The following is a 44,006-nucleotide window of genomic DNA, read 5'->3' on the forward strand; positions in this document are numbered from 1 at the left end:
CCTGTTTCTGGATAGCAGCCACAATCTGGCTTTCTGTAAACGTTTTCTTTTTCATGTTTTTGACAGTTTAAAAATAAAGAATTCGCCCTATTTCCTTACTGCCGAATTATGGGTACCCTTACAACAAGGCATAAGCTGCAATATCCCTTGCATCTGCCTTGTCTGTCTTGCCTCTGGTAATACCTTTTGAACGCTTTATCTCAAGGGCAGCAACAACGGCGTAATCAAGCTTGTTTACCTGCAGCCAGTAGCAAAGCGGCATGCTGTAAACGCCTGTATTTTCAAAGCAGAATAACAGGTTAATTTTATTAGCTGCGCTTGTGCCGCCACCGGTTATTTTGAGTAAAGATTTGATAAGGCCATTAATGCCTTTTGCATTATTGGCAACAATACCAAATTGGTTTTGCAGCGTTTCTTTGTTGGTAATACAGTAATCAAGCTTGTCCTTTGACACATCAATACCAATGAAGAAATCATACGTTTTTTGCATACATTTGATTTTAGAAGATAAATAAAAAGGTTGACATCGTACTAAAGCCTTTAACAGGTCCTGACACCTAAGATTCTATTTGGTACCATTCAACCGGAAGATCAAAGGAAAAAGCAGAGGACTAATGCGGAGGATAGTTGCGCTAACAACTAGCAATGTCCATAGTTCACCTCTGCTTTTCCTTTTGAAAATCTACACCTCTTTTCTCTAAAATCAAAGTAAAGGCAATGTCCCATGGCTAAGCACAATAGGCTATTGATGGAGACATTACGGAGAAGAAGAAACCAGTGCCTGTTTTAACCGTGAAAATGACTACTAGGCTGTGTTGACACCTTACAGGTTAAGGTTAATAAAGGTAGCAGCCAGGCAGCAAAGTGAGAGAAAGGAAGTAGCTGTTTTTTCATAGCGGGTAGCTATTTTACGGTACTGCTTTAGTTTGTTGATGGTTCTTTCAATCACATTTCTTTGCTTGTAAGCTGTATAGTCAGTTGTTCGTTGTTGCAGACGGCTTTTCTTTGGTGGTATCACCGCTTCTATGTTTTCACTGTCCAGGTAATACAAAAGCCAGTTGCTATCATACGCCTTGTCTGCTATTAGTTTATTTGCCCTTATTCCCTGTAACAGGTCTAAAGCCATTTTTACATCTGCCGTTTGTCCTCCGGTAAGCAGCAGGTTGTTGATCCTGCCTGCCTCGTTGGTGCTTAGGTGAATCTTAGTTGTCAGCCCACCTCCTGATCTGCCGGTTGCCTGATCATTTCGTTTGTTGTTGTCTTTGTTTTTTTAATGCACAGGCTCCATGCTGATGTACTCTTATGGCAGTAGAATCAATCAGTAATGTTTTTACATCCCTATCTGCCATGTCTTTGAAAATACGTTGCCATACTCCTTGCTTTGCCCACCTGCGGAACCGGACATAGACGGTGTTCCACTTACCAAATCGTTCGGGCAAATCACGCCAGGGAACGCCACACTTGGCTACAAACATCACCGCATTTATAAATAGCCGATTATCTGCTTGTTTGCCCTTGTAGCCGGGTTGACAAGGTAGCTTGCCTTTGATCACTTCCCACTGCTGCTCACTAATCTCATATCTTCTGCTCATCTTACCACTTTTCTATACCCATCCCCAAAAACAACTATACCAAACTTTCCTTTATCTTAGATGTCAACACAGCCTAGTATCAGGAATCCATGACTTTAAATGCTATTGCAAAAAAGACAAAAAGAACTATTACTGAAGATTGGGGATTAACTGAAATTATCTGTCCGAATGCTGTGCCAGTAACAATAGAAAACATCAGCAAAATTATATTAGGCGAAGCCGCATTAAAGGGGTAAATGACAATCCCCGCTTTAACTCGCTTTTAGAGGCACATTCAAAGATGTAGCCAACATAGCATTGATTAAGTAGGATGAGGTAAAAAGGGACGCAAGCTAAAGAACAAATCACGCTTATTAGACAAAAATGTCCTTGTGGAAACATGCGAATTTGGTATGTTTGCCTGCAAATTCAATATCTACATTATTACCATGAGAAAGTCTCTTTTATCACTACAAACACTAATCTTACTGCTAGTTGTCTGCTTTTCGGCTTGCAGGAAAGATTCGGATGGCAAAATGTCCGACGAGCTATATATAGCAACGCCAGAGAAAATGATTGATATGGCAGCTAAAGACTGGGATGCACTCAAGCCTAGCCTGGAGGATAAGAAAGGATACTGGTACACCGAGTTCCCACAGGATCAATATCCATACGTAAAGGCGGCTGTATCTCTTCCGGCGGTTGAAGAAACAAACCATGATATTGGCTATATTATTTCAATGAATGTAGACCGGCAAAGCAACAAAGCTACTGGTGTGGATCTGGGAACTGATACTATTACCAAGCTGTCTTTTGCTGCTGCTGCCAACTTAATGCTGGAATACTACAACCGGTCGCTTGTACTGTGTGGCGATACAACATTTACTCATGGCCAGTATATAGATTCGGGTGGATTATACGGTCCAAGAAAAACAACCGTCACAGATATAGTTGACAGACTCAATAACGGTGTAGTAGCTAATCAGTACTCTATTGAAATATATGGAAAGATCAAAGGCTTTACTGTGGTTATAGAAAAATATGAAAACAGTGATAGCTACTGGTTTAAATTCGAGAGTTACGATTTTTGATCTTTCTTCTCCGATGAGTTTATGAAAATCGTCACCGGAACAATGCTGCTTTCTTTTTTTTATAGCTGTTACCAGTTTAGAGATTTACCTGGCACGTTCAGTACTAAATCCGTATTTACCGGCAATCTTTTAATGGCGTACCGGCTAAGCGCATTCTAAATTTCATAAGCACGCCGGCGATATTCTTCGTAAAGAAACATAGGAGCCATATATTGTTACTTTAGCTGCTAAGGTAGCATACCTACGTTGCAGGATTAATTTTGGAAAATAGAAGAACTGGGTGCAGTGAAAAGCAAATAGAAGTCAATATTGACATCAATGAAAGTAATAGCAAAGAACAGCACTCAGATAAATAGGTATATATAGGTATATTTTGACGAATTGATTTATAAAAACGCTTTGTCACTGAGCAGATGAATGCGTGGGTAGAAAGTAAAGCTCTACTTGTCCATTTTAGACAACTACCAAACTCTATATGGATCCAACAGCCCGCCAGGCCTTTGACCTGGCAGGCTGTTGGACTTAAAATTTGATTATGTGCTGCATTTTTTAATATTGCAAAACAGACCCTTTGGGTCTTGTCCGGCTATAGGTTGATAGTTTTGCAAAGGAAAACTAGATGGAAAACTAATCTTGCTCTGTCAACTGACAAGAAAACCGGTTTATTTTAAAAGAAAAAACTTCAATCAATTACATAACCGAAAACTGACATGTATTATACAAAAACGACCGATTTTGTATAATGATGATTTATCTTCTCTTTTTAATGGGCTTTCTGTCTAGCTGCTTTTTACAAAACTCATTTACAAAATCAGGTTATCCTGCATTCATCACTTCAGTGGTTTTGAATAGTTTCTTGCTTTTTTGCTATTGCTCCTCCTTAGCCGCAATGCCAGACTTCCGTAAATTCCATTAACCGTTTATGCAGCACTTCAACAAGCTGCGGCCTGCGTTATTACCGCCAGCTTTTATTGTACAATGTGTTTACCGGATCGGACTGCCAATAGACTCTGGTATGCACATCCATAATGGTTAGCCTTCCACCATGACCTGCACCGGTATCGAGGTTACAGACGTTAGCTGCCTCCATAGGCTGCTCCCTTTTCCAATGGAGCGTAGGCGTATGACCAATAAAAACAGTAGTAAAGGGCGTTGCCATGGCAAACCTGCTTTTTTTGCTGTTGCCCCTGTTGAATGCCTCATAAGAAAGTGCAGCCATCCACAAAGACCGATCCCAATAATAAGTGTACGCCAACTGCTGTGTAAACGGAACCTGCCGGTGGAAGCCGCCGTGTACAAAACAATTGTTTTCGTCATCAATATAATACAGGCGCTGGCTTGCAAAGAATTGCTGATGACTATGGGGTATAGCTGCGCTATCCAACACTGTTATGGAAGAATAGCTTTCTTCGCCCGTTAACGGCTCCTGCCCCTTTAGCCGTAAATAGGAGATAGCCGTAGCTTTGCCGCCCTGCTCCCATTGTTGCGGATGGATGCCTGTTTGTATAAATTCATAAAACCAGTCATCATGATTTCCCCTGATGGAAACCAGGTTTTTTATTTTCATCAATTCTTCCACGCACAGGTACACTTCGTCATACCCATCTGCTACATCTCCCAACTGTATCAATCGGTCCCGCTCATAATCGAACCCTGCCCTTTGTAAACATTGCAATACCGCTTTGTAAGCGCCGTGAATATCGCCCATTACCAATATACGCATCGGGTGAAGGTAACGTTCTTTCCATTTTCCGGAAAATGGAAAACGGCTTATATTTACCACATGGAGTCCATTAAGCAGCATGATATTGTTGTACTCTTAAAAGCACTTTGCAAAGGATCTGCAGGCTGGAAATATGAAAGCCTGGAGCAGTAGCTGAATGATGCTATGCATGCGGGGGATATTACATGCAGTAAACCATAAATACCCGGTATGACAATATAGAAAAACTGGTGGAAGCTGCTCGCTAGTGCACCACAAAGACAATCTTTTGGTAGCCGGTCAAGGCAATACTGCCCCGGCAGGCCATTATTGTACAACTACCAGTAGGAGCGGTGCAGTCGGCGCACCTTTTCTGCTGCATCGCACACCCGGCACGTGCTATACCTGTTTAATTTATTCCAAACCATACATATAGGAAGATTTGAAAGATTGCTTAACAGAGATGATATAACAAAACAGGCTAACCACGAGGGTTAGCCTGCCTTTTAAAGCGCAGCATTTAGTTGTGCAAAAACTGCTTGTGCTCATTCGGGTTTTCGGGAGTGTAATTACCGTTGGCATCTTTCAGGTACGTGCATACGGAAGCAGCGCTGATGCAGTTGCCATCGCGCGGGATAGCTTCACTTTTAAGCACATACTGCCCGTTCTCCAGTACATACTCCTCAAGGGGCGGAGGCGCGGAAAATGCGCTGACGGCTGCCATCACTACGGCAGCCATTAGTAACCATTTCATTTTTTTCATAACATCCATTTTAATTAGTGGGTGAACGCCTACTCTTTTTACAGGTTTTCGGCATAGTCCTGTTCACGTGAAAAAGGTATTGCATCCGCCGGCGGCTGCTTTTTTAACAGGAAGATCCCTGCAGCAGACAGGAGCAGGAAGAATAAGTTCAGCACGAGATGTGCTCCCCAGCTTAAGCTTTTAATCATGCCGCCACAGGAGCAGGGCACATAGCGGAACGTATGAAAAAGCACCAGCAGGGTATATAAGGTAAATGCCAGCATCACCAGTAAAGACAGGTATAACCCTGTTATCCGCCAGCGTTCGGTAATAAGACAGGCAGCTATGCCCAGCTCTGCTACAGGCAGCACCGGGATGAGTACAACGGTTAACCAGTGTGGTAAAGGCTGGTTGTACATATCGGTGGTATAGCCCCGGTAATCGTGCAGCTTACTAAGGGCAGTATAAACAAAAAGGAATACCAGCAGGCTGCAGAGGATGGATATTACAGTTGTTGTTTTCATAAAAAGTAGCAGTGAAGGCAACCGGGATGTTGCGGTTTGCCGGGTGTTTTAATTAACTGCAAGCTATCCACTTGCTTTTATGACAATGGGAGCAATTAACAGGCAGGCGGGATTGTTTTTGACGTTTTCAAATCGGTGATAACCGTTTACCTTTTATATTGTTTTTGAAACTGGTGCGGCGTGATGCCGTACTGCTTTCGGAAGGCAATGCAAAAGTTAGCCGTACTCCTGTAGCCTGCCTTACGGGCGATCGCTCCCACCGGCTTATTGCTTTGTTCCAACTGTGCTTTGGCGATAGCCAGTCGTTGCCGGAGCAGGTAGCCGAAGAGTCCAACGCCGGTTACGGCTTTAAAGCCTTTTTTCAGCTTGTGTTCGTTGATACCCATTTTCCGCGCAAGCTGGCTAATGGTGTAATGCGTATCCAGATGCGCATCTATAAAGTCTTTGGTGGCATGAATAACCGCCATATCATCCTGAGAAAAAAAAGGTTCTCCTGTACCGGTGGCATTCAACTGCGCGCACATAACCGTGATAATTGACCGTATGTTTCGGAGATGAAACTGCCGGGTAGAAGCAATAAAGGGAACCTGCAATAACTGGTAAACCAGTTGTGTAAGCTGGGCAGACAGCGGATGCGCGGTATGCTGCAGAAAGGCAGGCTGGTTCTTTTCGATACGGTTCTGCAATGCTTCCAGCCCCGGAAAATATGCCAGTACAGGCAGTAAGATAGCTGGCGGGTAGGTGATGACCAGCAGAAGATATTGCCCTTTGGCGAAGGAACAACAGCTATTCAACCGGCTCATGTATAGTACACTAAAGGCGTGTTGTTTGAACCGGATGTTTCCTATGCCTTGTATAACAGCTTCGTAGGATTGCGCTAATACTACCTGGCTGAAACAAAGTGGCACTGAACAGTATAAGTTAATACTAACAGCCTGCTCGATGGTGAGTGCCACATAGTAAATATGAAACGCCTCCAAACTGAATTGTTGTACACTGATCTTCCCGAAAGTACCGGCAGCCGTAAGAATGTCACTGCCGGGCAGGTAATGCCGGATATGCTCATCCGGCAATGTGTTGGATTGCCCGACCATATAACCAGGTATTTTTGCTGTAAAAAGGGGTTTCATGGTACCGGAATTTGGTTTGACAGTACAAAGAACGAGCACACCCCATAGCGACCAGCCGGTGTACCCTGTAAATTCAGTAGAACTACGCCCTTTTACCGTAGAACTACGCATACGTAGCGAAAGCATAAGCCTGTAGTATTGTACTTCACTAAATTGTATTGTTATGAGTACCACAAATCATCAGATCTCGTTACAGCAGGCTATTGACATGACCACCCGTTATCGTGCAAACAGGCCTGCCAATTTTCCCATTTGTGAAACCTTTGACCTGAGTGCCGTACAGCAGTTATTAGCAGCAACAGGTTGCCGGCACCTCAGGGTGTATTATGGTATGAAGGACAATAATGAAGTGGATGTTATATTAGTAGCGGCTGATGCGGATGGAGCAGATATATTACCGGCAGCTAATGTAACCACCTCAACACTGACGGAAGGTGATCCTGTATTGCTGGAAGATGGGTACCGGTGCCCACAAAATTGTCCGCCCCCATCCTCCCTTAACAGTTAACAGGTATGCCGGGGTACACCATTGATATTATTCTGAACCATTCCATTACTATAGCAGCAGTTATAGGCGTAGTAAGATTCAGGAAGATCCATAAGGATTTCTATCCTTTCCTGTTGATCGTCTGGCTGGCATTCATCAATGAAAGTCTCAGCCTGGCGCTGATCTATACTATTGGCAGTAACACGGTTAATGCTAATATTTATGTGCTGGCAGAGTACCTGCTGCTGATGTACCAGTTTTACCGGTGGGACGGCAGCACTGCAAAACAGCTTTGCTTTTTTGCAGTGCTTGGCATTGTTATCTGGGCAGGCGATAATATGATCTTTCATACACTACAGGAAAATAACTCCGTTTTCCGGATTTTTTATTCGTTTGTCATTGTCTTTTTTAGCATCGACCGGATCAACAGCCTGATTGTATGGGAGAAAAAAAGCCTGCAGAAAAATGCTGTTTTCCTCCTTTGCATTGCTTTTTTGCTGTATTATGGCTACAAAGCTTTCCTGGAAGTGTTTAACATGTTTAACTTGCCGTTCAGTTATCCGTTTTACCGAAGCCTTTGGCTCAGTTTGTCGGTCGTTAATTGTTTTGTGAATATTATATATGCCAGCGCTATCCTATGCATCCCGAAGAAACAAGAATTTATATTGCTGTACTGACCGCCGGTTGTATATTGGGTATATTGATTATCTTTTTATTTGTAACCATTATAAGGTATCACAGAAGAAAAGTAGCATTATACCTGGAGAAAATCCTTGCAGATACGCAACTGATGGAACAGGACAGGGCAAGAATTGCTTCCGATCTGCATGATGACCTGGGCTCCAGCCTGTCGGCTATCAGGTTGCAGCTGGACCTGCTGCCCGAAGACAGCCGCTATATACAAACGGTTACAGCAGCCAGGCGTACAATTGATGATGCCATAGGGAAGGTAAAGCAGATATCAAAAAACATGATGCCTATCACCCTGAAAGAGCAGGGGTTGAAAGAAGCCGTTGTGGAGTATATATCCATGCTGCCGGGCAATAATAAGGGTAAGGTGCAGTTGGAATGGAATATCCATGAACAGGGTATTCCGCAAAACCATAAAATTCATATCTACCGCATTATCCAGGAAGTGCTTACAAATGCCCTCAAGCATGCGCAGGCGGGTGTGATTGCTATTCAAATGCATCATCGTAATAACATGCTGGAACTGTCAATCACTGACAACGGAGTGGGTTTTGATAAAAGAGTGCTTAAGCGGTCCCGGAAAGGATTAGGGCTGAGAAATATTACGACAAGAGCCGATATATTGAAGGCGGCAGTTTACCTGAATACAGCGCCGGGCAAAGGCGTTTCTTACCAGTTTCTTATTCCCTTACCGCCTTTACTCCAATAAAGTATATAGCCCGTTTTTAATGGCATATATCACCAGCCCGGCGGTTGTTTTGACATTCATTTTATCCAGTATTTTCAACCGGCACCCCTCCACCGTTCGCTTACTCAGGAACAATAGTTTACCTATTTCCTCACTTGTCTTTTCCTGGCAAATCAACTGAATAATCTGTTTCTCCCTTTCAGAAAAAACCTGTTGATGTGGTATGTTATACGGGTTAAATGTGCTCCTGGTTATCAGTCTGGCAAGTTTAAGGTTGGTAGCTTTACAGTAATAAGGGATATGCCGGTATACCGTTTTGACTGCTTCGGTGATTTCTTCCCTGCCTGCGTTTTTGTTGATGTAACCAATGGCACCTGCTTCTAACGCATCTATGATCAGCTGGTCGTTACCAAAGGTAGTGAGTGCTATACACCGTATATTCATATCCATTTGCCGGATAGCGCTGATAGCCTCAATTCCATCCATATCGGGCATACTAATGTCGGTAAGTATTACATCCGGTTTTACCGCTGTAGCCACAGCTATTAATGCCCTGCCATCGCCGGCTTCCCCTACAACCGTTATTTGCTGATCTGCATCCAATGTCATACGCAGCCCATAAAGAAACACGGAGTGGTCATCTGCTGTTACTACGCGTATCATTTCAGCACCTGATTCATTCATTTTATTGCCTTCCTTCCTGATTTAAAAGGTGTAAGATATGTGTGCAAATTTATTTCGCTTTTGCGCTTGTTCCACCAGCATCATAAATAAGTTGTAATTAGACACCGAATGCTGAAACAAAAAGTGGCGGGCACTTCAGCTATAGCCGAACAGCACAAGCGCCTGCTACAGCAGCTGCAATTCCCTTTAACACCCGCTTGTGTTACCTGCGCAGGTACGGTGCACTACCCTCATTTTTAAATATTATCTAATAACAGGCTGTTATTTATATCATTGGTTAGAATTTTTCTAATAAAAAATAAATTTATTAGAAAATATTTATTCATACGCTATTGTGTGCCTTTTCGCTGTTTACATTTGCAAACTAACGATTGATAGTATTGTGCTCACCATCAAAACAGTTCTTTTTATGCTTAAAGCGATAGGCAGTTCCGCAACAATCCATTACCAGCTTCCTCCGGAAGCGCTCATCCGGCAAACCCTTGACAAAGGAGCAGGAGCCCTTAGTTCTTCCGGTGCGCTGTGTATCTCCACCGGCAGCTTTACCGGCAGAAGCCCGCAGGATAAGTTTATTGTACAGGATGCGCTTACTGCAGATACAATAGATTGGAATGGGTTCAATCAGCCCATTGATGCGGATAGTTTCCGGCGATTAAAAAATGAAATGGTGCATTACCTCAGCAATAGGGCGGAGGTGTGGGTGAGAGATGTGTATGCCTGTGCCCACCAGCACTACCGGGTACCTATCCGTATCATTAATGAACATCCACCGGATAATCTCTTTTGCTATAATATGTTTATAAGACCAGATGCGACAGACCTGCCGTCTTTTGAGCCGCAATGGCATATTATACAGGCGCCCGGCTTTAAAGCCGATCCTGCTGTTCACCATACCCGTAGCGGACATTTTGTAGTTATCTCCTTTACACACCGAACTATTCTCATTGGCGGCACTGCTTATACCGGTGAGATCAAAAAGAGTGTATTTACGGTATTGAATTATATCTTACCGCAAGCGCATGGTGTCCTAAGTATGCATTGTAGCGCCAATGTGGGTGCTGCCGGCGATGTTGCCCTGTTCTTCGGGCTTAGTGGCACCGGTAAAACCACGTTAAGCGCAGATCCGTTCCGGAGGCTGATCGGTGATGATGAGCACGGCTGGACAGCTAATTCGGTATTTAATGTTGAAGGCGGCTGTTATGCCAAAGTAATTGACTTGTGCAAGGAAAAAGAACCTGCAATAGCCGACGCCATTAAAGAAGGAGCGCTGGTGGAAAACACAACCTTTTTTCCAGGCACGGCCGATATTGATTTTGCCTCCAAAACGATCACGGAAAATACGCGTGCCAGCTATCCGCTCCATTACATTGCCAACGCTTTGATTCCCTCTGTAAGTGACATTCCTAAGCATATACTCTTTCTTACCTGTGATGCGTATGGGGTGCTGCCGCCGGTAAGCAGGCTGACCACAGCACAGGCGATGTACCAGTTTATCAGTGGTTATACCGCCAAGATAGCCGGCACCGAAACGGGTATAACAGCACCGAAAGCCACCTTTAGTGCCTGCTTTGGTGCCCCTTTCCTGCCACTGCATCCTGCCGTATATACTAAGTTATTAGGGGAAAGATTGAGCGTGCATAAGCCTAAGGTTTGGCTGGTCAACACCGGTTGGACTGGCGGCAGGTACGGAACAGGGCAACGCATGCTGCTTAAAGACACAAGGGCTATCGTCAATGCCATATTAAATGGCGAACTGGATCATGTTTCCTATGCGGTTAATAATGTATTTGGGTGGAGGATACCCCTGACTTGTCCGGGAATTGACAGCCATTTGCTTGATCCCCGAAATACCTGGAAAGACAAGGATGCCTACGATCAGACTGCCAATGAACTGGCGCTGCGGTTCCATAATAATTTTGAACAATATACGGATAGGGTAACGGCGGAAATAGCACATGCATCGCCCAAAGTATTTGCCTGATAACTGAAATAGCAAACAACATGTATAAGAAAGTGCTGACGCTGGATGAATTTACCATTCAGCAACTGCGTTTATTTCCGCATGCCACCGGTGAGCTGAGTGCTTTGCTGCGCGATATAGGGCTGGCTGCCAAACGTATTTACGCCGAAGTGAGCAGGGCAGGTATTGCAGATATACTGGGTGCTACCGGAGACACAAACATACAGGGGGAAGAAGTACAGCAGCTTGACCTGTTTGCCAATAACCAGCTTATAGCGGTGCTAAGGCATGGAATGAGTTGTGCCGGCATCGCCAGTGAAGAAATGGAAGATATGGTGGCATTTGATGATGCGGTTAACAATAACAGCAAATATGTAGTAATGTTTGACCCGCTGGACGGCAGCAGTAATATTGACATTAATATCCCTACAGGTACCATTTTCGGTATTTACCGCCGTATCAGCTCGCCGGGAGCGCCTTGTATACTTACCGATTTTTTGCAGCCTGGCTACCGGCAGGTAGCAGCCGGGTATGTTATATACGGGCCGTCTGCCATGCTGGTATACGCCACCAGAAGGGGCGTGAACGGGTTTACCTTAGACCCTGCTATTGGTGAGTTCTGCCTGAGCCATCCGAATATGGTCTGTCCGGAAAATGGTTCTACCTATTCCATTAATCAGGGATACTTTTTTCAATACACCAGTGCGGTACAGCAATACCTGGCTTTTTGCCAGCAGGGGGCAAAGAAAAGTGTAGGTTATTCCCAGCGCTATGTAGGCAGTATGGTGGCGGATGTACACCGTACCTTGCTGAAAGGCGGTATTTTCTTATACCCGGCAACAGCAGCCAAACCAAAAGGCAAACTGCGGTTGATGTATGAGTGTAATCCACTGGCATTTATCCTTACGGTGGCCGGCGGCAAAGCAACCAACGGAGCCGCAAGTATACTCCATTTGCTACCAGCCAGCCTGCACGAGGTAACACCGGTATATATGGGAAGTGCCAACATGGTCTCTGCACTCCAGGGATTTTTCAGCGCATCCGGTGAAATATGCAGGCAGGAGGTTTTGATCTCCTGAAATGGGATTATTCTGAACCAGGGTGACTATGCAGCATAAAACACACTGCACGCGGTAAATAATTCTTCTCGGGAGACATGGAACAAAGTATGAGTGGCAGACAACATACTTTAAACCCAATAAGCAGCCGTTCTGTTTTCCTGCATGGCTATTAAGCCATTCCCCGAAAGCAGCGGAAGATGCTTTGGTAGAAGGTTATGAGTCCATGATACTTTAAAAAATCAATTATAAAACAAGAATAGTATGACCATAATAGGCCAAGCCCTCTTTAATGCCACCACACCGGCTATGCCCGGCGCATTAGGGCATAAGTTCAGACAGTTATGGCAGGTAGTTGGAAACACACCGATGCTCGAAATTATCTACCGGTATAAAAAGGAGTATAGAAAAGTATATGCGAAATGCGAATATTTCAATTTGACAGGCAGTATCAAAGACCGTATGGCATTGTATATACTGCAAAGGGCGTATGAGTCGGGCACCCTGCAGCCTGGTGATGTTATTGTGGAGGCTTCCAGCGGTAATACCGGTATTTCATTCAGTGCCCTGGGCAAGGCCTTGGGTCATGAAGTGAAAATTATTATGCCGGATTGGTTAAGCAAAGAAAGAATAAGCATTATTAAAAGCCTGGGAGCTACCCTCGAGCTGATCAGTAAGGAAGCCGGTGGTTTTTTGGGCAGCATAGCTATGAGCAGGCGATTGGCTAAAGAAAATAGCCACGTATTCCTTCCGGGGCAGTTTGAAAATACATACAATGCAGCGGCGCATGAAAAAACAACGGCAAAAGAAATATGGATGCAGTTACAGTCTGTTGATTTATCGCCGGATGCTTTCGTAGCAGGGGTAGGGACCGGCGGTACGGTGATGGGGATAGGACGTTACCTGAAGAGAAGAAATGCGGCTATACAAGTACATCCCTTAGAGCCATTGGAATCGCCTACGTTAACAACTGGTCATAAAACGGGTACACACCGTATTCAAGGTATATCCGATGAATTCATACCCCCACTGGTGGACTTAAGCCTGTTGGACGATACCCTGCAGGCATCCGATGGCGACAGCATTCTTATGGCACAGAAACTGGCAAAGCAGTTGGGGCTGGCAGTTGGTATTTCCTCGGGCGCTAACCTTATTGGAGCGGTGCAGGTACAAAACAGGATCGGGAGTAAAGCCGTTGTGGTAACCACCCTCAATGACAGTAATAAAAAGTACCTGAGTACCGACCTGTTAAGGGAAGAGCCTGTAAAAGCGCATTATTATTCAACGGAAGTGGAGTTTCTTGATTACAAGGTGATAAGCAGGTTATAACATTAAAGCGGTAAGCACTGCATCCTGTTATGGCAGTTCCGTATAATAAGCCTCATAATCCTGCTTTTTGCCGCACCATCCCAATAATGGGGGTATCGCTGGCATGTCCGGTATATAAATACCACCAGCCTATTCGATGGTCTTTTCCTGCTTTATGCCTGCAGTATAAGCAGCACCAACAAGCAGGTGCATGCAGGAAGCAGTATGATAAAGCGTTTTAATTTTTTGAGTGTTATTTTTACCTTTAACTCTGTTTTTCTAAGGGTTTAGGGTTGAAAAAACTGCCTCTGTCTTTACAGGGGCTTTATTTATTTTTGCAATGTGGCAGTTTTCATCACGTCTCCTTCGTAAACAGCAGACTCCTGCTTTCACAGGTGCTTTTTATTGTTGATGCACTTATTTGAATAGCTTATGTAAAAGCCTTTATAAGCAGCGTTATTGGAATAAGTGACGATACCCTAATAGATATTTTATAAAATGTAAATTATCTTGCCGCAAATCAAGCAGCTTTAAACTTTGCTGATTTTTACCCTAAAGTTGTAGCATCTTTTAAAGCTGAATAAAGATACAATCAGCAGTACGACAAACAAGTATAATGCCCGAGCATCAAAACATAGAATACAAGCAAAGCTGGCACGAAGATTACCTGAAGTGGATTGTTGGCTTTGCTAACAGCCAGGGAGGTACCATCTACATAGGTAAGGACGACAAAGGCAATGTTGTAGATGTACCTGATTATAAAAAACTGCTGGAAGATTTACCCAATAAGATCCGGGACATTTTAGGCATTATGGTAGAGGTAAATTTGCATGAACTGGAGGGCAAACATTATTTGGAAATCGTCACGCCACCTTATGCTGTTCCCATTTCACTCAGAGGTGTGTTCTATACCCGCAGCGGCAGTACCAGGCAAGAGTTAAAAGGCAACGCACTAACCGAATTCCTATTACGCAAAACCGGTAAAACCTGGGATGATGTAACAGAACCATCAGCATCCATTACAGACATCAATACGGCTGCTGTTGACCAGTTTATAGAAGTAGCTGCTAAAAGCGGACGTTTGCCTGATGTGCAAGGATTATCCCTTGCAGAATTATTGGAAAAGTTAAGGCTCACCGAAGAAGGTAAATTAAAAAGGGCAGCTATCATATTGTTTGGCAAAGACCCCGGACGTTTTTTCCCGAATATGCTGGTGAAAATGGGGCGCTTTGGTACTACTGATGACGACCTCCGTTTTCAGGAAACTGCCGAAGGTAATCTGGTGCATTTATTAAACGAAGTGCCGGATACGCTTAATAGGAAATTCTTTGTAAAGCCGGTAAATTTTGAAGGCTTGCAACGGATCGAAAAAGGAGAATACCCCGTAGCGGCATTAAGAGAAATGCTGTTAAATGCCCTGGTTCATCGTGATTACATGGGCAGCATGGTGCAAATCAGGATGTACGACAGCAGGTTCAGCATCTGGAATGAAGGCTTCTTGCCCCAAGGCTTAACATTAGACGCTTTGAAACGGCAGCATCCATCCCGACCACGAAACCCGTTAATTGCCGATGTATGCTTTAAAGGTGGCTACATTGACGCCTGGGGACGAGGTACGCTAAAGATTATCAACTCCTGCCGCGAAGCCGGTTTGCCCGAGCCGGAAATGAAGGAGCAGGACGGTGGCATGTTAGTGACTTTGTTTAAAGATGTTTATCAGGAAAATCTCCTGGCTACCTATCATCTCAACGACCGTCAAAAGCAGGCATTGCAGTTATGGAAAGAAGCAGGTGAGATTACAACCGGCAATTACCAAAGTAAATTTGGTGTAACCGACAGAACAGCCAGACGTGACTTAACTGAATTAGTAACATTAGGTCTGCTCGTAAAAACAGGAGATAAGAAATCATCTAAATACCTCTTCAGGAAGTAGAATGTCCGTTAAATGTCCGAAATGTCCGTTAAATGTCCGATAAGCGGACAGGCAATCAGCAGTCAACTAGTGGCTATCAATAGTAGTACAAACATCTCAGGGATCATAAAATAATTTTTAAGCTGGTTTTTGTGTGCATTTAACATGCCAGCACCCTTTACTAATATATGATGAAAGCGAGACATTATAAGTCTGACAAATAAGATAGTCCATTCTTTCTCAAAAATTGCAAATGATTTTACTGGTAATGGAAGATCATCCTTTTTTAGATGAGGTATGTTATCAGCAGTTAAGATGAATGACTTTATGGTATAACCCTCAGTATTGGGCACTAACCTTGCCAAGAAAGCTTTATTAGCATTTAGCCACCGGTTACGTTCAACGTGCTTACGCATTTTTACTTTTTTGTCATTGCCGTCTCGTCCGAGATAATCAACCATTTCCACTTTCATTTTGTGTACATTCCGACCACCTTGAATATTCTTGCATTCTATGGGATAAATTATGCGATCTTCATGGCTAATCACGAGCAGATCAATATCACCATAGTGTTTCCCAGTTTCTATGTGACCTTTTGATACATCTTTATCCATCTTGATCTAATGAGGTGTAACTTCGTGCTCGGAGTTTTCTTCAAACCATTTCTTAACGGACTTCCTAAAAGGGTTGCCCTTTTCACCTGAAGCAGCGACAAGCCAGCTTTTCATTTCTTCCGATTTAACGGCGGGGAGCTTGCTTGAATCCAGGAGATAATATAAGTTTTCAATAAACTGCATTAAATGCCGGTAACCATAATAATAGTAAACGACCTTGTCTCTAATTATTTTTACCAGTGGCCTTCTGATATAGGAAATATAGCGATTGTATCTCCAAGGGAAAATTATTAATAATGTATATCCGGCAGGGGGGTACGCCAATACTAGCTCTTTTCAACAGTGTTAGATTGATCAATATGTTATTGATATCGTAAGTTGTTACTCCTTCTATTTCTGATAAGACTTTCAATAAAGTAGGCTCATCTATTTTCATGCACGATTTAGACTTTGTAAACCCTTCGTTTATCAACACACCGATAATTTGAGACAATGTAGTGAGCGTTATTCCAAATTCTGCTTTAAAGCAGCATCAAGCGCCTTTGATTCCCCTGTTTTAACAGCTTTACCGGTCTTTCTCATACCCTCAAAGAGGACGTGATGAATTTTGAGGATTTGGCCGGCTTCATTGAATGCTATAATCCTGTCAACCGACACAAGCGAACAGAAACCTACAACGCTACTACAATTTCGAAGGCAGGTGGCGGAAATTTACCTATGAAGAGGTTGTCGCAAGAGATAAAACATCATTAGACATTACCTGGCTAAAAGATCAATCCCTTGCAGACTTGGACAACCTGCCGGACCCGGATGTACTGGTGGAGGAGATAGCAGAGAATTTAGAAAGTGCCTTGGGGAGTTTTCAGGAGGTATTTCGGATGATGAGTAAGTAGAGATAAGAATAAATATCTTATAAATGCACAGAGATAGGTTATTAATGTAGTTATTCAAAAAGTTGTTCACATTCTCAAAGTCTTATCTATACTGCATTTGCTTTGAGTAATTGCTTCTAAAATGCTTTACTAAAACAACTAATTGTACAGCAGAATTTTGTTGGCACAAAATTTTAGCTAATATTTGCTAATATATTTAGCTAAACAGACCAACTAATCACTATGTACCTCAACTGTAAAACATATTACAGCTTGCGCTATGGCACGTTCTCCACAGAAGAATTGGTAAACACGGCAGTTGAAAAGGGCGTTACTGCTTTAGCACTCACCAATATCAACGGCACCTACGACGAATGGGAATTTTACAAGCTATGTTTAGCAGCAGGCATCAAGCCGGTGTTGGGTGCTGAAATCAGGAATGAGGATCAACTGTTGTATATATTACTGGCAGCTAATAACAATGGGCTTACCCGCATCCATGAATTTCTATCTGAACACATCATTGCAAAAAAGCCTTTTCCGGCACCTTCCGAAAACCCAATCATCTTTACTGACTATTCAGATGGCTTCATCATTTATCCATTAGGTGTAAAGCCATTAGCTGATTTATCCATCAATGAGTATATAGGCATTCTACCCTGGGAAACGACAAAGCTTATATCCATTGATTGGAAAAACTATAAAGACAAGCTGGTAGTGCTCCAGCCCATTACCTTCCAGAACAAAACATACTTTAATTTACACCGGCTGCTCCGCGCTATTAGCAAGAACTGTTTGCTTTCTACATTGTCGGCAGCAGCACAGGCTTCAGAACGGGAGACCTTTGTTTCACCCGATTGCATTTTGCAGGCTTTTAAAGATTATCCCTTCATCATTATCAATACGTACAAGCTGATAGATGCCTGCCACATTTCGATAGATGTTGACAGTGACAAAACAAAAAAATGCTTTAGTGCAAGCAAAGAAGACGATAGAGTATTGCTGTATAAACTGGCGCAGGATGGCTTTGTAAGAAGATACGGTAAGAACAATAAAACAGCTCTGGAAAGGCTGGAAAAAGAACTAAAGATTATTAACGATCTGGGCTTTAATGCGTACTTCCTGATCAACAATGATATTGTGCAATATGCCAATACACGGGGCTTTTATCATGTGGGGCGTGGCAGCGGCGCTAATTCCATCGTAGCTTATTGCCTGGGCATCACAGACGTAGACCCTTTAGAGCTGAATCTATACTTTGAACGCTTCTTAAATCCTGAAAGAACTTCGCCACCCGACTTTGATATTGACTTTAGCTATACAGACCGGGATGAAATGATAGATTATATTTTTAAACGATTCGGCAGGGAACACGTTGCTTTATGTGGCTCCTATTCCACCTTTAAGCATGATGCTGCCATACACGAATTGGGCAAAGTGTTCGGGCTGCCGGAAGAAGAAATCAAAGCACTGCAAAGAGCCATTCACCCTGAAGATAAAATACAGCAGCTTGTGCTGCATTATGCCAACCTGCTCAAAGGCTTTCCTAATATTATGTCCATACACCCATGCGGTATGCTGATCACAGAAGAAAAGATAAATACCTATGCTACTGCATTCCTGCCGCCTAAAGGCTTTACCGGTGTGCAAATGGATATGTTTATTGCGGAGGACATCGGCATCAACAAGTTTGATATTCTAAGCCAGCGGGGCTTAGGACACATCAAAGAATGCCTGCAACTCATCAAGCAAAATAAAGGCGTGGAGGTAAACATACACGACTTCGCCCGCTTCCGCCATGATGAAAGGATAAAAACACAGATCCGCGAAGCAAACACCATCGGCTGCTTTTACATTGAATCGCCCGCCATGCGCCAGTTATTGAAAAAGCTCCGGTGTGATGATTATATCACCTTAGTGGCTGCCAGCAGCATCATCCGTCCCGGTGTTGCCTCTTCGGGCATGATGCGGGAGTATATCTATCGTTATCACAACCGCGATACCATCCAATACATTCATCCCCTATTTGAAGAACATTTATCTGAAACCTTCGGCGTCATGGTGTACCAGGAAGATGTGATCAAAATAGCGCACTACTTTGCTAACCTGTCGTTGGGCGAAGCAGACATACTACGGCGTGCCATGAGTGGCAAATACCGCAACCACAACCGCTTTAACATGATGAAGGCAAAGTTCATGGACAACTGCAAAGTAATAGGACACTCAGACGAACTCGCCAGTGAAGTGTGGCGGCAAATGGTCTCCTTTGCCGGTTATTCCTTCAATAAAGCACACTCCGCCTCTTTTGCAGTAGAAAGCTATAAGAGCCTGTACTTAAAAACGTACTACCCCAAAGAGTTTATGGTGAGCGTCATCAACAACTTTGGCGGCTTTTATTCAAGGGAGTTATACTTTATTGAGTTATTGAAAATAGGTGGTCAAATCAAAGCTCCCTGCGTAAACAGCAGCGATGAATACACCAACATCCGCGGTAATGAAGTATATGTAGGCTTCATCCACATCAAAGGGCTGCATTCCAGATTAACAGCAACGATGATGGAAGAAAGAACAAAGAATGGTCCTTATCATCACCTGCAGGATTTTATAGAACGCACCAACATTGGCTTGGAACAGCTCAATACCCTCATCAGTGTAGGCGCCTTTAGCTTTACCGGGAAGTCCAAAAAGCGGTTGTTGTGGGAGTCCAATTTTTTACAAAAAAAGAACCAGCCTCAATTACACAAAGGCATCCCCTTGTTTTGTGAGGAACCCCTAGCGTTTACATTACCGGAACTAACAGACAATCCATTAGATGATTTATACGACCAATTGGAGATACTGGGCTTTACCCTTACCAATCCCTTTGAGCTGGTGGCAGACGACGGTGGCAACTATGTAACGGCAAGAGATTTAAAGGATAAAGCAGGCACAATCGTTACCACCATTGTTTACTTCATTGCCCATAAGCATGTGGTAACCAGGAATAACGACATGATGTATTTCGGATCTTTTATAGACCGAAATTTAGACTGGATTGATACGGTACATTTTCCCGATGTAGCGACTAAATACCCTATCCATAACAGTGGTTTTTACAAGATTACAGGTAAAGTAGTAGCAGACTTTGGAGTACCCAGTATTGAAGTGTCCGGCATGTATAAAGTTGGATATAAAAATCGCAGTTACGCAAACTTAGGTTAATGCTATTATCAGCTGCAAGACATATCACGCACATGGACTTAGATACCTTTTTTGTATCGGTGGAATGTTTACGCAATCCTAAGCTTAAAGGTAAGCCGGTACTGATAGGTGGTATGAGCGACAGAGGCGTAGTAGCCTCCTGCAGTTATGAAGCAAGAAAGTTCGGTATTCATAGCGGTATGCCCATGAAAGTAGCACAGCGCTTATGTTCGCATGCTTATACCGTTAAAAGCGACTATGAAGCCTACAGTAGCTATTCAAGATTGGTTACGGATGTCATAAGCGATACGGTGCCCCTGTTTGAAAAGGCAAGTATAGATGAGTTTTATATTGACCTTACCGGTATGGATAAGTTCTTTGGTTGCTTGCAATTCAGTGATGAATTAAAAAGGAGGATTATTAGGGAAAGTGGTTTATCTATTTCTTACGGTTTGGCATCTAATAAACTGGTAAGCAAGGTGGCGACCAATGAAATTAAACCCAACGGGCAAATAGAAATTCCTTTTGGCAATGAAAAAACATTCCTTTCTCCACTGAGCATTATGAAAATACCAGGCGTTGGAAAGGAAGTGGGTTATAAATTGTTGAAGATGGGTGTGGAAACGGTAAAAATATTGAGTGAGATACCGGTAAACATGTTGTATAACCTGTTAGGCAAGCCTGGCATTGAACTGCACCGTAAAGCCAACGGCATTGATGAAATGCCGGTTATTCCTTACCGGGAACAAAAATCCATCAGCACCGAAGAAACATTTAGTACAGATACCATAGATTTAAAATTTATCCATCAGGAATTAATTCGCATGACGGAGAAGATTGCTTTTGAGCTTCGGTTACAAAGGAGACTGACCGGCTGTGTGGCGGTCAAAATCCGGTATAGCGACTTTCAAACAGAACAAAAGCAAATGACGATTGATTATACCGCTTTTGATAATGTGCTGATTCAAAAGGTAAAGGAACTGTTTACCAGTTTATATACCAAAAGGCAGTTGGTAAGATTGGTAGGCGTTCGCTTTACCGATCTGATTGGCGGCACCCACCAGATTGATATGTTTAATGACTCGCAGGAATCTTTAAAACTGCACCAGGCTATGGACAGTATCAAAAGTCAATATGGTGAAAAATACCTGATGCGTGCATCAGGAAACAGCGCAACGAACAACCGGAAGCCCATGGCATAAATGTATGTGGCACTGCCTAAACAAACAGCATATGAACCCCCATATCTTATTTGTAATTCAAGTGCTATCTTACCGGCTACTGGAGTAAGAATTGCAGGGCGGTCTGCCGGATGGCAGTATTTTGTTTGTTAACTGCCAGAGCCAATGCTTTTCTGGTGCCTACAAAAACTGCCAGTTGCTTAGCTCTGGTAATGCCGGTATATATCAGGTTTCTGAATAGCATATTAAAGTGCTGGTTGACCACGGGGATAATGACAGCTTCAAACTCACTGCCCTGTGCTTTATGAATGGTAATGGCATAAGCGAGGTCCAGTTCCAGGAGTTGATCCCTTTCATACGCTACTTCTTTTATCTCCTTTCCCGCTCTGAAGCCCACCGATAGCTGCATAACTTCATTATCTACGCTTGTGATTTGCCCAATGTCACCATTGAATACATTCAGGTCATAGTTATTACGTTTTTGGATCAGCCGGTCACCTTCGCGAAAGACTCTTCCGCCTACCGTTAACTCGCCCTTGCCTTCGCTTGCGGGGTTCACCCGTTCCTGGATAACTTTATTAAGGCTGGCAGTACCAAGGCTGCCTCTTGTCATGGGAGAAAGGATTTGTACTTCCACTTCCTGGCCGTAATACTTTGGAATAATCTCCTGATAGAGCTTTTCGATGATGGCACCTGCTGAATAGCCGTAATGCAACGAAGACCAGGGATGCACCTGACGGAGCACTTCCCTTAACTCCTCACTATAGCTGCGGGTTGCTGCCAACGCTTCTATATCCACATGGCTGAATTTAGCAGGAATGGAAAAATGGCTGTCCTGGTGGTAGATAGCTGCTTCTTCATTAAGTGTCAATGTATTGGTAATTCCTGTGGCTGGTTTACCCGTCAGCCGCTTAACCCTTGCAATAAACTTCAGTTGTTCACTGGTGGCTTCTTCCGAATCAATAAACAAACTATCCTGGTGCTCTTTCCATACCTGGGGCTTATGAAAAGGCGATTCAATCCTGGGTACTATTCCCTTATTGATCTGGTGGGCATAGGAGATAATCAGCGACTGTTCTGCCTGCCGGAATATTTTAGTCAGTTTATGGCAGGGCACGACGCCGGAGGCAATGAGGTCTTTAAGTACATTACCAGCGCCTACAGCCGGCAATTGGTCGGCATCGCCTATCAGCACTACCTGACACTGCAGGGGCACCGCCCGGAGCACGGCTGCTGCCAGATGCACATCCAGCATGGAGCATTCATCCAGGATGAGCACATCGGCAGGTAAAGTATAGGACTCATTGCGCTTAAAATTACCTTTGGCTGCATCCCATTCGAGCAGCCGGTGAATGGTTTTAGCCTCCCTGCCAATGACCTCACTCATGCGCTGGGCTGCCCTGCCGGTAGGAGCTGCCAGCATCACCTGCCTGCCGGTGCTTTGCAGTACGCCTACCAGCGCACGCGTAGTAGTGGTTTTGCCACAGCCCGGTCCGCCAGTAAGAATGGAAAGTGGCTCGGCAGCTATTTGCAGTACACTGTAGTGCTGTTCTTCACTTAAAGTAATCTGATGCAGCCTGCAATACGCTTCCAGATGTTGCAACAGTTCTTTGCTGTTGCTATTAACGCTTTGGGAGACAAACAGCTTTACTTTAGTAGCAATATATTGCTCATCGTAATAAAGGGAGTGAGCATAAAAGCACTTTTGTATGTTACCGTGTTTGTCTGGCACCAGCCTGATCTTAAGCGCTCCTTTCTGCTCCAGTGCCTCCAAGGTATTATCCAGTGCAGTGATATCCTCTAAGGATAAGCGTTCCATTACGCCTTCATTCAACTGCTCCTGGGTAAGATAGCAATGTCCTTCCTCTCTTGCATTTTGTAATACGTGTTCAATACCCGCCCCGATGCGTTCCGGAGCGTCCTTAGCTATTCCCAGACTTAGGGCTACTTTATCGGCAGAGAAAAAGCCAATACCGTGAATGTCCATGGCTAAACGGTAGGGGTTGGTTTTAACCACTTCAATGGCTTCATTGCCATACATTTTATAAATCTTCACCGCAAACAGCGTAGAAATCTGGTGAGCTTGCAAAAACAGCATCACATTGCGGATCTCCTGGTGCTCTATCCATGCTGTTCTGATCATGTTCAGCTTTCCTTCCGCAATGCCGGGTACTTCGGTCAATCTCTCCATAGCGTGGTCGAAAATGTCGAGTGTTTTTTCTCCGAAATGCTTCACGATTTTTCTGGCGGTTGCCGGACCTACGCCTTTGATCAGTCCGGAGCCTAAGTATTTTTCCAGTGCATGGGTAGTGGCAGGTTTTCTCTCAACAACCTTAACAGCTTTAAACTGCAAACCGTATTGCGAATGATGAATCCACTCACCATAAAAGTCCAGGGTAGCGCCTGCAAATACTTTGGATTGATGGACAACCACGGTGAGCGCTTCCTGTGGCTTTTGAAAGCTGCTGACCTTGAGCACCGTATAACCGGTTTCAACACTGTGAAACGTGATTCGCTGAACAATACCGGACAATTTTTCTAGCTCCCCTGAAGGTTGTTGGTCGTGCACAAACATCTATCAAGATAAACAAAATTGAAGATAGATGTACACCTGCGGCTTATGAATATATACAAAAGATCGGTACATTCTCGTCTTTTAAAAAGCAGTTTAGTGTTTTAATTCAAATTCAGTTTGGCAGCTTGCCGTAATTATTAAGAGGAGAATAAATTACCAGTGTTCACCGTTAATTCCAGTGCCGGCAAATCTGCATACATATGTTCTTTGGTAGGTTCCAGTGCATTTTTATAATTCTTAGCAACAGTACAAGCCTGCATTCCTGCTGATGGGTATTGTGTTTTTGCAATCTGCAATAATCTTCTGTCTTCCAAGTTATCAAAAAGCCATTCGTAAGCAAGGTCTTCATTCAGGATAACCGGCATTCTTTTCTTGCTGTTATGCACCTGTTCCATCAGCTTATGACCAACCGCATTGGTGGTTACAATGGCAAAGGTTTCCCGGTATTCACCCGTTAGCTGGTCTATCCACGGCTGCCAGATGCCCGCCATATAGAAGTATTCTCTGTCTTTCAGGGTAATGTAGTAAGGGTAAGTATCCGGTGTTTTCACCGGCTGACCTGTTCTTTTGTTCTTGCGGTAGAAATGCCTTGATTCAAAGAAGCCGGTGGATAGTACCAGGCACCGCCTGTATCTGGCGGCATCTTCATACATACTTCCCGGATAGAGTAGTTTTTCACCCTGCGCATTGAGTGTAGGCACAGGTGCTATAAATCTGTTGTTGCTATCATAATAACCATTTCTCCATTTATGAACATCAGCTACTGTCTTGCAACCTGTAGGAATAAAGCCCCACTCCATCTGCACAATATCAAAGTCCTCCTTATCAGGATAGCGCTTCAGTATTGCATTGAGGTTGTAATCAAAACCGATCTGTACCGGTTGATTAAGGAAGTCATAATTAGCTACCAGCTTTTCCAGATGCTTTAACCGGATGAACTCTTCCCTTGTTACTTTCTGTCCATTATAGTAGCACATACAGTTAGTTCGCTTTAGTAGTTAAATATTCAGAAATAAGAGCACCAATCTCCTCTGCTTCCTGTTGTCTTCCTTCCGGTACAGAGGTCCAGAAATCAGTATAGTTACTACGTGTTGCTCTGGTAACTACCAATGGTTTACGGCTGTCGGGAAATACAATTCTGAAAATGGTTTGTCCTGCAACCTGGTGCTCCTGTACTTTGAGATTACTCCCTTTATACGCTAATTCGAAATTGCCTCCATTGTTATTCATGTAAAGCTAAAATAGGAATATTTATTCTGTAATTCTGTGCAGGCTGAACAGTTTTTCTTCAGCCGGGAATTCCTTTACGATAGGTCAGGATTGTGATCAATGTAGCATGTAAAAATAACTTTAAACAAATATGCTGCTCTTAATGCCTCTTTTTTGAAGCGAATGCTATTGTCCTCTATTTCTATACGTTGCACGAGAAATGCACATTCTACTCACATCACTTTGAGAATTTATGCCTCCTATATACTTTAGTAGTGCAATGAACCAACAAGAAGAGTCTGCATACAATGCAAATGTATTTCTACAATTAGAAAAGCCGCTTATATTTTTTGACCTTGAAACGACTGGTTTAGATTACCAGCGTGATCGTATTGTTGAGTTGTCTGCAATCAAACTCAATCCTGATGGCAGCCAGTCTTCCTTGCACTATTTACTTAATCCTTGTATAGAAATACCAGAAGCTGCCACAGAGATACACGGTATTACTAACGGGATGGTAGCTGACAAACCCGCATTCTGTGATGTTGCAGATAACGTGTATGATTTTTTCAAGAATTGCGATCTTGCCGGGTATAATATTCGCCGCTTTGATATTCCCATACTAATGGAAGAATTTCATCGCTGCAAGCTGTATCCTATTCTTTTAACAGAAACCAAGGTAATAGATGTCTTATCGGTTTACACCAAAAAGGAGCCACGAGATTTATCAGCAGCTGTACGGTATTATTGTAAAGAAGAACTTACAAAAGCACATTCTGCCCAGGCTGATGTGGAAGCTACGATGAAAGTCTTAAAGCATCAACTGCTGCACTATGAAGATTTGAAACCAAACGTAAACTTCCTGTATAACTACTCTTGTGACAGTGACTATATTGTTGATTTCAGTGGCAAATTTGGCAGAAATAAAAAAGGGCAGATTATATATAAGTTTGGAAAGTACAGGGACCATGCAGTGGATCTTGATAATAAAGACCATCAATCTTACCTGGACTGGCTTGCAAACGAAAGCGGTAGTTCTGTTGAAATGAAGATGGCAATCAAGCGCATTAAATTGCAGCATCATTGCCATAAAATTTGTGACGAATGGCTGAAGGTAAAAGGAATTATTGCCTCAGCAGATAAAATGCTTGCCTTATATCAGGCAATAGCTTCTGAAACGAATATTCTTCCCTTTATAGTTACACGAACTGATAAAAAGCTAACCATTACATACACCGGAAACGAGGTGCCACCACTTTACTTTGCTAATGAGGATGAAAAACGTACTGCGCTGTTCTTATTAAAAAATCACTTAAACACTATCGAAGGTTCAGTTGATATTCAATCAGCACTTTCAAGTAATTTTCAAACAATATAAAGGAGTCAGCCATTGGTTAAGATACTAATAGAATATTAATCAATGGCCGCTTATGAATTTTCTTATTAAATATTAAACACTCTCAAAGCCCCTGTTAATTCTTACTTCATTGATCCCCTAAACACCAAGGGTTGATTGTTTACATTTCTGCAAAATTTTTGAAAAAGTAAAAATTATTCCTGTAAACACTTGCTATTAAAAGGCAGTTGATTTAGATACTTTACATGCTATTTAACCTTTAAAAATGCCCTTTTATGATGAGAATATAAGGTGCACTGTTTTGTAACGAACAGGACAAAAAGGAGCGCAAAGCTGTGCAGGCTTTCACTGTAAAACCTACTCCAAAAGCTGCCAAAAGACTTCGGCATAAACACCTATTCCCACCCACAAAAGCCCTCTTTTATTCCGATTCCTTTTGGCTCACGGCAGCCTGCTTTTTCAGCAGCTTTCTTTTTGTCCTTTTTCTTTTACAAAACAGTTTTTTATGGTTTACCTGATACACTTTCAAGAGAAACTGCACCATGCACAACACTACATTGGCTATGTAGATAAGAACCTAAAGCAGCGCATCAAAAAGCACCGGAGCAATAAGGGAGCAAAGCTGCTAATGGCAGTAAACAACGAAGGTATTCAGTGGGAAGTAGTGCGGATATGGGAACAGGGCGACCGCGAGTTGGAACGCAGACTAAAGAACCGTAAAAAGTCCCGGTGTTTTTGTCCTGTTTGTCGTAACAATCATTAAGCATTCATAGCACAACATTATTGTTTACAACTTCAATTCTTTTCCATTATGCAATCAGAAAATTTATCCTGTCTCATGCGCTTGTCATGGGAAATACAGCGCAAAAAGAAGTGCAGCCGTGCTAAATCGTTGCGTGCTGCATGGGCAATTACCCTTAACGAGGACATTACTATTTACTACCTTGTTAAACGCCATTCGCACAGCTTTTATCCCAATAAAATTCAACTGTCAGACCTCACTTTATTCAGTAATCAATAACTCATTTCTTATACAGTTTTTTATTCATTCACCATTTAAAATTTACAGTTATGGAATTCACCGGAAGATTAACAGCAAATGCTATTATTAGTACACTTAAAGATGAACGGAAGGTAGTCAATTTTACACTTGCAATTAATGACTACTACAAGCCAAAAGGTGCAGCTGAAGGGAAACAGGCTACACAATATATAAGGTGCAGTTATTGGAAGAACACGACCGTTGCACAAAGGCTTTTGAAAGGCTCCGTAGTAGAAATAAGCGGGAGGTTATTCACCACCGTTTATGTGAGTGGCGGTGGCGAAGCAAGAGCTAATTTAAATGCTATTTGCAGTACCATTAAAGTACATGGCACAAGTAACAAAAAGGATGGCAACGACAAGCCGGAAAATACGGTTGTAAATGCTTTACCTAAGCCATCAATGAACACCGGTACAACATTGCAGGAAGAGGACGATATACCCTTTTAACTCTAAATCCATATTCCATTATTAATCTACAAAACCGCAGTAGTACCGCCTGCGGCATACAAGTAAAAGCTGGGTAACACACTATGGCACACAACATCCATTTTAATGAGCAAACAGGCAAACATTCCTTCTTTTCCGTTAATGAAAAGCCCTGGCATGGACTGGGGCAAATCGTAAACGAATACCCTACCAGTAAACAGGCATTGGAGTATGCAGGATTGAACTTTATTGTTGAAAAAAGACCGCTATTTACACTCAATAAAACCAACGATACTACTGACCTGAAAGTACCGGAATATTTAGCTACGGTACGCACCGATACACAAGCTGTTTTAGGAGTAGTGGGCAGGCAATATGAAGTAGTGCAGAACAAAGATGCTTTCCAGTTTTTTGATGCTATTGTACAAGGTGAAGGCATTCTTTATGAAACAGCCGGCGCACTCGGCAAAGGCGAGCGTATTTTTATTACTGCAAAACTTCCCAGGTACATCAGGATAGGCAGGGAAGATTTAATAGAACAATACCTGTTCTTAACCACTTCGCATGACGGCAGCGGTAGCATTACGGCTGCCTTTACACCTGTAAGAATTGTGTGTAACAATACGCTTAACGCAGCCCTTAAAAACAGGAGTAATAGCATCAAAATACGCCATATTGCCAATGCAAAGGAAAGGCTGGAACAAGCACATCAACTGGTGGGTATTACTAATACGCTTTCAACCGAATTGGAAAATATTTTCAATAGCTGGTCAAAGGTGCGTATTACGGATGAAGCTGTATTAAAATTGATACAGCTAGCACTGGTGCCGAACAGGGAAGTATTGCGCAATATTAAAGCAGGTAAACAGGAGGAATTATCTGCCCAATTTACCAGTATGTGCAACAATGCTTTTGAGTATGCACTTAACAGCCCAAGCCAGCAATTAGAGACAACCAAAGGTACGCTGTTCGGCGCATACAATGCCGTAACCGGGTACTTGCAAAATGTACGCAATTACAAGAGTGAGGAAGCAAAGCTAAAATCATTGCTGTTTGGCGGTATGGGACAGCAAAAAGCACAGGCAGCATTCAACTTGTGTGCGGATTATGCAGCAAATGGAGACAGTATTTTATATCTGAATTAAACTACACAGGGCGGAGTGTGAATACACTTCGCCCTGCGCTCTCTTTTTATTAAAATTCAATACAGCAATCAACTTATGAATACTAATAATTCCATCAAAACAGAAGAAAAAGCACTGCAGCCCACCTTTCAGGTGTGGCAACACATGAAAGTAAAATTCCCCGATGTTATTGTGTTAGTAAGAAAGGATGACCATTATTATACTTTCGGCAATGATGCGGAAATAGTCAGCACCCTAATGAAAATAAAAATAGCAGAAAACAGCACTGCTAAACCCTATTGTAACGTGCCTTATTACAATACGGATAAATTGCTGCGTGATATAATAAAAGGCGGTTGCAGAATTGCCCTTTGCGACCCCTTAAGTGCTTTCAAAAAATAATTCGGTGGTATAGAAGCGGCTCTTTTGAGAGCCACTTTCTTTTTGGAAAAGAAAGCTTGGCAAAGAAAACCTTTTGAAGCCCGTTTATAGTAGTTGTATAGAGCACTGTAATTCTGAAAACATTTGAAAAGATAAAGCTATTTTCTTCATTCATTCTGCTACAAAGTTAGCTTACGGGACGGCTGAAGCGGCAAGGGAATTTCCGGCATAAACCCATTGTATCCTTCGGATGAGTAATGCGTTGCGGGGACATTTATTCCGTTCCTCCCTTGCCTTTATTGTCCCGAAGCTGAATGGTGCACCATAATAAATTTTAAAACTATGAAAAAGATTATGGAAAGCCCTTGTAAAGTACAAAATGGTATGCAGGTAAGTGAAGTGGAACTGGTGTATAAAAGTAAAGTAAAAGCATCTGAAAGACCACAGGTAAGCACCTCTAAAGAAGTATATAAATTGTTTAAACAGTATTGGGACGAAAACAAAATGGAGTTTGTTGAACAGTTTAAAATTTTATTGCTGAACAGGTCTAACCGGGTGTTAGGCATTTATGAAATATCTACAGGTGGACTTGCAGGAACGATAGCTGACCCGAAAATAGTTTTTATAGCTGCTCTAAAAGCTGCAGCAAGCTATATTATACTGGCTCACAATCATCCTTCCGGTAACCTGAAACCCAGCACACCGGATAAACAATTAACCCAAAAAATTAAGGATGGCGGAAAGTTGCTGGATATAGAGGTAATAGACCATTTAATTATCTCCACAGAAGGTTATTATTCTTTTGCAGATGAAGGGTGGATGTAAATAAATCTAATCACTTTTAAATATACCCTTTATGAGCTACAAAAAGATGATGAAATGGCAAAGAAAACATCCTAAAGGCACACGGCAGATTGTAATTATGCATACAGAAAGCGGCTTTCAAACTTCCGCTGCCTTCATGGAAAAGTATTTTAAACACAGGCAACAATGTGATGTTGAAAATAAAGAGCCTTTAGATTGTGAAAGTTATTATCGTTCCACATTACGATGAAGATTAAATGAAAGTTTAGCGGCAATTTCATAGATTGAAGTTCTGTGAGATTGCTGCTAATTTCTTGTTCATCTGTGCAGCAATTTTTGTTCTGCAGCCCTGGACAAAAATTACAATTCAATACCCAACTAAATAGGACATGATTATACGGTAAAAGTCTTAAAAGCCATCGTTTTAATGCTTGAACAATACCCACCTCCAAGCAGAATTTTTATTCATTTTTCACCACATCCTGACATGGGTAAAATTTACCCATGTATTGTCTGAAATATGCTAACTAAATACTTTTAAGTGCTGATTGAAAAGCAGGAAGAAGTTTGCCTGATCCCGCAAACGGCAAGATGTACAAACGTGGCACGTTTGGAAGTGTACAGCCCTGTTGCTCCAAAGTCGCAAGGCAGCTGAGTAAAGAGGTTTAAGAGTTCGGAAATAATCAAAGTGAGGAATAGAGGCGTATGGAAAAGAAGATTAAAACAGTGAGAACAAAGTTTGTGAAGATGCGTATGAACGACAGTGAGTATGAACATTTGGAAAAGCTATGGAAAAACACCACCCACAGACACCTGAGTACCTACTTAAGAAAGATCTGTTTGCAGCAGCCGGTAATTGTGAAATACCGCAACCAGAGTGCAGATGATTTTTTAAGCAGTATGCTGCAACTCAAAAAAGATTTAAACGGTATTAGCAACAACTTCAACCAGGCAGTCAAAAAATTGCACATTTTAGAAAAAATACCGGAGTTCAGAACCTGGCTCATTCTCAATGAATCATTACAGCGTGCCGTAAATGCCAACGTAGAAGAAATTAAATTCCGCATTGCTCAACTCTATGACGAATGGTTGCTAAAATAACGTTTCCCAGGTTCGTTATTGGTGCACTCAACTATAATGAACAGAAAGTGCAGAAAAGTGTTGCTGAATGCATCGGAGCAGGTAATGTTTTGAGTGAAGTGCATAAGATGAACTTTCATCAAAAACTGGCGGTATTTGAAAACCTCAATGCCCTCAATGAACGGGCAAGTACAAAAACAATCCACGTTTCACTCAACTTCAGCCCAACTGAAAAGCTGAACAAAACCCGGTTGATGGCTATTGCTGAAAGTTATATGGAAAAGATTGGCTTTGGGGAACAGCCTTATTTTGTTTATCAGCATTTGGATGCAGGTCATCCGCATCTGCATATTGTAAGCACCACGATACGCCAGGATGGCTCCAGAATTAACACGCACAACATTGGTCGTAACCAATCGGAAAAAGCAAGGAAAGAAATTGAACAGGAGTTTGGATTGGTGCCGACAGAACAGCAAAAAAAGGAGCTGGTAATTAGATCAATTAATGCAAAGAAAGTAGTTTACGGTAAGCACGAAACAAAAAGAAGTATTGCTAATGTGGTAAACAGTGTTATTAACCAGTACAATTACACTTCCTTTGCCCAGTTTAATGCAGTGCTGAAGCAGTACAATGTTGTTGCTGACAGAGGAGAAACAGAAGGACGCATTTACAAACATGGCGGGCTGGTTTATAGAGTATTGGATGAAGCGGGAAACAAAATAGGTGTTCCCATTAAAGCGAGTGCAATCAATAGCAAGCCAACACTTGTCTTGCTGGAACAAAAATTTGAAGTAAACAAAGGAAAAAGAGAGGAGCCAAAACAGTTATTAAAAAAGATACTGGATGAAGTGCTTCAACTTTCTCCGGCAAGTATGCAGGAGTTGATGGGTTTACTTGCAAAGAAGAATGTATACACTGTATTAAGGCAAAACGAAGAAGGGCGCATTTACGGGATCACCCTTGTGGACAATCAAAATAAAGCTGTTTTTAATGGTAGTGAAATAGGGAAAGCATATAGTATTGCCTCCATACAACAACATTTTTATAAAACGCAACCATTAACAAAGGAGATGGAAGAGAGAATGCAAACGCAAAGCGTTACGCATAATCCCGCATTTCATCAGCCATCGCAAAATCAACCGCACTTTGACGAAGGTAAAGACGTTCAAAAAGACAACTTACTACAGTACCTTATTACTCCTGAAATCACTTATGAAAACGTACCTGCCCAACTATTAAAAAAGAACAGGAGAAGAAAGAAAAAGGACAGGAATTTATAACTATAAAAATCTGTTGTTATGTCTACTGGTGAAAATGAATCTGGATTGAGAAAGATTTTAGACTTTACAAGATTAGGCAGCATGTTCATCCTCATGCTGCATTGTTACTTTTACTGTTATGCAGCTTTCCACAGTTGGAAGCTTACTTTACCCTTAACAGATCACATATTGAAAAATGTAGAAAATACAGGACTCTTCCATCACTTCAATAATGCAAAATACATAGCCATGGGATTGCTCATCGTATCACTTTTAGGAGCGAAGGGAAAAAAGGACGAAAAGCAGCAGTTGAAAGGTTTGATCTGGTATATGGTTGTGGGCATCACCATATACTTTGCAAGCGGGCTGATTTTTTTCCTGAATGTTTCACCTGAAAAAATAGCAATAACATACATTGCCACTACAGTAATTGGGTATTTGTTTATTCTAAGCAGCGGCTCTAAGTTAAGTAGGCTAATAAAAGTACGCCTGTCTAAGGACATTTTTAATGACTTGAATGAAACGTTTCCGCAGGAGGAACGGCTGCTTCAAAACAGCTATTCCATTAACCTGCCAGCACGCTATAAGCTGAAAGAAAAAGTACGCAATAGCTGGATAAACATCATTAATCCTTTTCGTGGACTGCTGGTAGTGGGAAGCCCCGGAGCCGGCAAGTCGTGGTTTGTAATTCAGCATATAATCAAGCAGCACATTGAAAAGGGCTTTGCCATGTTCATCTATGACTTCAAATACGATGACCTGAGTAAGATTGCCTACAACTGGTTGTGGGCAAATGTGGGCTCCTATAGCGTTATTCCCGAGTTTCATGTTATCTCCTTTGACAACCTCTCCCAATCCAGCCGCTGCAATCCTTTAGATCCTGCTTCCATGCACGACATTACCGATGCTACAGAATCTGCCAGGGCAATACTACTTGGCTTGAATAGAGAATGGATCAATAAGCAGGGAGATTTCTTTGTAGAATCACCCATCAACTTCCTGACTGCGGTTATCTGGTTTCTACGTCGATATGAAGAAGGCAAATACTGCACGTTACCACATGTAATCGAGTTGATGCAGGTGAGTTATGATGAACTGTTCCCTGTACTCAATACACAACCTGAGATTGAAGTGCTGGTAAACCCTTTTATGAGTGCTTACCAGAACGATGCGATGGAGCAGTTGGAAGGACAGATTGCTTCTGCCAAGATAGGTATGGCGCGGTTAGCTTCTCCGCAACTCTACTGGGTGCTTTCGGGAAATAATTTTACCCTCGACATAAACAACCCGGAACATCCCAAAATTGTTTGCATGGGCAACAATCCTGAAAAGCAGCAAATCTATGGTGCTGTGCTGTCGCTGTACATCTCCAGATTAGTACGACAGGTAAACAAAAAAGACAGATTACCATGCAGCCTGGTGTTTGATGAATTTCCCACCATTTTCTTTAACCACATGGATGCAGTGATTGCTACCGCCAGAAGCAATAAGGTAGCCACTACGTTAGCCATGCAGGATTTTAGCCAACTCCGTAAAGATTACGGAAGGGAACAGGCAGATGTAATTGTAAATATCACCGGCAATGTCATCTGTGGTCAGGTGATGGGTGATACAGCTAAAGTGCTCTCTGAAAGATTCGGGAAAATACTACAGGAAAAAGAAAGTATTTCTATCAACAGAATGGACACATCTATCAGCCGTTCTACCCAGTTGGACTATGCCATTCCAGCTTCTAAAATAAGCTCCCTTTCTTCCGGTGAGTTTGTGGGTATGGTGGCGGATGATCCACATGAGAAGATTAAGCTGAAAGCTTTCCATGCGGAGATTGTAAATGATGCAGAAAAACTAAATAAAGAAGTGGCTCAATACAAAAGCATACCTGCAATAACAGAAGTAAGCCAGGAACAAGTTACAGACAACTATTATCAGGTAAAGCTGGATATTAAGCAGTTGATTGAAAAGGAAGTTGGTACATTGAAAAGGAAAACAGATAATTAAACCTTCTTCCATAAATAGCTTAGCGGGTGATGACTGCGCTGTGGGTTTTTAGTTAAAAATTACTTACAGATATTGTCAGTAATATTGCGATTAAATATATTAATATTTATATATTTGTGCAATCTTGTTAGAAATTAAAAACCTTATGCCCGCTATCAAGTATCAGCTCGTATTTCACCGGGGTGAGCACCGCATTTTACTCGTTTTCGCTAATAATGCTTCCTGGAATAATCGCATAAAAGCAGTTGCGGGTGCCCGCTGGAGCAAAACACTAAGGGGCTGGACTATACCGGATACGCCGGAGAACCGACAGAAGTGCGGCCTGCCCTTGCAAGAAGAACCGTTCCATGTGTCTTTGACTCCTGCTGTACCGCAATGCAACGTGCTGTCGGTGCCACAGCTGGGTACCAACAACAGTGCACAACTGCACTTATTCATTCAACAATTAATGCTAAAGGTTTACAGTCCATCTACTATCCGCACCTATCGGAACGAATTCCTTCAACTGCTGCAACTGCTGGGTGCTATACCTGTACAGGATTTACAACCACAGCATCTGCAGCGTTATATCGTTTATTGCATTAAGGAAGGACTTAGTGAAAACAGCGTTCACAGCCGTATCAATGCCCTAAAGTTCTACTATGAACAGGTATTACATCGGGAAAAAATGTTTTTGGATATCCCCCGACCTAAAAAGCCGCTACAGCTACCTAAACTCTTAAATGAAGAGGAGTTGAGAAAGCTCTTTACCGCCCTTAGCAACAAAAAACATAAGGCTATGCTGTTTACCGCTTATAGCGCCGGCTTGCGGGTAAGTGAGGTAGTTAACCTTAAAATAGCCGATATAGATAGTCAGCGCATGCAAATAATGATTCAGCGGGCTAAAGGTAAAAAAGACAGGTATGTAAATCTAAGTCCAATGCTATTGGACATTTTAAGGAGCTATGTACAAAGTTATACACCCAAACCCAAGGTGTATCTGTTTGAAAGTGAGCAAAGCGGGACTGCTTATCCACCCAGGACCGTGCAGCAGATATTTACTAATGCAAAAGAGAAAGCAGGGATCAAAAAGGAAGTGGGGATTCATAGCTTACGGCACAGCTTTGCAACGCACCTGCTGGAAAAGGGGGTAGATATCCGTTATATAAAAGAGCTACTAGGGCACTTTAATATTAAAACAACGGAACGCTACCTGCATGTAAGCAGGCGCAAGCTGGTAAATATTATCAGCCCGCTGGACGACTTGCTGAACAACCATTCTATTGAGTGGTAAGTTGTATTGACGCAACTACAATCTAAATTGTATAATACTAAGACGCTGATTATCAATAGTGAATTTTAATATCCTATTTCATATAATATCATATATTTACGCGTAAGCTGCTACTTTATGGAGACATTTCAAATTAGAGCATCCTCTTGGGTTATTTACATCCTGACACTTCTGACAGTAATTTTTGCTGGCAGTGCTTTAGGAATTGCTTTATTACCGACAAAAGGAAATCCACCTGTTGCGATTGCAATGACTATCGTTATAATTGGTGGTGCATTTTATGCCACACGTTTTACAGCGAGAGCTATGACTGAATGGACTATAACTGAAAATGAAATTCAACTTAGATGGCTTGGGCAATTTATTTTTCATAATAAACCAGACTTAAACTTTAGTTGGAGTGACATTCAAGAATATAAATATCAACCAGACAGAAACTTTGACCTATTCAAACTCAAACTAACAGACGGAAGGACAATAAAACTTTGGCATAATACCAGCACGACCAACGATGACTTTCAAAAATTTGTTAGTTCTTTTGAAGGACGAGTCCAAACTTACAATACAAAGGATTCGGAAGCATCAAATGATATTAAACGGTCAAAGACAATTTATGAAACTAGACTTGGATTGGTATTAGCAATTTTCGCAGGAATTTGTTTGGTGGCAATTCCAATTTTAATTGCAGTTCTACCAAATAAATCAAAAATAAATTGGGCTGGATTTGAGTTAGCTTATGCAGGCGGACTATTTTTCATTTTTCAGGTTCTTGCATACCGAAAGAAGAAAAGCAGCAGCTTACATTAGGTTTGGCAATAGGCTGGCTGAAGGAATAACAATGAGCTGTAGTTCGCTATCAGCAATAGTTCCAGCAAACGAACAAATATCGGCTTTTTGTATTTATCTTCGGCTATAGTTTTTCAATTGGCTGACGTTCGGGCTTGACGTTCATTGAATGCCAGCCCATCGCCAAGCCTTAAACGTTATGTGCCATACAGACCGACCATTTACAGCAGTGTAGGTTGACACATCAAACGTATTTTATCATTCATAAGACTTGAGTGACTGCCCAACCCTGTTGCATTTATTGGTGGACACAACGCAGTTTGCAGGCTTCACTTTATTTCTGGTTGGACAATCGCTCAACTCTTTACAGGTGGACAGAATGCAGTTGACACGTTAATCATCACGGCAGACAATCATCTGTCTGTACGGACACATAACTTTCAGCATCCGGTTTTTTCAAGTATTTACATCAGGCGGACACAAGACTTTAGTTTTATGTTGGCTTTCATCTGGATACTTGCTTTTTGTGGACAGACGAAACGGTGCAAGTTCCTTTGTTTTTTTGCCTCTTTTTCCTGGGCGACACGTCAGCTGCTTTTTATAATTCAAACTTTTATGACACAGTTTTAGTGCGACACTTGCAAGACGATAAATTCAGCTTGCAGCACATTCAAAAATTGACTGTTTTTGCCGACTTGACAACACACATTCAGCAGCAAAACAAAGTGGACACGAATTGTTCGGCACATAACAGGTGGCTTGCTGCCATAGCGGCGGACGGAACTCGGCTGAACAGCAGGAATTCTAATGAGCTTTTTCAGCTATATTTGGTCTGACTAATCACGGAATGCCGCTCCGGCAGCAAGCCGGTGGGCGTTGTGCGTAAGTTGCCGGACGACCAAACTACTATGAAGATTTTGACGATAATATTTTTACTGACACTTTCCTTAAGCTTGTTTGGTCAAGACAAAATTGTCGGACGCTATCGTGACTATTTTGGGAGCCACATTCTGCTCAACGCTGACAGAACTTTCAAATACACTTGGAATTTTGATATGTCCGCCAGTTGGACAAAAGGGACTTGGAGATTAACAGGCGACACTGTTTATTTTGAAATGGTTCCGACCTTTGACACTTTAAGCCAGACAAATTCAAGTGGCATTCTTTCCGACACACTCATTTTGTCGACAGATGAAATTCCTGAACGCTTTACGCAAACAGAATTTGCTGCTATGCTTCTTTCATCCGGCGGACAAAACAGAATGAACTATCCAGATAAATTGTTCTTTAAAAAAGGGAGACTTTATAAAATTCAGAACGGCAAGTTGGTAACGAAAAAACAAAAAGGTTTTTGGACAAGCAAAAAATGGGACCCTTGGTTTTTCAAAAGTGATGACTAAAAACCTACGCACAACAAATGCATTTGCAATAGCATGGCTGGAAGTTGGCACATCGGCTGCAAATCATTTTTCAGCTTAGTTCCGGCAGACATTACGCTATTGAGCATTAGTTCTTAACTTCAGCAACAGTTTTTCAATTTAGCATTTGTTCCAGGCTGACAGTTCGCTATTGCCATGCCATCGCAAATGCTTCAACGTTACCTGCCATTTGTGCAAAGTCCTTAACAATTGCATCTATTAAGAAAAGCCATGACCCGACTGCTTCTATTTTTGACAACTTTCCTACTGACACAGGCACTACAATCTTGCGGACAAACACAAAAGCAAAGTGTTCCGACAAGTCAGCATTTAAAAGCATTGGCAAAATTTGTTTCGTATGAAGGCGGTGACAAAATCCATTTTTCAAAATTTGCAATACTGAAAGACTTTTCTGACACCACCTTTGCAGGCGACACAATTACAGTCGGCTACTATTTTTACAAAGCGAACAGCCAACAGTTTGACACCGTCCTGCTAACATTAAATAAATATCCAGAGCCAACTACTATTAAGAACTACTTCATTTGCCCTGACTATGACGCAAAAATTGGAATACAACAAGCTAAGATTGACGTTATCGACTTTGAATATTGGGAAGGTTGCGAGACAGGAAAAGGAGATTGTAAACCGCTTACTTTTACTCGGACAGCAAGCCAAAAGAATTGGTTTTTGATTATGCCTTGTGGTGGGACAGAGACAGAGATATCGCTTGCAGGTATAGACCATTCGTTTAATCAAAAGCTTCACTTGTTTCATGACGGCTGCCCGCCCTGCATAGAGTTGACGAACATGCGAGACGGCAAATATTCGGCTAACATGGTTGCTTGTGGCTTAGGTGGACAAGTGAACTTTAGTTTGGCAACAACCGGTGCGACAAAAAACGGCAGGTAACAGCGGTTTGGCGTCAGTGGGGCTGGACGAATAAGCCATCAACTTATTGCATCCATCAACAACAGTTCCAGCACGACGTTCAACATTCAGCTTTAGTTCTTAAATTCATCATCAATAATTCTATTCGGCTTTAGTATCGGCTGGACGAACAATAAATTCCCCACCGAACGCCAAGCCGATGAACGTTGGCAGAAATTTTATTCGACACCTAACAAATTAAAAAAACCAAACTGATTTTTGTTCATGGCACTGACAAAACCTTATCACAGAAACTATAGAAGTTTTATTAAAAGACCAAATTCAGGTTATAGCAGTTGGGCATTTATAGTTGACAAGCAGTATGCAGACTCGCCGCATCATTATACACGAGCATTTTTACTTTTGCAAGAAGACATTAAAAATTTATTCGACTTTATTGAACCGGCAGACGTAAATCTAAAAACTTTTTCATTCAGAATACACGAACTTTTAATGCGAACATGTATTGAAATTGAAGCAAACTTCAAAGCTATTTTAAGAGAAAATATTTATACACCAACTTTTAAATCTGGAAATAAATCTGGTCAATCAAAAACAGAGGATTATTGGACATTGAATGATTACATCAAGGTTAATAAAACTCATCATCTCGACAATTATGTAGCTGAATTGCCATTCTGGAGAGGTATAAATCATAGATATAGACCATTTGCAAATTGGGCGCAGAATGGCTCTTTATCATGGTATCAGGCGTATAACGAATCAAAGCATGACCGAAACAATAAATTTGAGTTGGCAAATTTCGAAAATTTAATAAATGCTTTTTGTGGGTTATTTGTTTTATTATCATCACAATTTAACTGCGAAAGTTTTACGACTGGCGAAGCATCGCTAAGTGTCGGGACTGACAGTTACTTTGATGGAAAATTCGGAATCGGAAATTATCTGAAGATAGAGTTTCCAACAAACTGGGTAGATGATGATAAATATGATTTTGACTGGTCTGTTTTAAAAAAGGAAAATGACAGATTTGAGAAAATCGATTATAACTCCTTCTAAAAAACTTCTGCCAACAAAAATATTTGCAATAGCAGGGGGCGACATAACGCACTTCATCAACAGTAATTCTATTCAACTTTTGTTATCGGCTGACCAAACGCTGTTGAACATTTGTAATTATCTTCGGCAATAAAACAAAAATCAGCTGCGGTACAAGCGTGACGAGCCTCGATGCCCTGCCATCGCAAATACTTCAACGTTGTATGCCATATTATTTGACACCTTCTAACTGTTTATAAATGTCTGACATTAACAAGACTTCAGTTCTTAAAGCCTTTGTAGAAAATGGCAGGCTAAGTTGGACAGACTTTGCCACCAAAGAAATATTTTTAAATATTAACGGCGGCACTGACCGAGCACATTCGTTGGGTGACATTATCAAACAATTGGAAAATGAAAAGCTTATAAAGAGAGTTCCAGATGTTTTGCCTCCAACATGGCAAACTATTGACAATGCGCAGACCGAATACAACACCTTAACAAATGCCGCTGCTCGACAACAACAAAAAGAAAATTTAGAGTTTGACAACATCAAACTTGACAATTGGCAAAAGCGACATTGGCTATTACTATCCATACTAAGTTTTGTATTTGGAGCAATCATTTCACCAATATTATTAGACTTATGGAAAGGCAAAGACACACAACCAACGCAATCAGACAAAACAGAAAAAGTTGTTTCTGATACTTCTTCAAAAGAGATAACTCCTTAAGCTCGGACTGAATGGCTTGGCTCAATTCTTTATCATCTAAAAAATATAAACGACCCCAGAAATCATTTGACAGCATAAAATTTAATTTATAGCCTTACCGTGTGACACAAGAAATACGGCATACAACAAAAGGTTTTGCGTCATGGCGGCTTGACGGAATAACAATCGGCAGCAAATTACTATCAACTATTATCCGGCAGACGGAACGCTTTTGGGCTTTTGTTTTTAATTTGAACATTTGTTTTTTAATTTACCTTCGGTTCCAGGCTTGACGTTAATAAATACCGCCACGAACGCAAAGCCTCGAACGTTGTGCGTCATGCGGCGGGACAGATTTAAACAGACGAAATACTGTAACTTCGGAATGACAAATACTTTGGTATGCGAACGATTAACATTGACATTTCTGAACTTGAATATCAGAAATTCGGGTTTAAAGCTGACCGGCTTTCCTTTTCTGACTTTGTTGACATGGTGAGCCGTGAACTGAGCCGCCAAAACTTAGTCAAGACGGTGGAACTTGCTGAGCGTTACGGACTTTCCAATATGAGCATGGATGAAATTTCCGAAGAAGTAAAAGCCGTAAGAAATAAAAATGCGCCTCATTCTTGATACTAACGTACTTGTTTCAGCTAACATTCAAAGAAGTTATCCTTACTTCATTGTTGACCGTGTCTTTGTTGACTCCACCCTTCAACTTTGCATTTCTGAGGAGCTTTTTGCTGAATATGTAGAGGTGCTGAACCGTGAGAAGTTTGCAAAATTTCTGGACTTTCACACAAGAGCACAAGCCTTGTTGAGAGACATTGGGACGTATGCATTGAAGTTTACGCCAACCACAAAGGTGACCTTAATAAGCGACGAGCCTGACAATCGGCTTTTGGAACTTGCTGAAACATGTGGTGCGGACTACCTTGTAACAGGAAACACTAACGATTTTAAGATGACCGAATATAAAGGGACAAAGATTGTGTCACCGAAAGAATTCTTTGAGGTCTTAAATCGATAGCACGAACGCACAACAGGCGGTTTGCTGCTATGCCGGCAGACGGAACGCAGCATCAGCATTTTGTTCGCTTATCAGCTTCAGTTCCGGCTGACCGAACGCAGATGAACAGAAGAATATATTTTGTACTTTGGTTTTTCAATCGGCTTTAGTCCGGGGCTGACGAATATGAACTCCCGGCACAGCAGCAAGCCGTTTAACGTTAGCGGTAATTTTTATGGCAGACCACGTACATTCAAAATATAAAATCTTTGGTGGCTTCGGACTAATCCTCGGACTAAATTTATTAATAGGCTTTGGTGTTTATAAATTATTGACCGCATCCAAAATAAGCGTAGACAAAGTAGACTTAGTGAATGACAATGGAGCTAGAATAGCTTATGTAATTTTATTCGGAGTTTTATTTCTCTTTTTGATTTTGCTTATGACACAATGCAAGCGAATTATTGCAGACAAGGACGGCATTACTTTTATAAATCCCTTGTTGCCCTTTTTGCGAAAAAGAAGTAATTGGACAGACTTTGACTATTTCATTACCGTGGACGAGGACTCAAAATATAGCAAACACGAAGCCATTTGGTTTATAAAAAACGAAAAAATAAATAAGAGAATATCCAGCTTTTATTATTCCAACTATTTTGACTTATTAAGCCAAGTAAAATCAAAGGGGAAAGGGAAACAATATTTTGACCCTTTTTCGCAACTTTTCGCCTTATTGAGACTTAAAAAAATACGAGAATAAGTTGACATACTATGACTAAAACTACCGCTAACATGGGGTTTTGTGCAAGCAGGGCTTGACGTTCAAACTTCGGCTGTTTGCATCGCTGTACTTTGGTTCGGGTGGACGGAATTCTTTTGGGCTTTAGTTGTTATCTTATACTTTTATTTCTTTACTGGGCTTCAGTTCCGGGCTGTACAATAAACAATGCCCTGCCTGCACAAAGCCCTGTTCGTTGTAGGTAAGCAATACAGACATTATGAAATTTGAAGAAGTTAGTTTTGACCTTGACGATAAAAATTTATTTTTAGTTGATGACTTGAAACTAAGAGCAGAAGCGATTAGACATTCAATTTTACCAAGACTTGAAATAATTACTAACCATTCTATTTCTCTGACAAATGAAAGATTTAAAATAAATGTTTTAGAGCTTTCAACGGTTTTAAAATTTCCTAACTTTCGCAAGACAAGGGCAAAAGAATTTGATATAGACTATACACGTTCAGAAGCAGGTTTGGGTGGGAAAAGAAATGTTGAACTTTGGAAATCCATGCTTAAAAAGAATGGTGAGCCACCAATGATAATACCATTTTCGCTAACATTCAGTTTAGACGAAGATGGATTGAGCTTCTTTTTCTTATCCAACAGATATAATTTGACAATGAAGGATAATTCCTTGTTTTATGATTTTCATTTGAAGTATGCAGATGAAATTGCAAACCTTGTTAATGAATCAAAAGTTTCCTTACAAAAATATTATGCAAAGGAAAATGACTCATATAAGATACATCCATTTATCTGTTTTATTGATTATCTCAAATGGCAAAGAGATATTGAAATTTTGGACTTACCGTATTTTTCAAGAACAATCAAATACCCAATTTCAAATAATGAAATAGAACTATTAGTAAGTGAGTTCATAACTTTCTATCCGATATATGACAGCTACTTACGATTGGCAAGTGGAAATTCTGTTTTATTAAACGAACAAATAGGCTTATTGAAAGATTGGTTTATAAATTCCATTGACGAAGAGAAATCTTCATTAGATGAACCAACTAAAAAGGATAATTCACATCAAGAAATTAATTTATTAAAATTAGCTGAAGCAAAGATAAAGGTCATGCCAGCTTTGCGTTGGCAAGTATTTCAACGGGACAATTGGAGATGTGTATCATGTGGCAGGACGACAGACAACGGAATAGTTTTGCACGTTGACCATATTATACCACGATCAAAAGGTGGACAAGACCATTTAGACAATTATCAAACATTATGTGACATTTGTAATATTGGAAAAAGTAACAAGGACCAGACTAATTTAAGAGAGCGTAATTGACAACTTTGCCTACCTACAACAAGAGTATCCTATGTAAAGCGGTTTTCGAGGGGTGATATGTGAATAAAGGTACTACATAAAGAGATAGATTTAGTACGCTGTGGATTTACATGATTGAATATTCTTCAGCTCATAGATGTTACTACAGC

At 41.6% G+C, this 44,006-nt stretch carries 44 protein-coding genes and 1 pseudogene; 33 read left to right on the forward strand and 12 right to left on the reverse strand.

All coding sequences use genetic code 11. The features are described 5' to 3' along the window. Nucleotides 1–118 precede the first annotated feature (118 nt). The 3 genes and pseudogenes from FC093_RS21505 to FC093_RS21515 all read right to left on the reverse strand — a co-directional run bounded on the left by FC093_RS21505 (nt 119) and on the right by FC093_RS21515 (nt 1,592). Nucleotides 119–490 (reverse strand): IS110 family transposase, encoded by a 372-nt coding sequence (locus FC093_RS21505; RefSeq protein WP_137263881.1) that lies wholly within the window; start codon nt 488–490, stop codon nt 119–121. A gap of 333 nt (nt 491–823) precedes the next feature. After that, a pseudogene (locus FC093_RS21510) lies at nt 824–1,228 on the reverse strand (IS5 family transposase); the annotation flags it as partial. 13 nt (nt 1,229–1,241) lie between these two features. Next, a complete protein-coding gene (locus FC093_RS21515; RefSeq protein ID WP_137263883.1) occupies nt 1,242–1,592 on the reverse strand; it encodes an IS5 family transposase in 351 nt (116 codons plus the stop codon). Between the two features lie 89 nt (nt 1,593–1,681). Here FC093_RS21515 and FC093_RS23885 point away from each other — a divergent pair, with 89 nt between their 5' ends. Then, on the forward strand, nt 1,682–1,828 hold the full coding sequence (locus tag FC093_RS23885; RefSeq protein ID WP_170971181.1) for a hypothetical protein: 147 nt from the start codon (nt 1,682–1,684) through the stop codon (nt 1,826–1,828). A gap of 135 nt (nt 1,829–1,963) precedes the next feature. After that, nucleotides 1,964–2,662 carry a hypothetical protein gene (locus tag FC093_RS21520; RefSeq protein ID WP_137263884.1) on the forward strand — a complete coding sequence of 233 codons (699 nt, stop codon included), beginning with the start codon at nt 1,964–1,966 and terminating at the stop codon, nt 2,660–2,662. A gap of 955 nt (nt 2,663–3,617) precedes the next feature. On the opposite strand, the gene FC093_RS21525 is transcribed toward FC093_RS21520, so the two are convergent. From FC093_RS21525 to FC093_RS21540, 4 genes are all read right to left on the reverse strand, one after another. Next, entirely contained in the window at nt 3,618–4,466 is an 849-nt protein-coding gene (locus FC093_RS21525; RefSeq protein WP_240743405.1) for a metallophosphoesterase, read from the reverse strand. 418 nt (nt 4,467–4,884) lie between these two features. Next, nucleotides 4,885–5,127, reverse strand: a complete 243-nt coding sequence (locus tag FC093_RS21530) for a hypothetical protein (protein ID WP_137263885.1) — start codon at nt 5,125–5,127, stop codon at nt 4,885–4,887. Between the two features lie 38 nt (nt 5,128–5,165). Next, nucleotides 5,166–5,630 carry a MauE/DoxX family redox-associated membrane protein gene (locus tag FC093_RS21535; RefSeq protein ID WP_137263886.1) on the reverse strand — a complete coding sequence of 155 codons (465 nt, stop codon included), beginning with the start codon at nt 5,628–5,630 and terminating at the stop codon, nt 5,166–5,168. Nucleotides 5,631–5,776: 146 nt separating this feature from the next. Further along, nucleotides 5,777–6,760: an AraC family transcriptional regulator gene (locus tag FC093_RS21540; protein ID WP_170971182.1), complete on the reverse strand. Its 984-nt coding sequence runs from the start codon at nt 6,758–6,760 to the stop codon at nt 5,777–5,779. On the opposite strand from FC093_RS21540, the gene FC093_RS23890 reads away from it, so the two are divergent. Genes FC093_RS23890 through FC093_RS21555 form a run of 4 tightly spaced genes read left to right on the forward strand, consistent with a single transcriptional unit; the run spans nt 6,759 to nt 8,646 of the window. After that, a complete protein-coding gene (locus FC093_RS23890; protein WP_170971183.1) occupies nt 6,759–6,896 on the forward strand; it encodes a hypothetical protein in 138 nt (45 codons plus the stop codon). The two genes, FC093_RS21540 and FC093_RS23890, sit on opposite strands and share 2 nt — an antisense overlap. Nucleotides 6,897–6,923: 27 nt before the next feature. Further along, nucleotides 6,924–7,268, forward strand: coding sequence for a hypothetical protein (locus FC093_RS21545; RefSeq protein WP_137263888.1), 345 nt, complete (start codon nt 6,924–6,926; stop codon nt 7,266–7,268). 5 nt (nt 7,269–7,273) lie between these two features. Further along, nucleotides 7,274–7,924: a hypothetical protein gene (locus FC093_RS21550; protein ID WP_137263889.1), complete on the forward strand. Its 651-nt coding sequence runs from the start codon at nt 7,274–7,276 to the stop codon at nt 7,922–7,924. Beyond that, the gene (locus FC093_RS21555; protein WP_137263890.1) at nt 7,885–8,646 is read left to right on the forward strand and encodes a sensor histidine kinase; all 762 of its coding nucleotides are present in this window, start codon (nt 7,885–7,887) and stop codon (nt 8,644–8,646) included. The genes FC093_RS21550 and FC093_RS21555 overlap by 40 nt, the downstream gene beginning before the upstream one ends. Here FC093_RS21555 and FC093_RS21560 read toward each other — a convergent pair. Further along, nucleotides 8,635–9,309 carry a response regulator transcription factor gene (locus FC093_RS21560; RefSeq protein ID WP_137263891.1) on the reverse strand — a complete coding sequence of 225 codons (675 nt, stop codon included), beginning with the start codon at nt 9,307–9,309 and terminating at the stop codon, nt 8,635–8,637. The genes FC093_RS21555 and FC093_RS21560 overlap by 12 nt on opposite strands. 409 nt (nt 9,310–9,718) lie before the next feature. On the opposite strand from FC093_RS21560, the gene pckA reads away from it, so the two are divergent. From pckA to FC093_RS21580, 4 genes are all read left to right on the forward strand, one after another. After that, complete coding sequence (gene pckA, locus FC093_RS21565) at nt 9,719–11,290, forward strand: phosphoenolpyruvate carboxykinase (ATP) (protein ID WP_137263892.1); 1,572 nt, start codon at nt 9,719–9,721, stop codon at nt 11,288–11,290. Nucleotides 11,291–11,310: 20 nt separating this feature from the next. Further along, nucleotides 11,311–12,348 (forward strand): class 1 fructose-bisphosphatase, encoded by a 1,038-nt coding sequence (gene fbp, locus FC093_RS21570; RefSeq protein ID WP_137263893.1) that lies wholly within the window; start codon nt 11,311–11,313, stop codon nt 12,346–12,348. A 243-nt stretch (nt 12,349–12,591) separates the two neighbouring features. Next, nucleotides 12,592–13,656: a PLP-dependent cysteine synthase family protein gene (locus FC093_RS21575; protein WP_206106652.1), complete on the forward strand. Its 1,065-nt coding sequence runs from the start codon at nt 12,592–12,594 to the stop codon at nt 13,654–13,656. Between the two features lie 595 nt (nt 13,657–14,251). Continuing rightward, a complete protein-coding gene (locus tag FC093_RS21580; RefSeq protein ID WP_137263894.1) occupies nt 14,252–15,568 on the forward strand; it encodes an ATP-binding protein in 1,317 nt (438 codons plus the stop codon). A 62-nt stretch (nt 15,569–15,630) separates the two neighbouring features. Here the strand turns inward: FC093_RS21580 and FC093_RS21585 are convergent, their stop codons facing one another. Further along, a complete protein-coding gene (locus tag FC093_RS21585) occupies nt 15,631–16,161 on the reverse strand; it encodes a hypothetical protein (RefSeq protein WP_137263895.1) in 531 nt (176 codons plus the stop codon). Between the two features lie 1,115 nt (nt 16,162–17,276). Between FC093_RS21585 and FC093_RS21595 the strand changes: the two genes are divergently transcribed. Further along, the gene (locus FC093_RS21595; protein ID WP_137263896.1) at nt 17,277–20,234 is read left to right on the forward strand and encodes a DNA polymerase III subunit alpha; all 2,958 of its coding nucleotides are present in this window, start codon (nt 17,277–17,279) and stop codon (nt 20,232–20,234) included. Further along, nucleotides 20,234–21,415, forward strand: coding sequence for a DNA polymerase IV (dinB, locus tag FC093_RS21600; protein WP_137263897.1), 1,182 nt, complete (start codon nt 20,234–20,236; stop codon nt 21,413–21,415). Before FC093_RS21595 ends, dinB begins: the two co-directional genes overlap by 1 nt. A 76-nt stretch (nt 21,416–21,491) precedes the next feature. Here the strand turns inward: dinB and recD2 are convergent, their stop codons facing one another. The 3 genes from recD2 to FC093_RS21615 all read right to left on the reverse strand — a co-directional run bounded on the left by recD2 (nt 21,492) and on the right by FC093_RS21615 (nt 25,199). Beyond that, entirely contained in the window at nt 21,492–23,969 is a 2,478-nt protein-coding gene (gene recD2 / locus FC093_RS21605; protein ID WP_137263898.1) for an SF1B family DNA helicase RecD2, read from the reverse strand. A 137-nt stretch (nt 23,970–24,106) separates the two neighbouring features. Next, a complete protein-coding gene (locus tag FC093_RS21610) occupies nt 24,107–24,946 on the reverse strand; it encodes an SOS response-associated peptidase (protein ID WP_137263899.1) in 840 nt (279 codons plus the stop codon). 4 nt (nt 24,947–24,950) lie between these two features. Then, on the reverse strand, nt 24,951–25,199 hold the full coding sequence (locus FC093_RS21615; RefSeq protein ID WP_137263900.1) for a hypothetical protein: 249 nt from the start codon (nt 25,197–25,199) through the stop codon (nt 24,951–24,953). A gap of 259 nt (nt 25,200–25,458) precedes the next feature. On the opposite strand from FC093_RS21615, the gene FC093_RS21620 reads away from it, so the two are divergent. The 21 genes from FC093_RS21620 (at nt 25,459) to FC093_RS21720 (ending at nt 43,857) form a co-directional block, all read left to right on the forward strand. After that, the gene (locus FC093_RS21620) at nt 25,459–26,556 is read left to right on the forward strand and encodes a 3'-5' exonuclease (RefSeq protein WP_170971184.1); all 1,098 of its coding nucleotides are present in this window, start codon (nt 25,459–25,461) and stop codon (nt 26,554–26,556) included. Between the two features lie 484 nt (nt 26,557–27,040). Next, a complete protein-coding gene (locus FC093_RS21625) occupies nt 27,041–27,298 on the forward strand; it encodes a GIY-YIG nuclease family protein (protein ID WP_137263902.1) in 258 nt (85 codons plus the stop codon). A gap of 48 nt (nt 27,299–27,346) precedes the next feature. After that, nucleotides 27,347–27,556, forward strand: a complete 210-nt coding sequence (locus FC093_RS21630; RefSeq protein ID WP_137263903.1) for a hypothetical protein — start codon at nt 27,347–27,349, stop codon at nt 27,554–27,556. Nucleotides 27,557–27,606: 50 nt separating this feature from the next. Further along, entirely contained in the window at nt 27,607–28,026 is a 420-nt protein-coding gene (locus FC093_RS21635) for a single-stranded DNA-binding protein (protein WP_137263904.1), read from the forward strand. An 83-nt stretch (nt 28,027–28,109) separates the two neighbouring features. Continuing rightward, nucleotides 28,110–29,150: a DUF932 domain-containing protein gene (locus tag FC093_RS21640; RefSeq protein ID WP_137263905.1), complete on the forward strand. Its 1,041-nt coding sequence runs from the start codon at nt 28,110–28,112 to the stop codon at nt 29,148–29,150. 75 nt (nt 29,151–29,225) lie between these two features. After that, nucleotides 29,226–29,531, forward strand: coding sequence for a MutS N-terminal domain-containing protein (locus FC093_RS21645; protein WP_137263906.1), 306 nt, complete (start codon nt 29,226–29,228; stop codon nt 29,529–29,531). A 321-nt stretch (nt 29,532–29,852) separates the two neighbouring features. Continuing rightward, nucleotides 29,853–30,335, forward strand: coding sequence for a JAB domain-containing protein (locus tag FC093_RS21650; RefSeq protein WP_240743406.1), 483 nt, complete (start codon nt 29,853–29,855; stop codon nt 30,333–30,335). A 31-nt stretch (nt 30,336–30,366) separates the two neighbouring features. Beyond that, the gene (locus tag FC093_RS21655; RefSeq protein ID WP_137263907.1) at nt 30,367–30,564 is read left to right on the forward strand and encodes a hypothetical protein; all 198 of its coding nucleotides are present in this window, start codon (nt 30,367–30,369) and stop codon (nt 30,562–30,564) included. A gap of 455 nt (nt 30,565–31,019) precedes the next feature. Next, nucleotides 31,020–31,415, forward strand: coding sequence for a plasmid mobilization protein (locus tag FC093_RS21660; protein WP_137263908.1), 396 nt, complete (start codon nt 31,020–31,022; stop codon nt 31,413–31,415). Further along, the gene (locus tag FC093_RS21665) at nt 31,400–32,674 is read left to right on the forward strand and encodes a relaxase/mobilization nuclease domain-containing protein (RefSeq protein ID WP_137263909.1); all 1,275 of its coding nucleotides are present in this window, start codon (nt 31,400–31,402) and stop codon (nt 32,672–32,674) included. The genes FC093_RS21660 and FC093_RS21665 overlap by 16 nt, the downstream gene beginning before the upstream one ends. Before the next feature lie 18 nt (nt 32,675–32,692). Next, a complete protein-coding gene (gene mobC / locus FC093_RS21670) occupies nt 32,693–34,651 on the forward strand; it encodes a conjugal transfer protein MobC (protein ID WP_137263910.1) in 1,959 nt (652 codons plus the stop codon). A 145-nt stretch (nt 34,652–34,796) separates the two neighbouring features. Then, the gene (locus FC093_RS21675; RefSeq protein ID WP_137263911.1) at nt 34,797–35,924 is read left to right on the forward strand and encodes a tyrosine-type recombinase/integrase; all 1,128 of its coding nucleotides are present in this window, start codon (nt 34,797–34,799) and stop codon (nt 35,922–35,924) included. Nucleotides 35,925–36,041: 117 nt separating this feature from the next. Then, a complete protein-coding gene (locus FC093_RS21680) occupies nt 36,042–36,731 on the forward strand; it encodes a hypothetical protein (RefSeq protein ID WP_137263912.1) in 690 nt (229 codons plus the stop codon). A gap of 887 nt (nt 36,732–37,618) precedes the next feature. Then, nucleotides 37,619–38,110 (forward strand): hypothetical protein, encoded by a 492-nt coding sequence (locus FC093_RS21685; protein WP_137263913.1) that lies wholly within the window; start codon nt 37,619–37,621, stop codon nt 38,108–38,110. Nucleotides 38,111–38,359: 249 nt separating this feature from the next. Further along, nucleotides 38,360–39,040 (forward strand): hypothetical protein, encoded by a 681-nt coding sequence (locus FC093_RS21690; protein ID WP_137263914.1) that lies wholly within the window; start codon nt 38,360–38,362, stop codon nt 39,038–39,040. Between the two features lie 243 nt (nt 39,041–39,283). Beyond that, nucleotides 39,284–40,078 carry a hypothetical protein gene (locus FC093_RS21695; protein WP_137263915.1) on the forward strand — a complete coding sequence of 265 codons (795 nt, stop codon included), beginning with the start codon at nt 39,284–39,286 and terminating at the stop codon, nt 40,076–40,078. Between the two features lie 239 nt (nt 40,079–40,317). Next, nucleotides 40,318–40,791, forward strand: coding sequence for a hypothetical protein (locus FC093_RS21700; RefSeq protein ID WP_137263916.1), 474 nt, complete (start codon nt 40,318–40,320; stop codon nt 40,789–40,791). Nucleotides 40,792–41,172: 381 nt separating this feature from the next. Beyond that, nucleotides 41,173–41,403 carry a hypothetical protein gene (locus FC093_RS21705; protein WP_137263917.1) on the forward strand — a complete coding sequence of 77 codons (231 nt, stop codon included), beginning with the start codon at nt 41,173–41,175 and terminating at the stop codon, nt 41,401–41,403. Further along, nucleotides 41,387–41,800 (forward strand): putative toxin-antitoxin system toxin component, PIN family, encoded by a 414-nt coding sequence (locus tag FC093_RS21710; RefSeq protein WP_137263918.1) that lies wholly within the window; start codon nt 41,387–41,389, stop codon nt 41,798–41,800. Before FC093_RS21705 ends, FC093_RS21710 begins: the two co-directional genes overlap by 17 nt. Nucleotides 41,801–42,014: 214 nt before the next feature. Then, nucleotides 42,015–42,539, forward strand: a complete 525-nt coding sequence (locus tag FC093_RS21715) for a hypothetical protein (protein ID WP_137263919.1) — start codon at nt 42,015–42,017, stop codon at nt 42,537–42,539. A gap of 238 nt (nt 42,540–42,777) precedes the next feature. Next, a complete protein-coding gene (locus FC093_RS21720) occupies nt 42,778–43,857 on the forward strand; it encodes an HNH endonuclease (RefSeq protein ID WP_137263920.1) in 1,080 nt (359 codons plus the stop codon). Nucleotides 43,858–44,006: the final 149 nt, after the last annotated feature.

The sequence above is a fragment of the Ilyomonas limi genome (assembly GCF_005233845.1).
GTDB lineage: Bacteria > Bacteroidota > Bacteroidia > Chitinophagales > Chitinophagaceae > Ilyomonas > Ilyomonas limi.

Bases quoted from the DNA above. Each gene is read 5' to 3' on its own strand.
- FC093_RS21505 (WP_137263881.1), bottom strand. From the start codon at position 490: ATGCAAAAAACGTATGATTTCTTCATTGGTATTGATGTGTCAAAGGAC.
- FC093_RS21515 (WP_137263883.1), bottom strand. From the start codon at position 1,592: ATGAGCAGAAGATATGAGATTAGTGAGCAGCAGTGGGAAGTGATCAAA.
- FC093_RS23885 (WP_170971181.1), top strand. From the start codon at position 1,682: ATGACTTTAAATGCTATTGCAAAAAAGACAAAAAGAACTATTACTGAA.
- FC093_RS21525 (WP_240743405.1), bottom strand. From the start codon at position 4,466: ATGCTGCTTAATGGACTCCATGTGGTAAATATAAGCCGTTTTCCATTT.
- FC093_RS21530 (WP_137263885.1), bottom strand. From the start codon at position 5,127: ATGAAAAAAATGAAATGGTTACTAATGGCTGCCGTAGTGATGGCAGCC.
- FC093_RS21535 (WP_137263886.1), bottom strand. From the start codon at position 5,630: ATGAAAACAACAACTGTAATATCCATCCTCTGCAGCCTGCTGGTATTC.
- FC093_RS23890 (WP_170971183.1), top strand. From the start codon at position 6,759: ATGGTACCGGAATTTGGTTTGACAGTACAAAGAACGAGCACACCCCAT.
- FC093_RS21540 (WP_170971182.1), bottom strand. From the start codon at position 6,760: ATGAAACCCCTTTTTACAGCAAAAATACCTGGTTATATGGTCGGGCAA.
- FC093_RS21545 (WP_137263888.1), top strand. From the start codon at position 6,924: ATGAGTACCACAAATCATCAGATCTCGTTACAGCAGGCTATTGACATG.
- FC093_RS21550 (WP_137263889.1), top strand. From the start codon at position 7,274: ATGCCGGGGTACACCATTGATATTATTCTGAACCATTCCATTACTATA.
- FC093_RS21555 (WP_137263890.1), top strand. From the start codon at position 7,885: ATGCATCCCGAAGAAACAAGAATTTATATTGCTGTACTGACCGCCGGT.
- FC093_RS21560 (WP_137263891.1), bottom strand. From the start codon at position 9,309: ATGAATGAATCAGGTGCTGAAATGATACGCGTAGTAACAGCAGATGAC.
- pckA (WP_137263892.1), top strand. From the start codon at position 9,719: ATGCTTAAAGCGATAGGCAGTTCCGCAACAATCCATTACCAGCTTCCT.
- fbp (WP_137263893.1), top strand. From the start codon at position 11,311: ATGTATAAGAAAGTGCTGACGCTGGATGAATTTACCATTCAGCAACTG.
- FC093_RS21575 (WP_206106652.1), top strand. From the start codon at position 12,592: ATGACCATAATAGGCCAAGCCCTCTTTAATGCCACCACACCGGCTATG.
- FC093_RS21580 (WP_137263894.1), top strand. From the start codon at position 14,252: ATGCCCGAGCATCAAAACATAGAATACAAGCAAAGCTGGCACGAAGAT.
- FC093_RS21585 (WP_137263895.1), bottom strand. From the start codon at position 16,161: ATGGATAAAGATGTATCAAAAGGTCACATAGAAACTGGGAAACACTAT.
- FC093_RS21595 (WP_137263896.1), top strand. From the start codon at position 17,277: ATGTACCTCAACTGTAAAACATATTACAGCTTGCGCTATGGCACGTTC.
- dinB (WP_137263897.1), top strand. From the start codon at position 20,234: ATGCTATTATCAGCTGCAAGACATATCACGCACATGGACTTAGATACC.
- recD2 (WP_137263898.1), bottom strand. From the start codon at position 23,969: ATGTTTGTGCACGACCAACAACCTTCAGGGGAGCTAGAAAAATTGTCC.
- FC093_RS21610 (WP_137263899.1), bottom strand. From the start codon at position 24,946: ATGTGCTACTATAATGGACAGAAAGTAACAAGGGAAGAGTTCATCCGG.
- FC093_RS21615 (WP_137263900.1), bottom strand. From the start codon at position 25,199: ATGAATAACAATGGAGGCAATTTCGAATTAGCGTATAAAGGGAGTAAT.
- FC093_RS21620 (WP_170971184.1), top strand. From the start codon at position 25,459: ATGAACCAACAAGAAGAGTCTGCATACAATGCAAATGTATTTCTACAA.
- FC093_RS21625 (WP_137263902.1), top strand. From the start codon at position 27,041: ATGGTTTACCTGATACACTTTCAAGAGAAACTGCACCATGCACAACAC.
- FC093_RS21630 (WP_137263903.1), top strand. From the start codon at position 27,347: ATGCAATCAGAAAATTTATCCTGTCTCATGCGCTTGTCATGGGAAATA.
- FC093_RS21635 (WP_137263904.1), top strand. From the start codon at position 27,607: ATGGAATTCACCGGAAGATTAACAGCAAATGCTATTATTAGTACACTT.
- FC093_RS21640 (WP_137263905.1), top strand. From the start codon at position 28,110: ATGGCACACAACATCCATTTTAATGAGCAAACAGGCAAACATTCCTTC.
- FC093_RS21645 (WP_137263906.1), top strand. From the start codon at position 29,226: ATGAATACTAATAATTCCATCAAAACAGAAGAAAAAGCACTGCAGCCC.
- FC093_RS21650 (WP_240743406.1), top strand. From the start codon at position 29,853: ATGAAAAAGATTATGGAAAGCCCTTGTAAAGTACAAAATGGTATGCAG.
- FC093_RS21655 (WP_137263907.1), top strand. From the start codon at position 30,367: ATGAGCTACAAAAAGATGATGAAATGGCAAAGAAAACATCCTAAAGGC.
- FC093_RS21660 (WP_137263908.1), top strand. From the start codon at position 31,020: ATGGAAAAGAAGATTAAAACAGTGAGAACAAAGTTTGTGAAGATGCGT.
- FC093_RS21665 (WP_137263909.1), top strand. From the start codon at position 31,400: ATGGTTGCTAAAATAACGTTTCCCAGGTTCGTTATTGGTGCACTCAAC.
- mobC (WP_137263910.1), top strand. From the start codon at position 32,693: ATGTCTACTGGTGAAAATGAATCTGGATTGAGAAAGATTTTAGACTTT.
- FC093_RS21675 (WP_137263911.1), top strand. From the start codon at position 34,797: ATGCCCGCTATCAAGTATCAGCTCGTATTTCACCGGGGTGAGCACCGC.
- FC093_RS21680 (WP_137263912.1), top strand. From the start codon at position 36,042: ATGGAGACATTTCAAATTAGAGCATCCTCTTGGGTTATTTACATCCTG.
- FC093_RS21685 (WP_137263913.1), top strand. From the start codon at position 37,619: ATGAAGATTTTGACGATAATATTTTTACTGACACTTTCCTTAAGCTTG.
- FC093_RS21690 (WP_137263914.1), top strand. From the start codon at position 38,360: ATGACCCGACTGCTTCTATTTTTGACAACTTTCCTACTGACACAGGCA.
- FC093_RS21695 (WP_137263915.1), top strand. From the start codon at position 39,284: ATGGCACTGACAAAACCTTATCACAGAAACTATAGAAGTTTTATTAAA.
- FC093_RS21700 (WP_137263916.1), top strand. From the start codon at position 40,318: ATGTCTGACATTAACAAGACTTCAGTTCTTAAAGCCTTTGTAGAAAAT.
- FC093_RS21705 (WP_137263917.1), top strand. From the start codon at position 41,173: ATGCGAACGATTAACATTGACATTTCTGAACTTGAATATCAGAAATTC.
- FC093_RS21710 (WP_137263918.1), top strand. From the start codon at position 41,387: ATGCGCCTCATTCTTGATACTAACGTACTTGTTTCAGCTAACATTCAA.
- FC093_RS21715 (WP_137263919.1), top strand. From the start codon at position 42,015: ATGGCAGACCACGTACATTCAAAATATAAAATCTTTGGTGGCTTCGGA.
- FC093_RS21720 (WP_137263920.1), top strand. From the start codon at position 42,778: ATGAAATTTGAAGAAGTTAGTTTTGACCTTGACGATAAAAATTTATTT.